Here is a 57,671-nt window from a genome sequence, read left to right as displayed (position 1 = left end):
TTGCTTTATTCTGCCAGCTCATTTTATTAGTGGGCATCGCGTTTTTAATTTGTAAAATACTTGCTTTGCCACCACTTTTAGCAGTCGGTTTAATGCTATTGGCTGCATCGCCTGGTGGTACGACAGCCAATTTATTCAGCTATTTATATAAAGGTGATATCGCACTCAATATTACTTTAACTGCAATCAACGCAATTGTCGCAGCGGTCTTTCTTCCCTTTATTGTGAACTTTTCAATTTTACATTTTATGAATGAAGGACAGCAAGTTGGTCTGCAATTTACCAAAGTTTTACAAGTTTTTTTGATTATTTTAGTGCCTGTATGCATCGGAATGATCATTCGTCATTATGCGCCGCATGTTGCTGAAAAACTGAATCGTCCTGTACGAATCTTTGCCGTGGTTTTTCTGCTGATTATCATTCTAGGCGCAATTATTAAAGAGCGTAGTAACTTGGTAGATTATTTGGGGCAGATTGGTTTAGCGACCGCCTTGTTCTGTGCCATTAGTTTAATGGTTGGATATTTCGTGCCACGAATGCTAGGCATTAGTTCATATCAAGCACGTGCATGTGCATTTGAGATCGGGATTCATAACAGTACCTTAGCCATGACAATTGCACTCACGATTATGGCAAGTACCACCATCGCGATGCCTGCCGCGGTATACTCCATTTTCATGTATATCTTCGCGACTATATTCGGCGTATTAATTAAGAAATTTGCTCCTCAAGATGCCGTAAAAACAGTCTAATCTCAAATTTTTTTTCAAAAAGGCGTATAGAGATGCTATACGCTTTTTTTATGCAAAATCAAATCACAATTGCGTTAACTGTGCTTTAAGTGTTGATCCAGACCATGCATTCGGCTCTGATTCTGCCTGTTTTACTAGCTCAATTAATTTTTGGTTAATTGGTGCTTTTAGATTCAATTGTCTAGCTAAATTAACAACCTCACCATTGATCCAATCGATTTCAGTTTTTCTTCCAGCCATTAAATCATCAGCCATGGAAGAACGTGCAAGTGGATCAATGGCGAGCATTTTCTTACTGATAATCTTAAATATAGGATTGGGGAGTTTTAAAATTTTAGGAATAAATTGTGCTGGAATTGGAGTCACTTTTGCTGGTTTGATTTTGGCTATTTTTAATAGATTTAATGTTTCTAATTGAGCAAGTGCCAAACACTGACGATATTCTCGAATAGATAATTCTTGTTTCAGTGGAAGTTGGGATAGCGCATTGATTGAATTATTTAAGTTCAATAATAATTTTGCCCATTGTACAGCTTGCATATCTTGTTCTAACTGAATTTCTAACTTTGCTTTTTGAAATGCAAGTACGAGTTCAGCTAATTGCTCATGGCTTTTTACATACAAAGCACCATCTGTTCCTTGGTGGAAACGACCATTCCCCAAAGCTGCGACATTAAAAGGTACCATACCTTCAAGAATAGTGTGATCTATTAAAATTCGTTTTAGAATTCCCACATTACTTAAGCCATTTTGAAAACTAATAATAATGGTCTTTTTCTTTAAAATATCTTTTAATTCAAGGGCTACTTGTTCAGTAGATGTTGATTTTACGCAAACAAAGACAATATCAGCATGAGCTACTACATTGGAATCAATGCTCATTTGTAATTGATTTACAGAAATAGTTTGCTTGAATCCTATGTAATCTGAAACAGTTAAACCATAGGTTTGAAGTTCTTGCTTAACTTTAGGACGAACAATAAAATCTATGTCATAGTCAGCAGCAACCAATCTACCACCAAGATAGCATCCAATACTGCCTGCACCATAAATACATATTTTCATTGATGATCCTTAAACATCTCATTTCCACTACTACTTTCTTAACATAATCAAAACTTAAAACATGTCAGCTAGCTTACAAATTTTAAATTTTGCTCAAGAAAAAGCCCAATATTGAATTGGGCTTTGAACTTATAAAATAGCTTATGCGTTAAGGCTTGGATCAGCTAATAAAGTTTCAGCAGCAAGTTTCCCCAAATTATTAGAGGCTAATGGACTATCACCCGTTAACAGTTTTCGATCTTGATGAACTTGCCCTGTTATTCCCTTATTTAGGATTTCTACACCAAGCTTTTCAAGATTTTCGCCGACGAGCCACGGCAATTTTCCTGGCATATATCCAATATCAATATTGGCACCTTTATCTAATGAATCTGGGAAAACACAGACTTGATAGCCTTTAAAAATATAATCATTTGGGCTTTCATCAACTGCGGCTGCTAATAAAGAAGCTGGACCATGACATAAAGTAATAACATATTTGTCATTATCCACTGCCCATTTTAATAAAGCCTTAACTTCTTTACTCTCAGGAATTTTAGCCAAAACCCCATGTCCACCAGGGATAAAAATACCTGCATAAGGTGAGGCCGCGCTTAAAGCTTGATCTAAAATATCTGCCAATTTTAGTGGTGATTTAAGTTGTTTTTCGTACTTGTGATAGGTATCCAAAACCACCTGCTCTTCTTTTGGCATCGCCCACATTTCAAGTTTAACTGGATTACCTGAAAGTGTTGCAACATCAAAGGCAAAACCAGCATTGTCCAAATGGAAAATTGGTAACAACATCTCTACTGGATGATTTCCTGTAGAAAAGAATTTCTCATTTTGCATCAGGATATAGCGTTCATCCGTTGCAATCATGAGGATCTTTTTATCGCCTTGATATGGATTTGGGTATGTAGTTCCATCATAGTCAGTTTTAGGAGCCGTATACTGACTTAGAGAATAAGGTGATGGAAAAAATGCGTTATCTTCGGCTAAATCTGGAGTTGGGTTACGATCATCTGTATTTGTTGTCATGTTCAAATTCCTCGTAGGATATGTTTGATTTACATATTGCTTTTCCAAGTGATCATTCTCAAGCTTGATGTATAAATAGGCATAGAATGAATACGATTAGGCAAAATTACGATTTAATTTCGAGTACTACTTTTCCAATATGTTCACTGCTTTCCAGACATTGGTGTGCTGCTGCAACCTCTTCAAAAGCAAAAGTCTTATAAATAATCGGTTTACATTGACCTGTTTCGATTAGTGGCCAAACAAACTGCTCCAATTCTTGAGTAATTTTTGCTTTTTCATCATTGGTTCGAGCACGCATCGTTGAGCCAGTCACCACAGCGCGTTTGAGCATGAGTTCTTGAATATCAAAACCATCGACTTTTCTACCTCCCATAAATCCGATAATTACCAGTCGCCCATCTCTTTTTAGCAATCTTAGATTTTGATTAAAGTAAGCAGCACCGATGATATCCAAGATCACATCAACACCTTGCTGATCTGTGCGTGATAAGATTTCTTGTTCAAAATCTTGCTTTTTATAATTAATAACCGTCGAAATTGAGCTTAATTTTTCTGCTTTTTCGTCGCTTCCCACTGTGGAAAAAGTCTGAATACCCATGGCATGACATAAACTCAACGCTGTAGAGCCAATTCCACTCGCTCCTCCGTGAATCAGAACAGTTTCGTTCTTTTTCAACTGTCCGATCTGAAATAGATTTGCCCATACTGTGAAATAAGTTTCTGGAATAGCTGCAGCTTCAATAAAGCTCAGATTTTTTGGAATTGATAAGGTTTGATTTGCTGGGACAGCACAATATTCTGCATATCCTCCGCCGTTGGTCAGCGCGCAGACCTTATCACCGACTTTAAATTTTTCTACTTTTGAACCGATTTGTGAAATGATGCCAGCAACTTCCAATCCTGGAATTTGCGTTACACCTTTCGGCATCGGATACAATCCTTGTCTTTGCAAAATATCAGGGCGATTGATACCTGTGGCATAGACTTCAATTAGTACTTGATCTTCTTTAATCTCAGGTTTCTTACCTTGTACAACTTTTAGAACTTCAGGACCGCCAGCTTGAGTAATTTCGATATATTTCATTTGTTCTCTACTATTTTGATTCATGATTTACTCATTCCTTATCTATATTTACTTCAGTTTGATTAGGAGAAAAACCGAACTGCTTTTTAAACTCTCGACTAAATTGAGATGAGCTTTGATAACCAACAGCATAAGCTGCTTGAGCAACGCTTTGGTTTTCGTTTTGCAACATTTGTTTTGCCTTGTGCAACCGCGTAACTTTGAGATACTGCAAAGGTGAATGTAATGTGACTTGTTTGAATGCTTTATGAAACGCAGAAATACTCATATTGGCTTGCTCAGCAAGCATTTCCACTGTTAATTTCTCTGTAAAATGATGTTGAATATATTCACAAATCTTATAAATTGGTCGTAAATTTCCTTGAACCACTAATCCTTTTAAAGCGTCTGCACCCGAATGTTGAATCACTCGATACATTAACTCTCGTTTAATTTGTTCACCTAAAATCAAGCTATCTTGTTCTGAACCTAAAGTTTTTAATAGTCGTATTAAAACATTCGAAATGGTTTGATCATATTGAATTACACTCATGCCCGTAGTGAGTGGTTTAAATTGCTCATTTTCAAAATATGTTTTTGCTAATAACTCATTTACCGTATCTGCCTCTAGTTTCATGCTGACTGCAATCATAGGCAATTCGGCACTGGCAACGGTATCACAATCAAATGGCATAGACACCGAAACGATTAAGCATTCGCCTTGCTGAAATGAATAGGTTTCAGTTCCGATATAACCACGTTTACTGCCTTGTAAAACAAAAACTAAGGTCGGTTCTTGCAATACGGCTAATGGTGGTGTGGTGTGATCTACACGCATCAAAGTGATGCCATTTATCGCCGTAGCAAAAAAGCCTTCTTTAGCAACGAGTTTTAGAAAAAGTGAAATAAGTATTTGATCATTCATCATGTGTCATCTGATGATTTGAAATATGATTTTATTATTAAATAGAAAACTCAGAAAAGATGTTAGTTTTATGCAGGATTAGGCATAGAAAATAGAGTTTTGTGAAGTTTATGTTTCACTTATCACGATATGACTAAATCATCCAAACTATTATCCATGACTCACTGAAATAATTATTTCTTATTATTGGAAAAGATTATTGAAAATAAGAATAGTAATGTTACAAATGCCCCTACACCTAAACTTACTAGAATAATTTCTAGGTTTATAATTTCCCTCAACAAGCCATGCGCTCCCCAAGGACCATCATCAAACCCTCTATTATCAGAACGACGCCCGACTAAAACAAGAATATAAAAAAACACACCTGAGATCAAAAAAATACTTACAGAAACCTTCCATAATTTAAATTTTGAAAGTAAAGCTATTAGAGCCATACCCACTATTGTAACAACAGATGCTATCAACGCATATTTCCAGTTATCCATGAAAATCCCAAAGGTTCCACCATAACTTCATTCTAATAAAACTGACTCGAATCCAACATCTGTAAAGTAATTTTTTTCACTTCATCACGACTTTGCATGATATGTGCTTCAATCGCTTGAATGGCTTCATCTACTTTACGATTAAAAATATAACCCAGTATTTTCTGATGCTCCTGATAAGTCGCTTCAACGCGATAATCTTTAGAGAAGTCTAAGCGACGGATAATACGGATTCGCTCACTCAAATCACGATGAATTCTCGCCATTTCATTATTCCCAGAGGCACGAACCAATGCGCAATGGAAATCTTCATCTTGTTGTGACAGTTGTTTAATGTCTTTTAGATATTGTTGTGGTTCAATCAACCATAAATCTTTTAAAACGGATAATTCAACCGAGTTTTGATGATCCATCTGACAAAGTTTACGAATCGAATCTTTTTCTAATACGATCCTCACATCATAAAGTTCTTCATAATAACGAAAATTGAGCGGTCGGATTTGCCAACCGCTACGAAAACTCACATCAACATAACCCTCTTGTTGCAAACGATATAGTGCTTGTCGGATTGGGGTGCGACTTACATCATAAGCTTTTGCAACTTCAGATTCAGTGAAACGTTCACCTGGCATCAGTTTGAAATCAAAGATATCGTTCTTGATGCGTTGGTAAACCAGCTCAGACAAATTGTCTGAGCTTTTTGTTGTTTTTATTTTGGTTTCTTTCATGCAACCTTGCCTTATTCCATATAAACCAGTGGTTCACCACTATGTACGGTTTGCCCTGCTCTACAAATAATAGCTTTTACAATGCCATCTTCTTCTGCATAAACAGGAAGTTCCATTTTCATTGCTTCAATAATAGCAACAGTTTCGCCTTTTTTAACCTCTTGACCATGTTCAACAAAAATTTTCCAGATATTACCTGTCATCGATGCATTTAATGATGCTAAATGACTGTAATCAGCATGGTTATTTTCTTGAACTTGTTCTTCAGGCAGAGCAGCAAACTCCTCTTTCCAGCGATCCACTTCGGTCGTGAATGCTTGTTGTTGCTTAGCTTTAAACTCGGCAATACTTTCAGCTTCATCATCTAAGAATTGTACATAATCCGCATAATCGAACTCTGTTTCTTCAATTTTGATCTGTGCATGACCATTTTCAAAGTCGGCACGCCATTCATTCAATTCCTCTTCTGTCACTTCAAAATATTTGATTTGATCAAAGAATTGTAAGAACCATTGCTTATCACCAAATTGTTTGTTTTTCTTAAACTTATTCCAAATTGGCAAAGTACGCCCAATCAATTGATAACCACCTGGTGAATCCATGCCGTAGATACACATGTACATACCACCAATCCCAACAGTTCCCTCTGCGGTAAAGGTACGAGCTGGATTATATTTAGAACTTAGTAAACGATGACGTGGGTCAATTGGGACGGCACAAGGTGCTGTTAAATACACATCACCTAAGCCAAGGATTAAATAGTTCGCATCAAAAATAATATCTTTGACTTCATTCCGATCTGCCAAACCATTAATACGTTGGATAAAATCAACGTTGTTTGGCAACCACGGTGCTTTAGAGCAAACACTTTCTTGATAGCGTTCAACTGCGCCTAAAGTCGCACTGTCTTCAAATGCCATCGGTAAATGTACGATTCGAGATGGGATTTTTAATTGGCTTAGATCACCCATTTCTTCTTCAAGTTGAAGTAATTGAGCAATCAATTGTGATTGTGGAATTACTAAGCCATCATATTTAATCTGTAGTGAACGAACACCCGGTGACAGCTCCAACACGCCTGCAATTTTTGCATCACGAATCATTTGAATCAGTTGATGCACACGTAACCGTAAAGCCAAATCTAGAACATTTTCGCCATACTCTAAGAGAATATAACTATCACCTGCTTGACGATACAATGTTTTTGGTGACAATTCAGTTGGTTCACGTTGTGCTAAAATCGTACTGACAACCTCTTGAACTGGCTCAATTGTTTCTACAACTTTGCTTGCTTCCGCAAAGTTTTGGATATTTTCAATTTGCTGACGTTCAAGTTCATTGGCTTGTTCAACACTAATAGGATAAAAGCGAATTTTATCATCGGCTTTGAGCTGTCCAACTTTCCAAAGTTCTGCTTTGGCAATCGTCACAGGACAAACGAAACCGCCTAAACTTGGACCATCTTTTGCCAAAATCACAGGGAAATCGCCTGTGAAGTTAATTGCACCGATCGCATATTCACAGTCATGTACATTGGATGGATGTAAACCTGCTTCACCACCATTTTCTCGTGCCCAGCTTGGCGTTGGTCCTGATAAACGCACACCTAAACGATTTGAGTTAAAGTGAACTGTCCACTCTGATGCAAAAAACTCTTCTACATATTCAGGTTTAAAGAAATCTGGTGCGCCATGTGGACCATATAACACCGCAATTTCCCATTCATTACTATATTCAGGAATCAATTCAGCCGACAATGCTTGAGGTTCGTCATGTGCAAGTGGCAATTCTGCATTAGCAAATGCTGGATCAACCATTTTAATCATGTCGCCGACACGTAAGGTACGACCTGCATGACCACCAAAATTACCAAGCGCAAAAGTAGAACGACTGCCTAAATAAACAGGAACATCCAAACCATTTCGTACCGCTAAATATGTTCGGCAACCTGATTCAACTTGACCGATTTTTAGAATTTGTCCTGCTTTAACTTCAACAGGTTTCCAAAAATCAATTTCCTGATCATCTAACAAAGCAGTACAGCTTGCGCCCGCCAAAGCAATAATCGTATCTGTATGAAACTTTAATGTTGGTCCGACTAAAGTAAACTCAAAACCTGCGGCTTTAGCATCATTCCCAACAATACGATTGGCAAGCTGAAATGCATAATCATCCATTGGACCCGATGGTGGTACACCAATATCCCAATAGCCTGTACGACCCGGATAATCTTGAATTGAACTCAACGTTCCTGCTTGAACTACTTCAATTACATTTGGCGTGTAATTGAAATCATCCAACATTCTTGTCCAAATTTGCATAGACTCAAAGCGCTGATCAGAAACAATGGCACGTGCGTAATCCAAGTTTGTACTAATGCCATTTAAGCGTGTTTCAGCCAATACATGCTTTAATTTTTCAATAGCACTAGCACGATCATCAGCATGTACAATAATCTTGGCAATCATCGGATCAAAGTATTGGGAAATCTCTGTGCCCGTTTTGACCCAAGTATCAACACGTGTTCCCTCTGGAAAAGTGACTTCAGTCAACACACCGGGACTTGGTTGGAAATTTTTCACAGGGTCTTCGGCATAAACACGAACCTCAATCGCTGCGCCTTTAGGCTGAATATTGTTGAGATATATCCAATCAAGTTCATCACCAGCAGCCACTTTGAGCATACATTCAATTAAGTCTAAGCCTGTAACCATCTCAGTGACTGGATGCTCAACCTGTAAGCGTGTATTCACTTCTAGAAAATAAAACTCATCTCGATTGGCATCGTAAATAAACTCCACTGTTCCTGCACTACGATAGTTAACGGATTTACCCAGTTCTACCGCTGCTTGATGTAGTTTTTTACGTGTCGCTTCAGGTAAATTTGCCGCTGGAGTTTCCTCTACCACTTTTTGGTTACGACGTTGCAAAGAACAATCACGCTCACCAAATGCAACAACTTGCCCTTTTCCATCACCAAAAATTTGTACTTCAACATGACGCGCTTTATCAATAAAACACTCAATAAATACGCCTGCATCCTTGAAGAACTGTTCGCCCAAACGTTTTACACTTTCATATGCATCGGTCAACGCTTGAGGCGTATCACAACGAGTCAAACCAATACCACCACCACCAGCGGTGCTTTTCAGCATAATTGGATAGCCAATACGATCTGCGGCAATCAGTGCCTCTTCTAAACTATCCAACAATCCTGTTCCAGGAGTCATCGGCACATTAGCATCAGCAGCCAATTCACGAGCACGATGTTTTAAACCAAATTCTAGAATTTGCTCTGCCGTTGGTCCCATGAAAGCAATATTATTTTCTTCGCAAGCACGAGCAAAATCGGCACTTTCAGAGAGAAAGCCATACCCTGGAAAGATTGCCTCAGCGCCAGTTTGTTTAGCTGCCTGAATCAATTTTTCGATACTCAAATAAGTATCGGCTGGTTTTAAACCATCTAATCCAATCGCAATATCAGCATCTTCAACATGTTGCGCATAACGATCACTATCCGAATACACAGCAACACTGGTTACACCTAATTTTTTAAGTGTCCGAATCGCTCGAACAGCAATTTCACCACGGTTTGCAATAAGTACAGTTTTAAACATGATGATTCCCCCCAATTAATTTGCTGTGTTTGCTGCTTGGCTGTTACGATGCTGGATATAGGCTCTCCATCCACCAAAATGACTAATATTCTCTGCATCATCTATGCCATAAGGCTCACAGATAAAACCTTTCACCCAGCGCCCATCTTCTAGTTCGACATTACCCATACCTAAAGGTGTCGGAATTTCAGCCACAAATTCACCAAATCGAGCAGTTGGGACATCCCAAAGTTCAACAATAATGCTTTGTCCATCTTGCTGACGTGCTAATCCCGGTTTTGGTGGAACAGTTCCGTTCAATGCATAAAGCGCATAATTTTGAGAGGTTTTTGTGGTTTCTATATGCACGGCATCGCGTGTGGTGAGCTGAAAATTCAGCGGCATACCTGTCAAATGAGCACCGACGACTGCAACGCGAATATGATGTTGCGAAATAGGTGTAGCAGAACTTAATGGCAGAGCTTTATCCAATGCCCCTAATTTCAGTGCAAGATAGTTTTGCCAAGCTTTACCAAAATGAACCAATGCCGCATCATGCCATGCTGGCGCAATTAGAGTGATTCCAAATGGTAAATGGTCAGCTCTAAACCCTGCTGGCAAAGCAAGCGCACTGAGATCGCCTAAATTGGTAAAATTGGTATATGTTCCCAAATGAGCGTTATATTCAATCGGATTTTGTTGAAGCTGCTCAATGGTATAAATTGTGGGTACGGTTGGAACAATTAAGGCATCAAAATCAGCCAATCTTTGTTGGATTTTACGAGCTAAATCTTGTTTTAAATATTCTGCATTGTAGGCATCTACCGCTGAATATTTTTCGCCGTTTTTAATAATTTCTAATACCGTTGGATCAAAGTCATCAGTATTGCTGTTGAGTAAATCTTCAACGGCTGCGGTACGTTCTGCCACCCATGAACCTTGATATAGTTGCGCTGCAAGTTGCTCAAAATCTGAAAAATCAATTTTAGTGATCTCAGCATTTAATGACTCAAGTAATTGGATTGTTTGCTGGAATACTTTTTCTGATTGCTCATCACCAAAGAAATTTAGCTTTTCTGGGATGGCAAATTTTAATTTGCTAGAGAAACGCGCTGGCACATTCTTTGGATGCTTACGTGAATAGCTGTCCAATGGATCATATGCTTCTAAAACATTTGCAACCAAGTCTGCGTCTACAACGGTTAAGGCAAATATCGAAATACAATCTAGACTTTTACATGCTGGCAATAACGCTCGATTTGAAAACCGCCCTTTGGTTGGTTTTAGCCCAACAATATTGTTAAAAGCTGCTGGTACACGCCCTGAACCTGCGGTGTCTGTACCTAAAGCAAATGGAACAAATCCACGAGCAACCACACTTGCTGAACCTGAACTTGAACCGCCACTGACATATTTAGAATTAAATGTATTTGCAACAGCACCATATGGAGAGCGCGTTCCCACTAAACCCGTTGCAAACTGATCAAGATTAGTTTTACCAACTACGATTGCACCTGCTTGCTTCAACAAACGCACTGTTTCAGCATCTTGTACTGCAATTGTATTTAATGCCTTACAAGCTGCGGTAGTTACAAACCCGGCAACATCAATATTATCTTTCACTGCAAACGGAACGCCGTAGAGTGGAAATTGTTTTGCTAAACTCTCAGCTTCTTTAGTTAATTCATTGAGAAATTGAATTTGCTGTTCAATCTGTTCTACCGTCGCAATTGAAATCCATGCATTGTCTTGAGGATCAATTGATGCAACTAAATCTTTTAAAGTATTAAGTTGGATCTCATTTTTCGAATAAGCTTTTTGCCACTCTGAAATTGTCCAACCTAAAGTTTTTATCTCATGCATTTTATGAATCCCATCTTGTATACAAGTTTGAATTTTAAAATGCAGAATCCATGCCAATTTATTTTAAACATATAAATCAGATGTTTATATTATTTTATAGATATACTATTTTTTCTAATTTTCATCTTGGTGCTTAAAAGGCTTTGTTTTAATGCAAATGCTCCATGATTTAGCAAATAGCATTTTTGTTTATCAAAAGTTGCTCAAATTCATATTTAATCAATTATTCTTATAATTTATTGTTTTATTTTTAGATAGTTGGATAACTCCTCAAACTCTGATGCTAAAGTTTGAGTAGCTTGCTGCTCCATTGCTCTATATTTTTTTAATACCACTTGCCCTAGTTCTGTCACTAATGCACCGCCACCATGCGTCCCACCGGTTTGCGTTTCAACAAGATGAGAATGAAAACACTGATTCATAGTATCTAAAAGTTGCCAAGCTCTACGATAACTCATATTCATAGATTTTGCGGCTTGAGAAATTGAGCCTGTACGTTGAATTGCTTCCAGTAATTCAGCTTTACCCGGACCAAAAGCAATTTTATCTTCGGCTAAGATTCGGACATGTAATTTTAAACGTAATTTTGACATCAACTTATACTCAAAGATTTGATGATGCGATACACATCATCAAATCCAAAAATTAGTCATTAAAAATGAATAACCGTACGAATTGATTTACCTTCATGCATTAAATCAAAAGCTTCGTTGATCTCTTCAAGTGGCATTGTATGCGTAACGAATGGTTTAAGTTGAATTTCGCCTTTCATCGCATCTTCAACCATTTTAGGTAATTGAGTACGCCCTTTAACCCCACCAAAAGCCGTGCCCATCCACTTACGACCTGTTACTAATTGGAATGGACGAGTCGAGATTTCCTGTCCCGCACCAGCCACACCAATAATGACGGATTGCCCCCAACCACGATGAGCACATTCTAATGCTGAGCGCATGACATTGGTATTTCCAATACATTCAAAAGAATGGTCTACACCCCAACCTGTCATTTCAACAATCACTTGTTGGATGGGTTGATCATAATCTTTAGGGTTTAAGAAATCAGTTGCACCAAACTGTTTTGCAAGTTCAAATTTATCTGGATTAGTATCGACTACAATAATACGTCCTGCTTTGGCTTGGCGTGCGCCTTGCACAACAGCTAGACCAATTCCACCTAAACCAAAGATAGCAACACTATCACCTTCTTGAACTTTAGCAGTATTGTGTACTGCTCCAATCCCTGTCGTCACACCACAACCAAGCAAACAGACTTGTTCATGATTTGCCTCAGGATTGATTTTTGCCAACGACACTTCTGCCACAACCGTATATTCACTGAAAGTTGAACATCCCATATAGTGATAAATCGGTTGACCATTATAAGAGAAACGTGTTGTTCCATCAGGCATCACACCTTTACCTTGGGTTGCACGAACGGCAACACAGAGATTGGTTTTACCTGATTTGCAGAATAAACATTCTTTACACTCTGCTGTGTATAGCGGGATGACGTGATCACCCACTGCAACACTCGTCACGCCTTCACCAACTTGAACGACTACACCCGCACCTTCATGACCTAATACCGCTGGAAAAACACCTTCAGGATCATCACCAGATAAGGTGAAAGCATCTGTATGACATACACCTGTATGGGTAATTTTGATAAGCACTTCACCTGCTTTTGGCGGTTCAACATCTAGCTCTACAATTTGTAATGGTTGACCAGCGGCAAAAGCAACAGCTGCACGTGATTTCATACCTTCATCCTTTATAAATCATGTAGTGTTTTATGTTTCTGTAACAGTTAACTGATTTTATGCTGATATTCAACATCATCAAGTAGATATAATGCTATCTTTACATAAGTAAGCAACATTTCACGATAAAAATGATAAAGAATTTGTACCACTTTAGAAGTATATCGCTTGTTACATTAGTTACTTTAAGTGGTTGTTCATTGCCACCCAATCAAAATCATGATCGGAGTATTTCTGTGCAAACTAAAACTAAGTGGATGAATGATCCTCAAGCCGATCTTAATATTGAAAAAGGATTAACTGCATTCTTAGCTTTAGATGATGCTTTTTTAAGTATAGCGTCACGCATTCACTTAATTCGAAATGCTAAGCATCAACTTGATTTGCAATATTATATTTGGAATGACGATGCAATTGGCAATCTGATGCTGCATGAGCTGTTAAAAGCAGCGGATCGTGGCGTAAAAATTCGTTTACTGATTGATGATCAAAATGGAGTAAAGCTAGACAAAACATTAAAAGCACTCGCTCAGCATCCAAATTTTGAAATTCGCATTTTTAATCCCTATAAATTTAGACACTTACGTTTTATTGATTATATCTTTAGATTAAAACAAATTAATCATCGTATGCATAATAAATTGACGATTGCAGATGCCTCTATTGCTGTAACTGGTGGTCGAAATATTAGTAGTGAATACTTTGAAGCAAGTGATCAATTTCAATTTAGCGATATGGACATTTTGTTCTATGGAAAAGCAGTAAATCGATCAGAACAAGTTTTTAATGAGTTTTGGAATAATCAACTTAGTTATTCTACTGAACAACTATTTGGTAATACAACGGCAACTCAATCACTTGAACACTTAAGAATAACCTATAAAAATTTAGATAAAATTAACACTCCTACGGAAGAAAAATTAGAAGAAGCACAAGATTATTTAAAATTGCGCCTACAAAATTATCCAGTCCAATGGGCTAAGGCATATTTTGTCGCAGACCATCCTGACAAAGCATTGGGACAAGCTAAAGGTCAACAACTTTTATTTTCCCAAGTGTCAAATATTATGGGAGAACCTAAACAACATATGGAATTAGTCTCAGCATATTTTGTACCTACAGAACTTGGCACTAAATATCTTAGCCAATTATCACAAGATGGAATCAAAGTACGAGTTTTGACAAATAGTTTAGTCGCAAATGATGTTGCAGTGGTTCATTCATTTTACAGCTTATATCGAAAACCGCTCTTAAAAAGTGGTATACAACTTTATGAATTTAAACCCAATATAGAACGAAAAAAACGAACATGGTATGAAGTTGCAACTGGTAGTGTTATTCCAGTCAAAGGTAAAAATCGCTCTAGCCTACACGCTAAATTTTTTGATGTGGATGGAAAAGTATTTATCGGCTCTTTTAATTTTGATCCACGTTCAGCTCATTTAAATACTGAAGTCGGTTTAGTGGTTGAATCAGATCATTTACAAGATCAAATTACAGCAATGCTTGATCAGCATTTACTACAAGTTGCTTATCAACTCAAACTTGACGAAAATGGAAACATTATCTGGTATGAACATCTGAAAAATGGTGATATCATTGAACATCATCATGATCCTGAAAGTACAAAATTCCAAAGATTCACCATGAATTTCGTATCTTATTTCCCAGTGGAATGGATGATGTAAATATCTATGAACATACTCTCATTGACTAAATTGACATACTAAATATAAGTAAAGACTATTCTTTTATAAATTTTATATGCTTAATTTATATTAATAAAAAATAATATGGACAATATAATGATTTTAGAAAAAGATTGGAAAAACATTCAACATGTATTTTCTTATGCACAAAAGTCGTCCTTACATGCATCTATTGCAACTGTAGATTCATTAGGTCAACCTACGATCACTCCCATTGGTACAATTTTTTTGAATGATGACCAAACAGCTTATTTCTTTGATACTTATACAGATAAGCTAAGTGAGAACCTTTTTCAAAATTCAAAAGCTTGCATTCAAGCCATTAATACCAACAAGTGGTTTTGGTTAAGCTCCTTCATTAAGGGGCGTTTTGATCAGTATTTTGGAGTTCGTCTATATGTAGAAATTGGCGATTTACGCCCTGCTACAAAACAAGAAAAGCTAGCCGTCGCTCATAGAACTAAACCTCTTCAATGGACAAAAGGTAGCCAGTTAATTTGGTCTGAATTTACTCAAGTAAGAAATGTTAAGATCAATACATTTAGATGGGTTAAATATCCGAAAATGATGGCACATTTAAATTAACTTTATTTTATTTCAAACAGACATAGCCCCTCAATTTCTAAAGGTATTTTGATCTCTTGAAATGATGCTTGTTCGAGTGCATCTATATGCTCTTGTTTATTCATATAAAGTTGATCATTTTGCATGGCGTTCGGTGCACATAAGTGATCACAAACTAAATAGGTCGCTTTCGGATTTAAAAGTGTTTTCACTATTTTATGGAAATTTTCAGCATGTCTTTTATGTCTGAGCTCATGAAGTGCTTGATGGATAATTATAAAATCATATTTTTGATTTAGAACATCTTGCCAATTAGATTGTTTAAAATCTCCAATAAAGTATTTTGCTCGTGATTGTTCAGAAACATCTAATTTTTCTTGGGCAAGTTGATGCATCGCTTCAGAAAAGTCAAAGGCAGTATATTCAATATAAGGCAATTGAGAGAGTAAATATTTAGCAAGAAAACCTGGACCTGAACCAAGTTCCAAGACATGACATTTATCAAGTTTACGCTGTGCAATCAGATTTGCGTAATAAGCAAAAAAATCTTTTCTCCACGGACGCTTAACATTCGCTGTTTCTTGCCATTCAAACGCATCAGCATAGTTTCTTAAGTCAATTGGACTTTCAACATCTTTCATTAATATTCCCTATACTTAACTAAACCAAGCCAATTTTTTCAAAAAATTGCTTATATACTTCAGCCTTCTTTTCTAAAGCGAGAGGATAAGCACGTGATGATGAAGGTAAGCGATACAAATTTAATTCTCGATCCATATAATTGACTTGTACCGATTGCCCGATCATCGGTTTAGTTACTTGTTCGGGAAAATGCTGCATCAGCGTATCTGTCGCTTTATCACCTGTTGTCATGATGGTATTGCACAATGGCATTTGCACAAGTAGTTTTGATAAATCTGTGGGCGTGACAATTTCTAAAAATTTATCTGAAGCATTACCTTGTAAGCGTTTTATTTGATAAGCAGTATCAAAAATTCCTACTCCTATTTGAATTAAAAACTCGCGTATTTGTTGTTCTTTAAAGTTTTTAGTAGGAAAATGTAAAAAATGATCTTTATCTTTAAAAAAAATTAGACCAAAGATTCGCCACATATCGTTTTGATAATTTGGGTAGTAGAAATCCATCTTCCATCTGTGTTGTGGTGGTGGAAAACTTCCTAACATCAGCAATTTAGCAGTCGCTGGTAAAAATGGTTGTAAAGGATGTGTTTCTATTTCTATATCAGTCATTTATATAAAAGCCGGGTTAAAATTTAGGACTACTAAATGTATAAAACAAATAGTATGGAAAATATTTTAGCACTACTACCCTTCTTATCTACGACTGCTTTAATTTCTTGAAAACATTTAAGTCATTTTCACGTAATTATTATAATATTTTTGCAGTAAAAAATTTCAAATTATAAATAAAAATTATTTAAATAAAAATTCTATCTTTTAAATTTCAAATAAGCATTAAATTTAATAATTATTTTTTTAAATTAAAAAGAATAAAAACTAAAGAAATAGATAAAAATGTTTCAAAAAATTTCAAAATTAATTTTATTAAAATACATTAAATTTTTATCATAAGTATCAATAACAAAACAATGATAAAAACTTTTTATTAATCATTTAGTAAAATATAAAAGCACTCATTGGCTCATATTAAGCTAATAATAGGTGAGTTGCTTCACAATATTGTACAGTTGTCTTTTTACCATTCGTCTTAAAAGTGTTGGTATTTTGATCGCTATTATTTACTTTTAATAATGCGAGATCATTGATGACTCGGCTAATGCAAAAGGAATTAAAAGTGAAAAATAAAATATTTATAAGGCAATTTATAGTTGCAATCTCAACAACTGGAATGTTTTGTTTATCTCATGCAGAAGACTTTAAGCGTTATTCTGTATCAGTGGGTTGGTTGCACATGACATCTTTGGGCAAGATGAAACCTTTCAATATTAATACATCAGTGAATGAAGGAACAAAATCAAAAGTAGGAATGATTTCAGGAGCTACTGTTGTCAATAATATTGATCAATCTCGAATCAATGACATGGACCCCAATTTAATTAGTTTATTAAATACCAAATCAAATCCAGACGATCCTAATAGCGATCGATACTTACTTGATGACCTTCTAGCATTAGGGGAAGACCCTGAAGCACCTGATGATTTTTTAGAACAAGCAACAGGTATTGCAGAAATTAATGGCCTTAGCTCGTGGGCTTCAAATGCTGGACTTGAAGTCGAAGACGTTGACACTGCTGGGTTGATGCTCACATATAATGTTAATGAAAATGTTTCACTGCAAATGATCGGAGGATTCCCACCTAAAGTTGATATTAAAGGAAAAGGTAAAATTTACGCTCCTTTTTCTGCTTCTTCAAAACCTTTAGGTGGTCTAGTTGGTGATTTGTATCTTAAAAATAATTTACTTATTACTGATCTAGATAATTACAACACTTCAGCCAGTGCAAGAGCTTGGACTCCAGGTTTCCAAGCACAATATTATTTCGGTAAGCCAGGAGTAAATAAGTTTAGACCGTTCTTAGGTGCTGGATTTATGTATGCATATTTTAGTGATATTAAAATTAATGCAGGAATTGAAAAAGACCTAATTGCTGCTGGTCATATGATTCAAAATATTTATGATGACAAAGCTGGTGCATCATTAGAAGGTAAAATATCAAGTGGTGATATGAAAGTAAAAGTTGATGCAAATGATGCTTTTGCACCTATGGTAACTGCTGGTTTCACGTATGACTTTAAGAAAAATTGGTTTGCTACAGCTTCATTATCTTATGCAAAACTTGATAATACTGCGACAATCACAGTAGTAAATCGAAATACCGGCGCTCAATTAATTAAAGCGCAAACCAAAATTGACATCGATCCACTCATTAGCTACGTAGGCGTTGGATATCGATTCTAATTTGACTAAAATTTAAGCCAATGTTGCTATCCAATACATTGGCTTATAATTTAAATATCTAATCCCATTCAAGCTGAAATTGAATATTTGTATTAGTAAAATTTGGATTTAAAAACACTCTATATCCTGCTGACTTTAATTCAGATACAACAATTTCTGCATCTTCACTACTGACTTCATGTTTAGAAAATTGCTGTAAAGCATCCCTATCGCCGTCATTTGCTCTTAATTTTATCGTACTAGATAATTTTGATAATATTTTATCTACCGATAATTTTTTAACATTCGCATTTGAAATTGCTGTAGCTTTATGTGCAGGTAGCAAAATTTCTTCGTTCAACTTTTCGGCCTTTCATATTTGGAAATGACCAAAATATAATAGGATCGTTTTCCACTTTTTCAAGCTTGAAATACAATAATAACGACATTATTTGACGCATAGATTTTTTAGAATAAATAAATTACGGACAATTAATGTTCAATTTATCGGTGTAATAATCCAAAGAAATTTTTAATTCTTTCATCAACTCATCTTTGTTAAAGCTTTCTGGCTGAAGTGTTAATAGAGCGGGCACATACTTAATTTCATAGGTTTTAGGATAGTCTTCACATAATACTTTAATTTGTTCTTCTCTAGTGCTAGTAGGATTATCAAGAATATCTAGATATCCTGATATTTTTTGATCTATTGATTCAAATTCTACTTTCGAATCAATTGCTTCATTTTTCTGTTCAGACTGCTTTTGACATCCAACTAAAATAATCATGAGCATGGTTGAAATTAAAATTTTAGCTTGCATAATTTCCCATTCAAATTAAAAATTACTTACAAAGGTTAGCTCTTATTGAGTGATCATGCACTCATACAAACGTGATTTTACTGGATCACAACAACTTAAATTGTGAATTATTTATATTTTCAAAGAAACAAGTGTAATTTCTTGTGAGAAACTATTCTTGTACATTTTCTTAAATTATAAATATTTTTTGATCATGATTTAAAAAAGTTAAACGGTAGCTTTAAGTAACGTACACCATTATCTTCTGGTTCAGGAAAGCGCCCTGCATCCATATTGATTTGTATCGATGGAAGAATCAATTTTGGCATCGATAAAGTGGCATCACGAGTTTGACGCATTTTCACAAAAGTTTGTCGATCTGTATCAGACTTCAAATGAATGTTGCTTTTTTTCTGAATCCCAATCGTAGTTTCAAAAAAATATTCATTCCTGCCTTCAGGCTTATAATCATGGCATAGAAAAACTTTTGTATCATCAGGTAGTTGATAAAGTTTCTGTACTGAATCAAAAAGTATGTCTGCACTTCCTTTAGGAAAATCACATCTCGCCGTACCATAATCTGGCATAAATAAAGTATCACCAATAAAAACTGCATTACCAATCACATAACTTAAACATGCTGGTGTATGCCCTGGTGTTGGAATATTGTATGCATCTAGATGACCAATTTTAAAATGCTCATCATCTTTAAAAAGATAATCAAAAGTTTGATGGGAATTAAACATTTTTACATCAAGATTATATATTGAGCTAAAAGTCTCTTGAACAACTCCAATCTTTTCACTCATCGCAATCTTGCCACCAAGATGCTCTTTAATATATTGAGATGCGGTCAAATGATCAGCATGGACATGTGTTTCTAGAATCCACTCAACATTCAGATGTTGCTCATTTATAAAGTCAATAATTTGATCTGCACTAAAAGTTGATGTGGTAGCCGATGCAGCGTCATAATCCAAAACACTGTCAATCACGGCACATACTTTAGTTTTTGGATCACTCACAACATAACTAAATGTATTTGTGTTTTCATCAAAAAATGCTTTGACTTGAGGATATTGCATCTCATCCCTCCTAGTTATCTTTCTGCCCAAATTCGATGAATAAAAATACCGAAGAACATTGCTCCGATAAAATACCATGCTTCTACATAACCTAAACCAATCAAGGTAATAGCTGGTGCTGGACACACACCAGCTATTCCCCATCCAATCCCAAATAAGATTGAACCGATTATTAATTTTTTATCAATCTGAGTACTGGTGGGTAGTGAGATCGCTTCACCAGACAGTGTTTTTGGATTTCGGATTGCTTTTTGAAATGGAATGATTGCAACAGCGATTGCGCCAATCATCACAAACATTAAGCTGATATCCCAATCACCAAATAGATCAAGAAACCCTAAGACTTTTTCAGGATTTGACATACCTGAAACCATTAAACCGAGCGCGAATAATCCACCAAATATAAATGCGAATAAATTTTTCATATCACAGCTCCTAATACGTGGCGAATAACAAATACAGTTACTATTCCTGCCAGCATAAATGTTACTGTTGCCACAATCGAACGCACAGATAGACGACTTATACCGCAAATCCCATGTCCACTCGTACAACCAGATCCTAAACGTGTACCAAACCCAACGAGTAAGCCCGCAATAATCAACCCTAGCGGAGACGATTTGATCACAATTTCAGGCTCTACAAATAACTGATAAATGAAAGGAATGATAAATAAGCCAGATAAGAACCAAAATGCAGGATTATTTAAAAGCAATTTCGGTTGCAAAACTTGTGCAAGTAATCCACTAATACCCGCAATACGACCATTTACATATAAGTAGCCAACGACTGAGATTCCAAGGATTGAACCACCGACTAAGGCTAAAATTATGCTAGACATACGCTATGCTCAAAACAATATATTTATTTATAATATATCATAAAATATAATAATTAAAGTATTCTACTTATCTTGATACAAACTACTCGAACTCTGAAAGAATTTTTTCTGCAAACCATAGTGGAAATTCAGTAACAGTTTGATTTAATTTCAGTGTTTCTGAATGTTCAATTTCAGCTAAAAATGCAGCTTTTTGCCCATCTGATGAATTATCAAATATAAATGCTCTATCGGTCACTTCAACAGCTTGCATTAATAACTTCATACTACGGTAATATCGATCTCGAATTTTTTGATGTGGTACAGCATGACCACCCATACTCACACGATAGTTTACTCTTGCAATATTTATATCTGGATCAACAGTAGAAACAAAGTATAAATATGTTTTGAATCCTTGAAATTGAGCTTCTCTTAAAAATTCGACTTTACTTATATGAGACATAACCGTCTCAAAAGTAAAGCTGACTTTTAGTCTAAGAAATTCTGAACGGATGAAATCAATAATTCTTGCAGCTAAATATGAGTCAATATCTAAATGTGAAAATCGGATTTGTTTTTCACTTATTTGTTCAGGTTCCTGACTCAGTAGAACTTGGCTTATTTGATTTATGTTTTTCTTTTTATTGTTTAAATATTCAAGTAACTTTATTGGATCAAGGTCAGTGTGATACGCGTCTAAATCCAAAACTTGTGTTTGAATTAAGGTTTTTTCTAACTCATCTGCATTTAAATATGCCCCAATATGTCGGGGCAAAAGGTAATCTTTTATAGTACTTTTACCAGAACCATTTGGTCCTGCAAACATACGAATACGAGGATGCCGCATTTACTATATAACGACCTGCTTTCTCTTACGTTTAAGTACTTTTTGATCAATAGTAATGCGAGTATAAGCCATAGAAATATCTTTGATCACATTGATTTTACCAGAAGGTAACTTCTCAATCAGTTGATGATCTTTCGTAAAAACAACAGCAGAAGATCCACTTGCTTGCTTAAAAGCATCACGAAATGCTTGAACAGCAAGATTTGGAAGATTATCTTCTTCTTGCATCGTCATTTGCATATGTGTAAAAGCTGTCATCTGAATCCTCCGCAAAATTGCGTTCTATACTCATACTAACATAACGAGAGATTTTGTCTAATTATAGAGCAATTGTTAACGAACTAAATCTTCAATGCCAATTAAATTAGGTAACTTATCAATAAGTTTGTTTAATTCAATATTTGCAGGAGAAATACAACCCGTATAGTGGCTTAAACGTGTAACTGTTCCATCAGTACCCTTCCACCAAAAATATGAACTTGGATGATCAGTTGCAGTCTCCGTACAACCTGTTGTTTTTACATTGGCCCCTGTTGATGGACGATAGGTTTCTAATTCTTTTTGAAGCTTCTTATATACAGACGGATCAACTTTAAGTTCTTGTGTTCCTATTACTTTTGTATACTGCTTACCATCAAACTGCACTTCACCAGCTGGCGTAATTTCTACAGAGTAAATCGGACATGCACCAAAACAAGGGCTTGTTGAATAGCGAATCGTTTCTTGTGCAAGATCTTGGCTTTTTTGAGGTGTTGATGCGCAACCAACTAAAGTAGAAGCAAAAAGACCAGCAAGTATTAATTTTTTCATTTGTTAATCCGTTGTAAAGTTCAGTTAATAAATTTATCAAATAGTGAAATTTTTGTCATTTATAATGGTGTTACAATCCTTTAAAAGATAAGTTTTACTTAGGCTATTTTGAAGAAATAAATAAAAATTCAAGTTGATTAATTATTGATTTGTGATTGGAGTATTAATTTTGCAAGCTCTAAATCATCTGCATAAGTTATTTTAATATTGTCAGAACGACCTTGAACCACGTGTACAGGCTCATTGATAAATTCCAAAGCACTCGCTTCATCAGTAATCGCGACTTCATTGAGAATTGAATATTCAATCGCATTTTTTAGAGTTTTCAATTTGGCAATTTGAGGTGTTTGAGCCTGCCATAAGCAATTTCGACTCACCGTTTTATTAATTTGATTTTCAGTTTCTACAAGTTTTAAAGTATCACGAACAGGAATCGCCAAAATAGAACTTTGATTTGATTCAATAGCGGATAATAATAATTTTTCCAAACACTTTGCTGTGACACAAGGTCTAGCAGCATCATGTACTAGCACCCAATCATCTTCATGAGCAATATTAGATAAATAAGTTAAAGCATTTAAAACAGAATTTACACGCTCTTCGCCCCCATGACAAAAATGTAATTTTTCAGGAGCAGTAAAAGAAAGCATCGGTGCAATTTCATCTTGTTCATTAATAGCAAGCACTAATCCCGCTAAATCCAAAGAGTTGAGCCGGCTCACTGTATGCTCTAATACTGTTTTATTTTGAATATATTGATATTGTTTTAGTTCAGTTTTAGAAAATCGACTACCAGAACCCGCTGCGGGAACTATTGCCCATATTTTAGTCTGGGTTTTCATTGGTAGCGGCATCTACTTTTTCATTCGGATTAATATAAATAGGCTTATAGTGAGTACTAATAGTACTCATTTGCACAAAAGTTTCATTAGGTTTTATTAAACCTAAATCCAAGCGTGCATGCTCTTCAATTGCTTCTGTTCCATTTTTCAAATCAAAAACTTCAGCTGCTAAAATACGATTACGCTCTTTTAGCTCCGTATTGATTTCGGACTGTTGCGTAATTTGTTGAGTTAGAGTTTGGTGAGCGAAATAACCACCCTCACCAAACCAAAATTGGTACTGTAAGCTTGTAACCAATATGATTACAAGCAACAGAATCAATTTACTCGAAGTAGATCGAAAAACTTCTAACATAATTCAAAAATTATTTTAAACCTTTGAATTCAGCTTTACCGCGGTAAGCTGCATGAGTCAACTCTTCAATACGAAGTAATTGGTTGTATTTTGCAACACGGTCAGAACGGCAAAGAGAACCAGTCTTAATTTGACCAGCTGCCGTACCTACTGCTAAATCAGCAATGGTTGAATCTTCTGTTTCACCAGAACGATGAGAAATTACAGTCGTATAACCATTTTCTTTAGCAAGATAAATTGCATCTAAAGTCTCAGTCAACGTACCAATTTGGTTGTACTTAATTAAAATCGAATTACCGACTTTCTCATTAATACCACGTTGTAAAATCTTAGGATTCGTTACGAATAAATCGTCACCTACCAATTGAATTTTATCACCAAGAATTGAAGTTAAATAGCTCCAACCATCCCAATCTGACTCATCTAAACCATCTTCAATTGAAATAATTGGATATTGGTTTACCAGACTCGCTAAATAGTCAGAGAATTGGTTGCTTGTGAATGCTTTATTGCCTTCACCAGCAAGAACATATTGACCATTTTTGTAGAATTCTGAAGATGCACAGTCAAGCGCTAACATAATGTCAGAACCCGCTTTGTAACCAGTTTGACCAATTGCTTCAAGAATAACCGTGATAGCTTCTTCATTTGAACGCAAGTTCGGTGCAAAACCACCTTCGTCACCTACAGCAGTGTTTAAACCTTTTTTGTTTAAAACTGATTTTAGAGAATGGAAGATTTCAGCACCTGCACGTAATGCTTCAGCAAATGAAGTAAAGCCTACAGGCTCAATCATAAACTCTTGAATATCTACATTATTATCTGCATGTGACCCACCATTGATGATGTTCATCATTGGTACAGGCATAGTCAAAATCGTTTGACCACGTAAATCAGCGATATATTGGAAAAGAGGAATTTTCTTTTCATCAGCCGCTGCGCGCGCAACAGCTAAAGAAACAGCTAAAGTTGCATTCGCACCTAGTTTCTCTTTGTTTTCAGTACCATCAAGCGCAATCATTGTATTATCAATGTCTTTTTGCTCAAAAACTGATTTACCCAACAAAGCATCACGAATCAATGTATTAACATTGTTCACTGCTGTACGAACACCTTTGCCTAAGAAACGTGATTTATCACCGTCACGTAGTTCTAAAGCTTCACGAGAACCAGTTGAAGCACCAGATGGTGCACATGCACGACCAACAACCCCAGATTCTAAAATTACGTCTGCTTCGATGGTTGGGTTACCACGAGAGTCCAAAATTTCACGTGCACGGATGTCAACGATTTGGCTCATGAACAATTCCTCTGTTTAATGAATAAAAAGATGTATTTTCATACATCAATGGGTATCTAACTTTTTGAATCCTTTAACTAAAGTATCCAATTCTTTTAATTGCGCCAAGAATGGCTCAAGCTGAGATAAACGCAAGGCACATGGTCCATCACATTTCGCCTTTTCAGGATCAGGATGTGCTTCCAAGAACAAGCCAGCTAAGCCTGTTGCCATACCTGCACGTGCTAAAGTAGTAATTTGAGCACGGCGACCACCTGCCGAATCAGCACGACCACCAGGCGTTTGTAATGCATGGGTTACATCAAAGAAGACAGGAACATTCATTTCTTTCATGATGTCAAAGCCAAGCATATCAACAACTAAGTTGTTATAACCAAATGCCGAGCCACGCTCACAAATAATAAGCTTGTCATTCCCAGCCTCTAAACACTTATGCAAAATATGACGCATTTCATGCGGTGCTAAGAACTGCGCTTTTTTAATATTGATAATGGCTTGCGTTTTAGCCATCGCCTCAACTAAATCTGTTTGACGACTTAAGAATGCTGGCAATTGGATAATATCTGCAACTTCAGCAACTGGAGCAGCTTGATAAGGCTCATGAACGTCAGTAATAATTGGGACATTAAAATGCTTTTTAATGTCAGCAAGCCATTCAATTCCCTTTTCTAGACCAGGACCACGAAAAGAGTTCAAACTTGAACGATTCGCTTTATCGAAGCTTGCTTTGAACACATAAGGAATGTCTAAACGCTTACAAATATCAACATAAGTTTCAGCGATTTCAAAAGCCAAGTCTTTCGACTCTAGTACATTCATTCCACCGAATAATACAAACGGCAAATGATTTGCCATTTGTATATCACCTAAAGTAATTATTTCTTGTGCTTTTAATTGCGACATTTAGACTTTCCCAATATATTCAAATTCACATTACTTACTTTTTTGATACTGCTTTTTCGCAGCATCGATAAAGCTAGCAAATAATGGATGCCCATCGCGTGGTGAACTTGTAAATTCCGGATGGAATTGTACAGCAATAAACCAAGGATGTTCAGGAATTTCTACAGTTTCCACTAAATGTTGTACTGATGAATAACCAGAAATTTTCATACCCGCCTGTTCAAGCGCTTGAATAAAACGATCATTCATTTCATAGCGATGGCGATGACGTTCAGTAATTTCAGCTTTGCCATAAACTTCGCGAGTTTTAGTGCCTTCTACAAGTTCAGATTTCTGTGCACCTAAACGCATTGTGCCACCCAAATCTGATTCAAGACTACGTTGCTGTAATTCACCACGCTCATCTAACCATTCCGTAATTAAACCAATTAACGGATATTTAGTTGAACGGTTAAATTCAGTTGAGCTTGCCTCAGGCATTTCAGCAACATGACGTGCATATTCAATCACAGCAAGTTGCATACCCAAACAAATGCCAAGGAATGGAATTTTGTTTTCACGTGCATATTGAATGGCTTTCATTTTGCCTTCAGTACCACGTTCACCAAAACCACCTGGAACTAGAATTGCATCAGCAGCATTTAAAATACTGATGTCTTGCTGTTCAAGGTCTTCTGCATTGACATAATCGATTTGTACTTTGACACGATTTTGAATACCAGCATGTAGAAGTGCTTCATTCACAGATTTATATGCATCTGGAAGCTCTACATATTTACCAACCATTGCAACACGAACCGTGTATTCAGGGTTCAATAATGCTTCTACCACATTATCCCAATCTTCAAGATTTGCTTCTGGAAGATCGTTGTAACCAAAACGTTCACAGATCAAATCATCAACATTTTGTTCGTAGAATGTACGTGGAATTTGATAAATAGTTTTTGCATCTTTACAGACGACAACTGCACGCGCTTCTACGTTTGTGAACAATGCAATTTTACGTTTAGTATCAACGTCAACATCATATTCAGTACGACAGATCAAAATATCTGGTTGAATACCAATTGAAAGAAGCTCTTTCACCGAATGCTGTGTAGGTTTGGTTTTGAGTTCAGCCGCAGATTTAATATATGGCAATAAGGTCAAATGCATAAGCATGGTACGCTTATGACCAAGCTCAACCATCAATTGACGAACAGATTCCATAAATGGAAGTGATTCAATATCACCCACTGTGCCGCCAATTTCTACAATCGCAACATCGTAACCTTCACCTGCGCGAAGTACACGTTCTTTAATATTATCTGTAATATGTGGAATAACTTGAACTGTACCACCTAAGTAGTCACCACGACGCTCTTTATTCAAAACGTCCTGATAGACACGACCGCTGGTAAAGTTATTCAACTTAGTCATTTTTGCACGACGTAAGAAACGTTCGTAATATCCCAAATCTAAGTCAGTTTCAGCACCATCCTCTGTGACGAAAACTTCACCGTGCTGAAATGGGCTCATGGTACCTGGATCGACATTAATGTATGGATCCATTTTTACCATAGTGACTTTCAAGCCACGAGCTTCCAAAAGTGCAGCAACAGAAGCAGCAGAAATACCTTTACCTAGTGATGAAACAACACCACCAGTGACAAAAATAAAATGGGTCATTGAGTTTCTCGTACAATCGAGCCGAAATCGGCCTACAATGTTGGGCAATTTTACTGTACTCTGCCCCTATAAAGCAAAGTCAAACCGCATCAATTCAAAGAACTATAAACAACTGGTTATTCTATCAGCATTTTCAATAAAAATTTATGGGGTTTGTGGATTTTTCATACATAAATTACTTTTGATTCACTCTAATAAATTGTAAGTCTCTAAAATCTTCCTCTGAAGCCCATTTTAGAGTTTTAAATCTGATTTCAATTTTGAAATATTTATAAAATATCAACAAACTCAAAAGGTCTGATTGATTTTTTCATCTAAATTTACTGTTATAATCACTATCGTCCTTAATTTATATGTTGTTTTAGCAATGGCGAATAAAAAACTTTTAATTTGTGCAGCACTCGCAGCAGGTCTTTTATTAACTGCTTGTGTGAAAAAAGAAGAGCCTAAAAACGAAGATCAGCAAAAACAGGAATCGAGCGAGACACAAACTGCTCAACAACCTGAACCTGAAAAAACTCAAGAGTTCGAATCTTTAGAAAGTGTAAATCAACCTGAAACGACTCCTCCTGTAATCGAAACAAGTCGTGAAGAAACAGCGAATACAACAACAGAGATTCGTAGAGAAACGCGCCCTGCTGAACAAACGTCTTCAAGCACTAACGTGGAATCAACCCCACCAGCTGAACCTAAAAAACCTGTTCAAACTGAACCAAAACCAGTTAAAGCTGAACAGCCAAAGTCTTCAACACAAGCACAAAGTGAAGATGATGCAGTTGCCGCTGCAATTGCTGCTGCGACACCGGCTTTAAATAATTAGACTTATATATATCTTAAAAAGCCATCAGTATCTTTAATAACTCATGGCTTTTTTATACTTTAGAATTTATGAATAATTTTTGAAAAAATCTGCCATGAGCCTTGATGCCCACGACTTAACATGGATACTTTCATAAAACCCGCAATGACTTCCCTTTTTGGTTGTAATTACCGCAATATTATCCATCTGCTGAATTACCGCTTTGTATGGCTCTAAATTTTTTATAGAACAAACTGGGTCATCTTCCGCATTCAGAACCATCAATGGAATTTTTATATTTTCCAATACGTAAATTGGATTAATCGCTTTACAATAACTTTGATAATCTTCAAACCCTGCCATTTTGAAATATTCTTTTTCAAAAGCTTCTAGGTTAGTTGTTGCCAATACTCGTTCGAGCGAACCAATCTGAGTCCACGTATTTTGATATGGATAAATAAAATACTTAAATAATTTTTTTGTCATCATTTTACTGTAAAAAGGATGTACATTTTTAAAACCAATTTCTGTGTTGTAACCTGGACACATTGCAAAAGCAGCTTTAAATGGTGTATCCATACCTTGCTCACCTAAATAGCGAACTAGCAATCCTGTTCCCGCAGATGAACCAACGGCATATAAATCAGAAGCAGCAAATAGACTTTGAATATATTCAAGTTGCTCTTTTAAGTCACTGGTTGAACCAAACAGTGATATACGTGGGATTGGCATCGGTAAACCCGCATGCCCTCGACGTAAACATAGGGCGATTCGCCAGCCTGTATATGCATGTAAATCTTTAACTAACTCACGCATACTTTCAGGAGTTCCTGTAATGGTATGCATAATTACGATCGTTGGAGTTTCTGGAGGAAGATCATAACCATACCAAGCAATTGCAGTTACGCCACCATCACGCATAGTTAATTGATCAATGCGATCATATTCTAGTTTGATTGTTTTCTTTCTAATGACATCAAAATACAAAAGATGCATATGCGTGTTGCTAAGCCATGGCGTTGGCCGATATTTTTGCTTTAATTGCGGTAGTTTATCCAAGACATGTTTAATTTTTCCCTTAGGGTCATAGTACATTTTAGGCTGTTCAGCGCCTAAAACGACATCGAATAACTCTAAGCCCAAAACTTTAAACTTATCTAATATAGATATTTTCATACCCAGCAACCACCTATGACGATGAGTTAAATGTTTGTCGTATCAATGTTGCAACCTGTTGTCCCCAAATAGCATAAATTTCTTTACTTGGATGAAAACCATCACTTGCCATAGGCAAATCCATTGCTTGAAAACTTTCGATATCATATTGAATGAATCTGAATTGACTTTGTGGGGCTAGCCATTTTTGCAATATTTGATTCATTTGCTCAGCATATTTCCCAAATAACCAAGCTAATGGATTAGGTAATGCTGGAAAATGCTGCATTGGGGGCACTCCAGAAACAATAATCAATTTTGGCTGAAATTGCTTTTGAATTTGAGTAAATAATTGTTTTTGTTGTTTTATCCAAGACTTTGCGCTAGTCAATTTGGTCACATCGTTCACACCAATAGAAGTTATAACGACATCGTAGTTTTTATGCTCTAATTGTTGTAGCGCTTGATAAACTAGTTTAGTCGTATCCCCTGTTTTAGCATGAAGTTTCCATTGCAAAGTATACTCATTTTTTAGTTGAGAAATAATTGCGCCAGATAATGCATCTTGTTGTGTCTCAACACCAACGCCTGCCGCTGCCGAATCTCCTAAAATAAGTAAAGAGAGTGGATCACCTTGTCCTGCAAGACCATCACGATCACCACTCGCCTCTAAAAGTCGTGGTGTGTTTTTACGAACTTTTACACCTTGTATAACAATTACAGGCAGTAATGCAAAAGTTGAAAGCTGTAACCACATACTTATTATCTCAATATTACTTAGGCTATTTACTCAGTTGAGTTTGGTTGATATTGAGCAAATCGCGCACCCATTTTTTCTGCTAAAGCAGCCAAACCACTCATTGGACGAATCATCACTTCAAAATCAATAATTTTTCCCTGCGCATTAAAACGAACCATATCAATCCCTTTAAGTGATTTTCCACTTACATTAGCAATGAATTCTAACACTACATTTTCACCATCTTCAGTGTAAAACTCACGGTGATAAGTAAAGTTTTCAAACACCTGTATCACATTCGTTAAAATGAAGAAAACCACATGTTTTCCCTCATAAGGCTTAAAAGCAACAGGTGAACGAAATACCACATCGTCAGCTAATAACTCATTTAAATTTGAAAGGTCACCTGTTTTGATCATCTGATGCCATTTTTCTAGCGCTTGCTTAGTTGTTTCGATTGTCATTGTAATTTCCTTATATTTTAGCTAATGAAGTTTGAGACATTCTCCTAACATAGAGAATGTCTCATCTTATACTTATAGAACTGCTGCTAACTCAGCACCTTGACGAATCGCACGTTTAGCGTCTAATTCACCAGCTTCCTTCGCACCACCGATCAAATGAACATTCTTACCATCTGCTTTGAGTTGATCGAACATAGCTGTATAAGATTCTTGACCAGCACAAATCACAACATTATCAACGTCTAAAACTGTTGTCTGACCATCTACAGTTATATGTAAACCTTGATCATCAACCTTGTCATAACTAGCACCAGCAATCATTTTCACATCGCGATGTTTTAAGCCTGTACGATGAATCCAACCTGTCGTTTTACCTAAACCGGCACCTACAGCAGCACTTTTTCGTTGTAATAAGTAAATTTCACGTTCAGATTTTTCAAGTTCAGGCTGCTTTAAACCGCCTACATGCGCATAACTTGTATCGATTCCCCATTCTGCATAGAACTTCTCAGGATTTAAGCTGCCACTTTCACCTTCATGGGTTAAATACTCTGCAGTATCAAAACCAATACCACCAGCACCAATAATTGCAACACGTTTACCTACTGGAACACGTTCTTTTAAAACTTGGATATAGCTCAATACTTTTGGATGATCAATACCTTCAAATTGTAACTGACGTGGTGTTACACCTGTGGCAACAACAATCTCATCATAATTCGCTTGGCTAAGCTCTTCATAAGTTGCAGTGTGATTGAGTACAAGCTCAATATTTGGTTGTAATTCAATTTGACGTTTGAAATAACGTAATGTTTCGTAGAATTCTTCTTTACCTGGAATGGTCTTGGCGATATTGAATTGACCACCAATTTGATTACTTGAATCAAATACTTTGACTTTATGACCACGACTCGCCGCATAAGTTGCAAAGCTTAAACCTGCTGGACCTGCACCAATCACTGCAATATTTTTTACAGCGTTTGTTTCTTTAAAAATAAGCTCAGTTTCATAACATGCACGTGGATTGACTAAGCAAGTTGCAATCTTCATCGAGAAAATATGATCTAAGCATGCTTGGTTACAACCAATACAAGTATTGATTTCATCACTACGACCTTCACTCGCTTTCAATACAAAATCTGCATCAGCCAACATTGGGCGAGCCATCGAAATCATATCTGCATGACCTGAAGCCAGTACATGTTCAGCCATTTCAGGTGTGTTGATACGGTTCGATGTGATTAACGGAATTGAAACTGAGCCTTTTAACTTTTCAGTTACCCATGTAAATGCAGCACGCGGTACTTTGGTTGCAATCGTTGGAATACGCGCTTCGTGCCAACCAATCCCTGTATTGATAATTGTTGCACCTGCTTTTTCAATTTCTTTAGCAAGTTGTACAACTTCTTCTAAACTTGAACCACCTTCGACTAAATCAAGCATCGATAAGCGATAAATAATAATAAAATTCTCGCCGACTAAATCTCGAGTACGCTTAACAATTTCAATTGGAAAACGGATACGATTTTCATAACTTCCGCCCCATTCGTCATCACGGTGATTGGTCCGTGCAGCAATAAACTCATTGATCAAGTAACCTTCTGAACCCATTATTTCAACACCATCATAGCCAGCATATTGCGCAAGCTTGGCGCAATTTGCAAAGTCATCAATCGTTTGTTGAACTTCTGCGGAACTTAATGCTTTAGGTTTGATTGGATTAATGGGCGCTTGAATTGCAGATGGTGCAACGTTATTTGCTTGATAAGAATAACGTCCTGTATGCAAAATTTGCATCGCAATTTTACCACCAGCTTCATGCACAGCTTGAGTTATGACTTTATGCTTTTCAGCTTCTTCGACTGTATCTAACTTTGTACCATGCGCGAATACAACACCATCATCATTTGGAGAAACACCACCAGTTACAATCAGTCCAACATCACCTTTAGCTCTTTCTGCGTAAAATGCTGCCATACGCTCATAACCCTGTGGTGCTTCTTCTAAACCAATATGCATAGACCCCATAAGCACACGGTTTTTTAAAGTCGTAAAACCTAAGTCAAGTGGCTTTAATAAATGTGGATAAGCTGACATGTTTTCTCCTTTGGCTAGCAATCTGCTTGCTAATGCAACTTGTTGCATAAACTTATAAACAAGATTTGATTTTTATGCAACATATTGCATAATTCTGATGAGTCATTTTTATAACGGATCATTATGTCACTCGCCCATGTTTTATTGACAAGCTTATTAGAAAAGCCAAGTACTGGCTTTGAATTGGCTCGTCGTTTTGATCGCTCTATGGGCTTCTTTTGGAATGCGACTCATCAACAAATCTATCGTGAACTCAATGGGATGCAAAAAAAAGGATGGATTTCAACGATAGAAGAACAGACAGCAAATAGTAGAAAGAAAACCTATCAAATTGAACAACTGGGAAGAATACAACTTGCTTCATGGATTGAACAACAAAGCGAACCTGCTCAACTTCGTGATGACTTAATGGTTCGATTAAGAGCTGAAGCTCAACTTGGTGGTAACAAAATATTACCTGAGTTAGAACGTCACTTAATTTTACACAAAGAAAAATTAAGCCTTTATCAAGCAATCCATGATAAAGACTTTAAAGACAATGAACCCACGAACCGTGTTTTGTTTATTCATAAAATGATTCTAGAACTCGGTATCATTAAAGAAAATGAATGGATAAAATGGCTGGAACAAATGATTCCTCAACTGAAGAAGTTTGAAGAAGCAAACAATATTGGAGAAAAATAATGCCTTTTTATAGCATGCCTGACCAAGAAAAATTATTTGTACGACGTGTCGGTGAAGGAGAACCTGTACTCGTATTATCTGGACTGGGTATGCAAAGTTGGCAATGGCTACCCTTCTTATTTGCTAATCGTAAACAATATGAATTTATCATTCCAGATTGGCGGGGTTTTGGTGGTTCCAAGAACTGTGCCATTCCTGATCTAGATGCCATTTCAAGTCATTGGAACGACATAGATTCTCTAATTCATCAGTTGAAATTGGATCAATTTATTCTTATGGGTTATTCCATGGGTGCAACCACAGCCATGCATGGCATGAAACATGGCAAATTAGCTGAAAAACTGAAAGCTTACTTACATATTGATCAAACGCCTAAAATTTCTGTAGATGACTCTTGGCAGTATGGTTTGTTTGGACAAAAGCAATCACGTTTTAAAAATTTACTTCTCGATATTCAAACCCTATTATTAGAAAATAAATTTGCGGCAAAACTCGAAGATTTACCAAATGATACCCGTTATAAACTTGTAAGTTTATGGAGCGATTTTATTGAGTTTCAAGGTAGTAATAATTTTAGTCCTAAAGTGGTTAGACTTGCATTAAATCGTCCTGTGCTACAAAAATATTTATTACCCATCCAACGTTTAGATTATTTGCTTTGGTATGTAGAAAATTATTTAAATCATGATGAAGATTATAGACAAGCGCTTAGTCAATTGAATTGCCCAACCACATTCTTTATTGGACGTGCATCAAGTCTTTATCCAGAAGCTGGACAAACGCTCGTTGCCCAAAGTCTATCGGATGCCAAAGCCGTTTATTTTGAACGTTCTGGTCATACGCCATTAATTACAGAACCAATGAAATTTAGCAAAGAAATAGGACGCTTTCTTGCGGAACAAACCACTCAAGCGGCCTAATCAATAATTGATAAACAAAAAAGCCAATCTAGATGATTGGCTTTTTATACGTTTTATAATCTCATTTGTTCAGCGGCATCTAACAAAACTTGAGCCGTTTTATCCCAACCTAAACAACCATCAGTCACTGATTGTCCATATGTCATATCACAAGAAATCTTTTGATTGCCATCAACTAAATGACTTTCAATCATCACACCACGGACTTTCGACTCAGTACGTTCTGCAATGATTTGCTTTAAAACATTCGGCTGTTGTAAAGGCTCTTTACCACTATTTCCATGACTACAATCAATCACCAATGCAGGTAAATGTTTATGTTTGAAATGCATTGCTTGAATAGAAGCCAAATCATAATTAGTGCCATGATTTGAACCACGTAAAATCAAATGTGGTAAAGGGTTACCTTCACTATGCAGAATCGCAGGTAAACCCTGTTGAGTCATCCCCAAGAATTGATGATCATGCAGTGCTGATTGAATCGCATCCAAAGCAATCTGAATTGAACCATCCGTTCCGTTTTTGAAACCAATGCTGTACGGCATATGACTAGAAATTTCACGATGAATTTGTGATTCACTGGTACGTGCACCAATTGCACCCCAAGCCAATAAATCATCAAAATAGCCTGTTGCCATCGGACTTAAAATTTCACTCGCAATTGGCAAACCTTTTTCGATAAGCTGCAAATAAAGTGCACGAGACTGTTCTAAACCAAGTTGTAAATCTGATGATCCATCTAAATTTGGATCATATAAAAAACCTTTCCAACCGACAGTGGTACGCGGTTTCTCAATATAGGCACGCATCACCAAGAATATTTGATCTTTTACTTGTTCTTGTAGTTGTTGTAAACGATCAGCATATTCGAGTACTGCAATAGGATCATGAATCGAGCAAGGACCTGTGATCACCATTAAGCGATGATCGTGCCCAGATAAAATATTCTGAATCGTTTGACGATGTTTGGAAATTTGCTGCACTAAATTTGCAGACAAGGGAAACTGTGCTTTGAGTTGTGATGGTAAGCTAAGCATTGATTCTTTTGTATGTGTTTGTGGTTGTGTCAAAGCAGTATTTAAAGCATTCATTTTTCAATTCCTTTGGACTGATCTTCTTCGCAGTCCTATCATTTATTTGAGCAAGTGTGATCTATGTGACGTTGATTTTTTTGCAAAGTAAAACCAAGAAATCTTGCTAAAATATGAATAATTGAATGTATGCATGGTATTTCTCCTAAAGTCATGATTATCAAAGCATAAAAAAACCTGATCGGTGTTGCCGATCAGGTATTAACTGGTTGGGCAACCTTTTTGCTGCCCGAAACGCATCAGGCAACTAAATATATTGCCAAAAATAAAAGTATGCGTTTGTGTTTACAGTATGCTTTAACATGTTTATTTCAAATATCTAAAAACTGTTCCTAACCCTTAAATTACGCACTATTTCATCATTTGACAAGCATTTTTTATCTTTTTTAATTAAAACTTCAAAATAGTAAAATTTGACCTTTATTGGATTCCCCCATAGAATAGTTGAAAAATAAACCAATTTGAGATCACGCCAATGAAGTAAGTCCTATTTCTATCATCAAATTTCCTTTTTCTTTTTGATGTGCAAAATAGACTTATCTATCGTTTAGCGATTTTTTATTTTTCAAAAATATCTATTTCACCTATTTTGCATATCCTGTTTATGAGGTTTCTTATGACTCAACAGGCATGTATAGTTTCAAACTTATCACTCGAACTTGCTCAGCAAAAACTGTTTGACCATCTTACTTTCCAGCTACCTTTGTATCAGTTTACAGGTCTGATCGGACGTAATGGTCAAGGCAAGTCATTACTCATGTCTATTTTACAAAAGCAAATGACAACAGAGCTGCCCTATTCAGGTCAAATCTTATGGCAAAATCCACATGAATATCTCGCTCAGATTGAACGTGTACAAACTTCTACAATTGCTCAGACCTTAGACATTGAAGATTTATATTTATGCTTCGAACGCATTCAGCAAGGTATCGCATCATTTGCAGATTACGATCAGGTTGAAAATCTCTGGCATTTACCAACAGAATGGCAGCAACTTTTAGAAAGTGCAAACCTACCTACAGCGCTGGATACCCCTACTCAAAATTTGAGTGAAGGTCAAAAAACTAAATTAGCATTGTGCCGCTTATTTTTACTCAAAGATCATTATCTATTACTAGATGAACCCAGTAATCACTTAGACACACTAGGACGTGAATGGTTAATTCAACAAATAGCTCAACACCCTACAGGCGGGTTAATAATCAGCCACGATCGGCAGCTACTGTCTCACGTACAAGGTATTTTCTTCTTAAATCAACTCGGACTACATTATTACGGTGGCAACTATGCGCTATATCAGCAGCAGCACCATTTAAAAGTTGAAGCATTATCACACGCAGTGCAACAAGAAAAGCGTGAGTTAAAACAACTGAAAGAACAGCAACATCAAAGCCTTATGAAAGCTCAGAAACGGCAAAAATCTGGTGAAAAGCTAAGGGCTTCTGGTTCACAAGCACCAATTTTATTGGATGCCAAGAAAGAACAATCCGAGCAATCGCTTTCTCATCTACGTAAACAACAAAGCAAGCAACTTGCAGATGTAAAAGATGAGTTGCAACAGAAGCAAACCGAGCTTGAACATTTCAAACCACAATCTTTCGAATTTACTCAAACTACTGGAAAATCAGGAGAAATCTTACGCTGTAATCAATTGCAACTGGTTTACACGAAGTCAAAACCAATAAGCGTTGCGATGAATGCAGGAGAAAAATTACATTTAAGTGGCGCAAATGGAACTGGAAAATCGACATTTCTTAAAACCATACAAAACTTAATTCACCCACTTGCAGGAGACATTTACTGCAAAGTAAGTTCTATTTATCTAGATCAAAATCTTTCATTACTTGATGAAAATATATCTGCCGTTGAATATTTATGTGGCATTAATTCAAATTTGACTGAGCAAAAAGCACGTACGCTCTTAGGAAATTTACAAATCCGTAGAGATAAGGCGCTTAGTCCTTTAACAAAATTGAGCGGTGGAGAACGCTTAAAAGTGGCATTACTCGCTTTAAAACAACAGACAGTCGATTTATTACTTTTGGATGAGCCAGAAAACCATCTCGATATCGAATCGCGAGAATTACTCGCACAAGCAATTCGCTCCTATAATGGTGCTGTGATATTGGTATCACATGATAAAAATTTTGTTCAAGAATGCGGAATCAATGAAAGCTATTTACTGAGTTAATCTTTAAATGACATAGATCATCATGGAAACAATGCGCACCATGCTGATCTAATTTTAACGAACTAAACCTTGTGGCTGTAAAATGATTAAACCTGCGCCACACAGCACTACAAGACCGCCTAGAATATCCCAACGGGTCAACATCACTTGATCAACATATCGCAGCCATAATAAGGCGGTAAAAATATAAATCCCGCCATAGGCTGCATAAATACGACCTGATGCTGCGGGATGCAAAGTCAGCAACCAAACAAACACGGCTAAACTTAAAGCCGTTGGAATCCACAACCAATATGATTTTCCTTGATTCAAAATCAAATATGGAAAATAACAACCTAGAATTTCAGCAATTGCTGTGACAAAAAACAACCCAAATACTTTAAGTATTTGGATTATCGAGAAAGAAAGTTCAAACATTAAGCAGGTTCAGCACTCGGGTTAATATGATCTTCAAAGACTTCCAATTTTAAACCAACGTCTTTGCCATTTTCTGTTTTCACAGAAACTGCAACATTACCACCATGCTCAGCAAGTTCACCGAATAAAATCATCTCAGCAAGCGGTTTTTTCAAATGTTCTTGAATCAAACGTTGCATTGGACGAGCACCCATGAGACGGTCGTAGCCATTAGTTGACAACCAATCACGCGCACTTTGATCAACATCAAGTACCACTTGTTTCTCATCGAGTTGCGCTTGTAATTCAGTTAAGAACTTGTCCACCACAGAATCAATGATTGTAGTTGGTAGTGCTTTAAATTGAATTACACCATCTAAACGGTTACGGAATTCAGGTGAGAACGCACGCTTCATTGCATCCTGATTGTCAGCACTATGATCTTGTTCGGTGAAACCAATACTTGCACGAACTATACTCTCTGCACCGATATTGGTGGTGAGCACAATAATCACATTTCTGAAATCAGATTTACGACCATTGTTATCCGTCAAAGCACCATGATCCATGACTTGTAATAACAAGTTAAATACATCTGGATGTGCCTTTTCAATCTCATCAAGCAAGAGCACACAATGTGGATTTTTATGAATCGCATCAGTCAGTAAACCACCTTGATCATAGCCAACATAACCTGGAGGCGCACCAATCAAACGAGAAACTGCATGGCGTTCCATATATTCAGACATATCAAATCGAACTAACTCTACACCGAGCAATTTTGCAAGTTGTTTCGTAACTTCAGTTTTACCTACACCTGTAGGGCCAGCAAAAACAAAGCTACCCACTGGTTTATCAGGTGCTTTCAAGCCTGCGCGAGATAATTTGATCGCTGATGCAAGTGCTGTAATCGCTTCATCCTGACCAAATACAACACGTTTAAGATCACGCTCTAAATTCTCAAGCACAGACTTATCATCTTTAGATACGGTCTTAGGTGGAATACGTGCAATCTTAGAAACAATATCTTCAATATTTTCAACTGAGATCGTTGTACCATCCACTTCAGCTTTCAATCGGCGTTGTGCACCTGCTTCATCAATTACATCGATTGCTTTATCAGGCAAAAAGCGATCATTAATAAATTTCGCTGACAACTCAACCGCAGCAACGAGTGCTTTGTCGTCATATTCAACATGATGGAAATCTTCAAACTTAGATTTCAGACCACGTAGAATCTCAATCGTTTCGCCAATACTTGGTTCATTGACATCAATTTTTTGGAATCGACGCGATAATGCATGATCTTTTTCAAACACTTGACGATATTCTTGGAACGTCGTTGAACCAATGCAACGTAAACTACCATTCGCCAAAGCAGGTTTAATCAAGTTCGATGCATCCATAGTGCTACCCATACTTGAGCCTGCACCAATGATCATATGAATTTCATCAATAAATAAAATCGCATTAGGATTCTTTTTCAAAGCATTTAATAGCTGTTTTAGACGCTTCTCAAAATCACCACGATATTTGGTTCCAGCAACAAGCGCACCAATATCTAGACTGTAAACTTCAGCATTCGCAAGTGGCTTAGGTGCTTTACCGTTTACAATTAACCAAGCTAAACCTTCTGCAATCGAGGTTTTACCTACACCGGGATCACCCACTAAAAGTGGATTGTTTTTACGGCGACGACATAAAATCTGAGCTGCTCGCTCAATTTCTTTTTCACGACCAATTAAAGGGTCTGTTTTACCCTTTTGCGCTTCAATATTTAAATTAAGTGTATATTGCTCAAGTGGCCCAGCATTTGCCGAAGCTGAATTCTCGCCTTCAATGTCTTCAACTTCTTCTTCAACTTGTATCTCGTCTTTGCGGGTACCATGAGATAAATATTGAGTCAGTGTCAAACGATTAATTTGATGACGTTTAAGTAGATAAACCGCAAAAGAATCTCGTTCGGAGTACATTGCAACTAATACATCTGCACCTTCAACGGTACGATCTCCACCACTCGATTGAACATGAAAAATTGCACGCTGCAAAATTCGATCAAAACTTTCAGTTGGATGAGGAGCCTGTTCGCTATTATCACCAAGTTTCGGGGTATGTTGCTCTACGTATTCCTCTAACTCTTTACGTAAAGTAACGATATCAGCTCCGCATGCTTTCAAAGCATTTACGGCTGAATCATTATCCAATAATGCAAGCAACAAATGTTCAACAGTCAGAAACTCATGTCTCTTTTGACGAGCCATGCTAACAGCCAAACGTAACGATACTTCTAATTGACGACTGAGCATGTAACCCCCTTATTATCTGATGCTTGATCAAAAAACATTTAATTTATGAAAAAGCTAATTATTGACTCATTCAGCAGAGGTCTTGTAAAAGTGATTTAATGCACATCTTCAAGAGTCTTCGCTTCATAGTCTAGTGTTAGCATTAGTTGAGTATCTTGGTCAAGATTCAAAACAAAGTATTGTTGTAAAAATTCAATTACAAAGAAATAATAAGAGCCTGAACGTTTAAAAATAAAGCAAGCTCATTATTTATAAAATAGATATTAAAAATTACGCTTTGGGCTCAATTTGACACAACAATGGATGCCCTTGAGAACGTGCATAATTATTTACTTGGTTGGCTTTTGTTTCCGCGATATCACGTGGATAAACACCTGCCGTTCCTTTACCTTCATAATGAACTGTCAGCATCACTTGACTTGCTTGGTCCAAGTTCATTGAAAAGTACTCTTGTAAAATTTCAATGACAAAATCCATCGGTGTGTAATCATCATTTAATAATACAACAGCATATAAAGGCGGTAGCTTCAATTCAGGTGGTGCTGTTTGTACAGCAACCTCACCCTCATGTCCCTCTTGCGAATCACTTAAACGTGGATTTAAGTGCCAATCAATATAACCAGATTGATGAAAACAATTTTTCACTTCACTTAAATTCATTTGACGTTTATATCTTCGCATATTCAATTCTTAATCTGTGAGTTTACTGAGCGTTTGCTTCGGCTTGAGGAATTTCAGACACAAAAGCTGAATTTAGATCTACAGGTGCACCACGCTGCCAACTAAATCGCTTAATCACTGGTGTACCTGCACCAGATAATCTAACTTCAATAAATTGAGGAACAAAGCCTTTAGGCATCGTCCAACGTCCAGTTAAACGCTCAAAATCATCAAAATTAAAGTTTTTGTCTTCTAATGGTATATCTAAAATTTCAGTACCTTTAATTAAACGCAATTCAACACTACCCACTGCTCTGCGTTTATTTGGGCTTACCTGAACTAGGTCAATTTGATATTCAAATGCATTTTCAGGTAAAGACTTAATCGCTAAGTTTTGAATTGTTAAACTCACACCACCACGCTGTCTAAGTGTTTCACGATAAATGGCATTCATATTTTCAAACTGTAGTTTGTCTGCATTTGCCTGATTAATGCCTTTAAATAGCTCATCTGCATTATCAACTGCCATATCTCGCTCTTGTACAGCGGCATTTAGGCTTTTACTTACAGAATCCAGAGCAGCTTTTTGCTTTTGGACCACATCGACAAGTTGTTCCGCATCTGCATCGTAACCAACAACAGTTAGACCTTGACGATGTCCAACAGTATATCCAATTAAAAAACTACTACCGATTAACAAAGCAGCAGCAATCAATAAAGGTAAATTCGTTTTTAGGAATTTATTTTTTTTAACGGAACTTTCTGGAGAAATAGTCGGTTCAGCGTTTTCCATCATCATCTCTATCGTTATGATCTACATCAAAGCACACATTTAAATCCAAATTTAAATGTGTGTGAAGTAAAAAAGCGTTTTTTATGGTAATAAACCAATTCCATTCAGACCAGCAGACTCATCAAAACCAAACATCAAGTTCATATTTTGAACAGCTTGCCCCGCGGCACCTTTAACTAAGTTATCTTGGGCAACCAAGACGATTAATTTATTTGGTTGCGGTTTATATAAAGCAATACGTAATTCATTTGCACCACGTACACTTCTAGTTTCTGGTGAACTGTTTGCTGGCATTACATCAACAAAACGTTCATTTTTATAAAACTCTTCATATAGTGCTTGTAAATCTACTTGTTGACCTGGTTCAGTCAAATCAACATAAATTGTACTTAACATACCGCGAATCATTGGTACTAAATGTGGAACAAAAATCAAATGATCAAATTGTCCTTTTTGTCCAGAAATATTCTCTAATGCTTCAATAATTTCAGGATGATGGCGATGTCCTGCAACACTATATGCTTTAAAGTTATCTGCATTCTCGCTATAAATCATGCCCAAACTTGCTTTACGACCTGCCCCTGATACTCCAGATTTCGCATCGACAATAATACTCTGCGGATTAATCAAACCGTTTTGACTTTTAAGTAATGGAGCCAAACCCAGTTGAACCGTTGTCGGATAACAACCTGGATTACCAATTACTTGAGCTTGCTTAATTTTTTCGCGGTTCAACTCAGTTAAACCATAAACTGAATCAATCAAGATATTTGGACAGTTATGTTGCATACCGTACCATTTCTCGAATTGAGACAGATTTTGTAATCGGAAATCAGCAGCAAGATCAATAACCTTAGTCCCAGCAGCAACCAACTCTTCTGCATGTTGCATTGCAACACCATGTGGCGTTGCAAAAAATACCACATCACACTGTTTAAGTTGATCCAGATCAAGATCAGAAAATTTAAGTTCAGTATGCCCACGTAAACTAGGGAACATATCTGCCACAGGTTTTCCTGCTTCAGTTCGAGATGTCAAAACACGTACTTGGACTTGTGGATGCTTCAATAAAAGACGCAACAATTCAACGCCTGTGTAACCCGTTCCACCAACAATTCCAATAGAAATCACGTGTTCTGCCTCTAACTTTATATCAGTTATATAGTATGGCAGTTTGATCAATTTTTCTCAATGCATAAGCCTATAAGTTATATGGTATTTTCAGCAGCAATAGTTTTTATTAATAATTCACAAATAAGTTTTCTTTAAGGATGAAAATGAATAATTAGTATCTAATTCTGTATAAAAAGATAGATATAAATATTCGCTATTCGACTAAAAACAGTGTAAAAGATGTTTAAAATGCAAACATTTTACCACTGGTCAAGAAACGCTATTGAATCACCTTAGTATTCGCATAGAATAAAAAGCGAGTGGTAATAATAAATTTCATGGATGTAAATTTTGGAGAGCTGGAATGCCTTCTTTGAGATCAAAACAAAGATTAAATCAATGTATCATTTTAGGTGTAAGCACCCTTTTCCTTAGCTCAGCTTTGATAGGATGTGGAAGTGGTGAAAGTGAAGCGAAAATTCAAACCACCCCACCGTCGCCTTCGGAACCTAAGCCAAAAAATTTCGAAATTAAAGTACCACTAGAAATGAGAGATGTGATCATCAGAATATTTGATAATTTTGATAACTCATTAATTTTAGAGCAACAAGTAACTACTACTGATAATTTAAGCTTAACATTACCAAAAGTTCTCAATCTAAATCATCTTTACAGAGTAGTAATTTCTAGTAAACCAAATTCAACTATATATGATTTTCAAAGTGGCCAATACAAAACTTTAAATTCAACTTTTCATAGTTTAGTAGAGGTAAATACGAGTAACCTCACGCAGAAAATTTTTATTAACCCAAGCTCCGAAGCTATTTTTGAAAGATCAATGATTCGAGCTGGTGGACTACCGCAAGACGTTCAAGACCCAAGCTTAATTAAAGTGTTACACTTAAGACTAGCAACAGAGGATGTAAACTATGCTCTTGTGGGCTCAATGAATAATGACATAAAAAATCTTTCACCATCAACATCAACAGAAGTATTTAAGCCTATTAACTTCAATAACCAAAGTACTTATGTGAATACTTATATAACATTTGGCTATGTTCAATTTTGGAGTGAAACCAATTCACAAGAACCCTATATTGAGTTCACAAAAAATTTAGCTATAGATCTAAGGGATGGATATCTAGATGGGAAAAAACTACGTGGCGACTCATCCCCTTTAATTTCTTTGATTAAAGAAAATGTTGATAACATAGATCCATCAAAAAACACGTTAATCAATATAAGTAATAATCAAAAAAATATTAGAGATTTATATGCATATGAGCTAAAAAATGCTGTCCTTAAACTTGCCCAACTTTATGAACAGCCAACTTTTAATCCATCTGGATATCAAAGTTTACTACAAAAGCAATATTCTGGGGCTACACCACAAACCGATTCTAAAGAAGTAGTACGCGTAGTTGGCGCTGGTGATTATAGGCGTGCTGTTGGATTTGTAGACACTACAGCAACTTGTAATGGTTCTATTTATCCTTGTAAACAAGGCTTGACTGGTATCAATATCATTAATCCAAATTTACCATCTATTGAATACTTAATCGGTCATTATCAAGATACAGTTAACAATTGCCAATTAAACATTCGTGCCAATGGAACACTTGAGTTAATTAAAGGTTCACAAATTTATCGTTCAGTTTTAGATGCGGATAGTACAGATAATTTATTACAGGTCGATAAAGCAAATAATCAGTATATTTTAAACAGTAGCTCTACTGAACCAAATAATCCAACCTTGCAATATACATTTGTTCAAGTTCAAATTAAGTCAAACCAAGTCATGAGTGCTAGTGCTGGGCTTGATAGTAGAAAAGCACCAGACCAACTACAAACCACGCAATTAGAATGTAGTTTTAGTTAATAGACCACCAAGCAGGCAATTGAGTACTTTTTAATTGCCTGCGATGCTCTAAATAATTTCTATCACGTTTCGCAACTTCCCCCCAAAAAGCAGCACTGTGATCAAAATGTTTAGTATGTACCAACTCATGGATACAAACAGATCGGACAATATTTTCTGGCATTAGTACTAAACCTGCATTTAGCATAATGTCATGTTTTGAGGTACAACTTCCCCACCTTGTTTTAGGTCTTCGAATATTACATTCTTGATATATTAATCCAACTTCTTGGCTGACACTTTTTAGATATTCTGGAAGAAATTGCTTTGCATAGCCATTAACAGCAGCTTGCACAGCTTTTTCCACTTCCTGATTTCGAATAAATAAAATGTGTTTCTCCCAATCAAATTTAAAAATATGACGTTGTTGCTGCTGCATTATTTGAAAAGCTTGGGAGTGGAAAAATAAATATAATTGTTCTGGAATCGTGATCGTTCCGCTAATTCTATTTTGTTGCTGCGACCAAGTCTTAATCAACCACTGTTCAGACTGATTCAGAAATTGCTGAATCTGTTTTTTACTGCACGATAAAGGCACTGTTAAACGAATACCAGTTGGCTCGACACGCAAGCGCAAATTTTTTGCCCTTGCGTGTCGAACGATTTTTATTTCAGGTAATTGCGTTTCCAATGAAACTGAATCCATTATTGTGCTGTTCGCTCTTCGATCCCATGATCAGTTGCAACGACTGCAATGGTTGCCGGGTTCAAGGCAAAGATTCCATTGGTCACAACACCAGGAATATTATTGAGTGTTCTTTCCAACTCAAGTGCATTTAAGATATTTAAATTAAATACATCCAAAATCACATTGCCATTATCCGTCACTACGCCTTCACGATAAACAGGATCACCACCTAAAGCGACGATTTTACGTGCAACTGCTGAACGCGCCATTGGAATAACTTCAACAGGAAGCGGAAAATCACGACCTAATTGCTCTACCCATTTTGAGTCATCAACAATACATATAAATTTCTTGGCAATTGAGGCAACAATTTTTTCACGCGTTAACGCTGCACCACCACCTTTGATCATATGCATATGACGATCAATTTCATCTGCACCATCAACATAGGCATCTAAACCACCAACTGAGTTCATATCGACCACTTCGATACCTAACTTTTTTAAACGTTCAGCAGTAGCCGTTGAACTTGCCACAGCCGCCTCTAATTGCAATTCAGGCAACAAATCAATTAAAAAATTAACGGTACTACCTGTTCCTACCCCCAAAATGCCGCCTTTAGGCAAATGTTTCAAAGCTGCTTTTGCCGCAGCTTGTTTCTTTTCATCTTGGGTTGCATATAGACTCATGACTTCACTCAACTATTTTGACATTTGCACTAAGAAAACAGCGCAAATGTACAGGGGTTTGCTACAATGATCGCCTATTTTAAACTGTTATAGGGAAGATGAACATGCTGTCTCGTGTGGTACGACAAATTTTACAAGCAACTGTTTATGATGTTGCGATTGAAACACCGCTTGAAGCAGCTCCCCGAATTAGTCAAAAAATTAATAATAACATTCGCTTTAAACGTGAAGATTTACAACCTGTATTTTCTTTTAAATTACGTGGTGCTTATAACCGTATTAGCCAGCTTCCAAAAGACCAACTTGAGCGTGGCGTTATTTGTGCTTCGGCAGGTAACCATGCACAAGGTGTTGCTTTATCAGGGAAAAAATTAGGTATTCATGCGATTATCGTGATGCCAAGCACAACACCTGACATTAAAGTTCAAGCGGTTAAAAATCTTGGTGGTCAGGTCGTTTTACACGGCGATAGCTTTGATGTTGCCAATAAGTATGCAAAACAACGTGCAGAAGATGAAGGTTTAGTCTTCATTCCTCCTTACGATGATGAACTCGTCATTGCTGGACAAGGCACGATTGCCAATGAAATATTGCGTCAATGGCGTGATGTTGAATATGTTTTTGTTGCTGTTGGTGGCGGCGGACTGATTGCAGGTGTCGCTGCCTATTTAGGTGAAGTTGCGCCACATGTCAAAGTGATTGGTGTCGAATACGAAGAGTCTGCGTGTTTAAAAGCTGCTCTTGAATCCAATGAGCGTGTGATTTTAACTCATGTTGGCTTGTTTGCTGATGGCACAGCGGTTGCTCAAATTGGTGAATTGCCTTTTGAAATGATCCGTTTATCTAAATCAGATAATTCAGGCCCAATTGTTGACCCAATAATTGTTACGGTAAATACAGATGAAATCTGTGCTGCAATCAAAGATACCTATGATGAAAACCGTAGTATTGTTGAACCTTCTGGTGCAATGGCTTTAGCTGGCATAAAGAAATACGTAACAGAGCACCAACTGACTGAAAAAAATATGGTGTCTATTGTTTGTGGTGCAAACATGAACTTTGACCGCTTACGTTATATTGCTGAACGTACCGAATTAGGTGAACGTAAAGAAGCAATTTATGCTGTGACCATTCCTGAACAAAAAGGTGCATTCCTTAATTTCTGCCGTTCATTACAGGGTCGCAATATTACCGAATTTAACTATCGCGCAAGTGACAGTAATATAGCGCAGGTTTTTGTGGGTATTAGTCTAAAAGGCGGTGAAACCGAGCGTCACGAAATTCATGAAATGTTAAAACAACAATATGAAGTTGATGACTTATCTGATGATGAGGTCGCAAAACTTCATATCCGTTATCTGATCGGTGGGCATGCAAATATCGAAAATGAACGTTTATTTCGCGTTGAATTTCCAGAACGTCCAGGTGCATTATTAATGTTCTTGGAGCGCCTAGGTCCTACCCATAACATCACTCTATTCCATTATCGAAATCATGGTGCAGCAGAAGGTCGTGTACTTGTAGGTTTACAGGCGACTGATGCAAAACAAAATCCAGATGGTTTGATCGAAACTTTAGAGAAAATCACATATCCGTATGCTGAAATAAGCAACAATATTGGATACAAGCGTTTCCTTAAATAATCCGCCAACAAAATAAAGCTGACATGATGTCAGCTTTATTTTTAAGTGAAATAATTCACATAGTGGTTTCAACACACAAAATCATTACAAACTAGAAAATTGATAACACTTAAAATAAATAAAAAGATATTTTTATCATTTAGTTAAGGATCACTATGGCACAATTCGCAGTCATTGGTTTAGGTAGTTTTGGTGCAACTGTCGCATTAGAGTTAACCAAACTTCATCATGATGTCATTGGGATCGACACCATTAAGAGAAATGTTGAAAATCTAGCCGATCAAATCACACATGCTGTTATAGCAGATGCAACAGATGAACATGTTTTAGAAGAACTTAATATTCAGAATTGTGATGCAGTTATTGTTGCTATTGGTGAAGATATTGAAGCGAGTATTCTTTGTGTACTTAATCTTAAAAATTTAGGTGTTGAAAAAATATTAGTCAAGGCTAAAACAAAAGCACATCATACAATTTTATCTCACCTAAATATCACCAAAATCATTCATCCCGAAGAGGATATGGGTGTACGCGTTGCTCAAGCACTGAATTATCCAATGGTCAGTCGTTACATGGCTTTGGATGATGATCACTATATAATTAAAGTCCCAATCAAAGAAAAATTACAAGGTGTGAACTTATTTGGATTGATGCAACTATCACCACAAGTTAAACTTTTATTAGTTAAAAGAAATAATCAAATTTTCTATGAAACTGATAGTAGTTTTACTTTAAATCAAGGTGATGTACTCATCCTCGAAGGTTTATTAAAAGATCTAAAAAAACTTTCTGAGTGCTTTCAATAAATGAAAACCAAAACACATCGTCAAAAGAAATTTAATCTAAGTCCACCTTCAATGCTTGCGGTTGGATTTTTAAGTTTTATTGTAATTGGAACACTTTTACTTAAACTTCCCTTCGCCAACAAAGGCAATCTGAGTTGGATGGATGCTTTATTTACAGCAACTTCAGCTGTAACGATTACAGGTTTATCTGTAGTGAATTTAAACGAATCCTTTAATCATTTCGGGCAATTCATTATCTTATTATTAATTCAGTCTGGCGGTTTAGGTTTTATGACCTTCGCAATTTTGGCAGCCTTAAGTTTGGCACCTAAGATTGGATTAAGACAACAAATGATGGCTCAAGATAGCTTAGGTCAAACCAGCCTATCCAAAGTTACTTTTGTAGCAAAAGGTGTTGTCATTTATACACTTTTTTTTGAGTTGATTGGTGTAGTTATTTTAAGCACTTCTTTTATTCCCATCTATGGTTTTGATCGAGGACTTTATTACTCAGTTTTTTACAGCATATCAGCATTTAACAATGCTGGTTTCTCACTTTTTGATAACAGTTTGATTAATTTTCAAAGTCATTATTTAATTTGCTTAACCATCAGTACACTTTACATTTTAGGTGGAATAGGTTTTCTCGTTCTGATTGATGTAAAACAAAATAAGAGATGGAGTAAACTGAGTCCCAACAGCAAACTCATATTAAGCACGATAGCTATTTTAAATTTGATTGCTTTCATTCTGATCTGGTTATTAGAATCAAATAATCCTCTGACATTAGGCTCAATGCCTGTAGGCGAACAGGCGATGAATGCTTGGTTTCAAGCAACTGTTCCCCGCTCTTCAGGCTTTAATACAATTGATACTGGTGCGATGGAGCATAGTACCGCTCTCTTAATGATGTTGCTCATGTTCATTGGTGGCGGCTCTCTTAGTACCGCAGGTGGAATTAAGGTGGGCACTTTTGTGGTTTTATTGCTGTGTGTACTTTCATTTTTACGTCGTAATGAAGAAATTCGTATCTTTAATCATTCAATTTCTCATGAAACGACTTACAAAGCCCTTGCTGTTAGTGCTATTACAGGAATGCTGGTATTTATAGGGTGCTTTATTATTTTCTTATTGGAGCCAAAATTAGATGTGATGGATTTGATGTTTGAAGTTGTCTCAGCAGCTTGTACAGTAGGTTTATCACGTGGCGTTACAAGTGAGTTGCATGATGGTAGTTTATTTATATTGAGTCTACTCATGTATACGGGAAGACTGGGTCCACTCACGCTTGCATATCTCATAGCCACTCCGAAAAAAAGCCGCTTGAAACATGCAAATGCTAATATTCAAATTGGATAATAATTTACCGGTTGCTCAATCACAATTGCTTGCTGGCAAATCCCTTCGGCTTGATGTTGTTGTTCAAATACGTATTTGGACATCACATCAAAATGATCACAAAAACTGATTTCGCTTTCATCCATTGAATAGACAAGGGATTGATTACCTACGCCTTGTAAAGTGTCATAAAACACGATCACAAATTTACCTTCTTCATACTCCTGTTGAAGCTGAGGATACGTTAAAGCAGCTTCAATAGGTATTTGGAGAAGCTGAGCATCGAGATAAATTTGCTTTTCATTTTGATCCATATCGGGATCAGGCGCAGTATAAAATGAGACGTTAAAGCCTAATTTTTTCAGTGCCACAGCCAAAGCGATTGTAAAAGTTCCCTCTTGATGATCATGTCGACATAATCGAATCAGATCAGCAATATCAATATTTGTTTGATATTGCTTTAAAATCAACCAAACGGCGAAAACTCCACAATTTGCTTCAAGCTGCAATAATGGTTCTGGAATATTTAAACTCATTTAATACCAATTCATTAATGAGACACCAAGCCCCGCGTAAGTCGCGCGATGGTTGTAATCAATCAAACTTTCACCATAACCATCAAATAACTGCAAATGTCCGCGCAATTTGCCTTTAATCGGGAAAGCCCAATCAAATTGAACAGCACCATGCGAACGATCACCACCTTTTAATGAATGACGCAGCATAAGAGAAAATTCATTCGCATTATGACGATAAAATGCGGTTAAATCACCACGTCCCATATAATCTTTAATATCAGGATTATTATCATCTTTTGCATCTTCTTCTACTCGATACCAAGGACGTAACATCAATGCAAAATTATCTTTTTCAAAGCCTAGATTGAAAATAACGCGATTCCAACTACGTGATAAAGGATCAGAACGACCATTAGATTGGTGATTTAAAGTTACACCAAGTAAACGTGCATTTAGACCGAGAATTTCATAGTTTGTTCTAAACATCAAACTTGCTTCAGGCTCATAATTCGTTTCTCGAAATGGGCGTGATTCTTCTGAGTTATATACTTGCCATCTAGAAGATTGTGTATATCCCAACCATAAATCACCATTGTTCCCGAAAATATTTTCCAACGCTTTAGTTTTCAGTGATAGTTGAAATTTAGCTTCACTTGATGTTAGCTCTTGTTTATCTGTTACCGTATTTTGAGAATTTGGACTACTTGGGAATTCGTTTTTATCACTCGTCCAAAATACAGGAAGTAAATAAACAGGTTGGTATCCTCGAATATTCCATACCCCTAATTTACTTTCTTCCGACAGTTCCCAACGTCGATCAAGTAATGAAACATTCGGATCAAACTTAGGCGCGGCACTGAACAAATGCAAATCACTCACCTTTTGAACAACTTTTTCTTTTAAGCTTTCAGGCTGTGATTGCTGATTTTCAATTTTAGCAACTGTTGGAGATGCTGCGATAACGGGTTCAGATACCTGAGGTTGAGCTTGAATAACCGTTGGGGCTTTAAACAGACTGTCATAACAAGCCAAACGATCAGCACTAGATGCTAATGCAACACAAGCTTCAGCAGTTGCAGGGCTTGCAGGTTCAGTAACTTGAGCACTTGCATATGAAGTAGTTAAAGAGCTAAGTATGGCAAGCACACTTAACTCCAAATGACTACGTTCAAAAGATTTGAACGCCATAAATTTCTCCGATGCTTTATTTTAATTCACTTGTTGAATTTTAAATCCAAGTTTTTGCAATTCATCTCGTTTTGCAAATGGTGCTACAACAGCTTTTACTGGTGTTTGCTCCAGTAAATATTGTTTTGCTACACGTTTTAAATCATCTAAATTTACATTTAATAATCTTTCACGCAAAGTTTTTCTGAACTTTGGTGTGCGCGCATGTAATAAAGCATAACAAGCCGTAATGGCTTCTCCAGCAGGCGAACCTGGTTTATCCATGCTTGCCACTAATCCTAAAATCGCTTCTTCAAGTTGATGTGCTTGTTGCTCTGTATTTAATAACCATTGAACACTCGCTTCAAAATCACTAAAAGTCTCTGCTAAACGTGGATCTCGATAACTATAGAAACGGAATGAACAAGCATTTCCATCATAACTTGCCCCACCACCATAAGCGCCGCCTTTTTCACGGATTGCACTATGCAAGAATCCATTACGCAAATAAGCAGCTAAGACCATAAGCGAAGCAGCATCAGGGTGAGCAACATCTACTGCTTGATATGCTGCACAGCAGAATTGAACATTTGCTTGAATCAACCAAGCTTCATCATGATTTGTATTGATTTGCTCTACTTGAGTTAAAGCAACCTCTGTTTTATCAACAGCTAATTTATCCCAAACATTCTGAACCTCTTCAACCAAACGATCAGATTGATGTTCTTCACAAACCAATAAGAATTGTTTAGGTGCCTGCATAAGTTTTCGATGAATCGATTGTAACTCAACAATCAGTGCGTCATAAGCTGCATCATCTTGATCGATCTTAGCCACCAGCTCACTTAACCAATTTAATGCACCTAAACCAGTATTATGATAATCACGGCGAGCTAATGCACTCATTTGACGAGAAGCAGCCTGCATAGCATAGCTATGACCGGAACCAGATAAACGCGAATGCCAACGTGTTTTTCGTTGCTGTAACAACTCAATAATTCGATCTTTTTCATCAAAACGAAGCTGTTCAAATGCAAGTTTTAACAACTGAATCGCATCAAGTTTTTGTGTAAGCGATTTTGTGGTCAAGGTTAACCAAGCGCTAATTCGATCTTTATCATCAACCTTACTACGTAAAGATGCTCCCATTCCCAAACCACCGCTAACAGCTGTTTGGATTTGCTGGAACTCCAAATAATCATACTCACCTGCACCAACCTCTCCCATTAAAATTGAGAGTAAATTGAAGTAAGGCGATTGTACGATCTCATCAGGAATTTGAATCAAGACTTGTTGATAATAAATTCCATTGGTACCTGCATGATATAGATTTAGAGGCGTGTCCAATCCATTACAGATAATCTCACGCAGTTGACCTTGTACAATTTGCAATTCAGCGGGTATATCATCTAAACCTACTTTAGGCAACAATTCTAGGTTGTCAGGTGTGTCTTGACGTTGTTTTAACGCCTCCGTCTTTTCTCTAATCTCAACTTTTTCAGCATCTGTTAGATTCGCAGTAATTTGAGCAAGTCGATCTTTTTCTTCTTGCTGCTCATTTATAGATTTCGTCGCGTCAGGTACAAGTGTCATTTGCACTCGATGAGGATTATCTAATAAATGAGTTTGAATTAAATTGGATAACCACATCGGGTCTTTTAATTCTTCTTTTACCTGCTCAATTGCACCATCAACATCCCAAACATGAATTGGGTCATTATGATGAATTGCACTGCCTAAACCATTTAAAATTAAGCTCAAACCATACGGTGTGCCATCACCATTAATTTCACGTTGATGTAATTCAATTTGATGAAGAATTGCTTCAACTAAATCAGTATCAATGGGTTTAGAAGCAACTTCATTTAAAATATTTAACACGCCATTTTTAAATGTTTCAGCATGTTCGGCATCTGAACCTTGTACACCACAATAGAAAGTCATTTCAAAGTTACTATCATCTACACCCATCAAAGGGCCAGTAGACTGCGCATAACCGCATGTTTCTAAATAATGACGTAATGGCGAAGCAGAATTTTCTAATAAAATTCCTTCAACTAAACGCATACCTAAGCGAAGTTTAATATCACTGGTTTCTGGCAATAACCATGACATAACATGATACGTTTTATCTTTTAAATCTTCGCTATCGACCGCATAACTTTCAGTCACTTCAATTGGTGCAGTTAGGCGTTGCTCTGGTTGAGAATATAATGTTGTCCCTTTTGAAAATTTGTGCAAAGCCAACTTTTCAAATTGCTCTTGCAACTCGTAAGCACTTTGATTACCAAAAGTCATAAATACCGCATTACTTGGATGGTAATGCGTTTTATAAAATTCAACCAACTGTTCGTAGCTTAAATCGGGAATGTCTTTAGGATCACCGCCGGAGTTGTAGTGATACGTTGTTTTAGGGAATAAATGATAAGCAAGCTGATGATAGAGTTGATCTGTAGGGGAACTCATTGCTCCTTTCATTTCATTAAAAACAACACCTTTATAAACGGCTTGATCATTTTCAAGCTCGATACGAATACCTTCTTGAGCAAAATCCAATGGATTTAAATTCGCAGCGAAAGCAGCATCTAAATATACAGACAATAAGTTTTGAAAATCTTTTTTATTTTGAGTTGCAAAAGGATAAGCTGTCCAATCTGCAGCAGTGAATGCGTTCATAAAAGTATTAAGCGAACGACGAATCATCAAAAAGAATGGATCTCGTACAGGAAATTTCTCAGAACCACATAAAGCAGTATGTTCTAAGATGTGCGCTGTACCTTTTGAATCCATAGGTTGCGTTCTAAATGCAACCAAAAATACATTTTCATCATTCGTAGTTGCCAAGTGGTAATGTGCCGCACCTGTCACTTTATGCTTATATTCTGAAACTTGAATATCCAGTGCTTCTACATGATGTTGACGTAATAGCTGAAACGCAGGGTGAATCGTTTGAGTTATGCTTTCAGAAACATCGACCGTCATGTGATCTCCAATTTATCTATCTAAGTAATTACAATTGATAATAAAGAGTCTACCTAAGAATAGATATCGATATCCATGTAAATTACTATGTTTTTGTAGAAAAAATCAGCGAGTGCGCTTAATCATATCAGTTGATGATTTTCCTAAAAGTTGTTTTATATAAGGCAACGTATTCATATCCATTCTTAAGATAAAACTGCGCTGCGTCACCTGTATCAGTATATAAGTGCAGCTCAAAAAAGTATTTTTGGGCAAAATTTTCGATTTCTTTTAATAAATGACTTCCAATTCCATATTTTCGAAAATTCGGATGAACATAAAAACGACGCAAACGACCGATCATAGTTGAATGATTGTATGGATCTTGATTTAACCCACCTACTGCGGCGAGTTCATTGTTCATATAAGCAAAAAATAATCCTTCACCCTGTTTATTAAAACAATTATCTTTGGAAATAAACTCTTGTTTTAATCTTTTGAGAAATCGAAACCCCTCTTGTTCAGAAAAATCAATAAGAATATCAATTTCTTTCAACAGATCTAAAACTCTATAGATAGTGACTCGATTCGACACTTCCAACTTTTTCTCCTTTTTATAAATAATCTCACCTGATTTTTCGCTACAAACTACAGTAAATCTGAGCATTAGTGTAAACTTTGGTTTTTGTTTTTACTGTGATGACAAACATGGCAACTGTTGATCTTTTTGCAATTGGAAATGCACTCATTGACCAAGAATTTAAAGTCTCTAATGAGTTTTTAACACAGCAAGCATTGCAAAAAGGCACAATGCAGTTAACCGATGGTGATACTCAAGCAACCTTATATCAACAATTACAACAAACCCAAGTCTACAAAGGACAAGCCAGTGGCGGTTCTGCTGCAAATACTACTGTGGCATTTAGTGCATTAGGCGGATCCGCTTTTTATGGTTGCCGAGTGGGTAATGATGAACTCGGATCGATTTACCTCAACGGATTAAATGAAGCAGGAATTAAGACTGCTCAACAATCTATTAGCGAGGGTGTTACAGGTACCTGTATGGTACTGATTAGCCCTGACTCAGAACGCACGATGCATACCTACCTTGGCATTACGGCAGAACTTAGTGATGAGCAAATTGATTTTGAACCACTTAAAACAGCTAAATGGCTCTATATTGAAGGATATTTATCGACCAGTGATACTGCACGCACCGCGGTAAAGCAAGCTCGTGAAATTGCAAAAGCAAATGGGGTTAAAATTGCTCTTTCATTATCAGATCCAGCGATGGTGCAATATGCTCGCCAAGGATTAGAAGAGTTAATGGATGATGGCGTTGATCTACTCTTCTGTAATGAACAAGAAGCTTTAATGTTTACCAATACTGAAAGTCTTACTGCTGCAATTGAAGCTTTAAAAATCAATAATCAACATATCGTGATTACTCAAGGTGCAAATGGAGCGACAATTGTTGATCCAACACAACAATTCCATGTTGCTGGTCGTGAAGTAAATGCTGTAGATGCCAATGGTGCTGGTGATGCATTTGCGGGTGCTTTTCTCTATGCAATTAATACAGGTTTAAACTTAGTTAATGCTGCACAGCTAGCTATACTTATTTCAAGTGAAGTTGTCGCTCAGTTCGGTCCGCGTTTAGAAGTAACGAACTATGCCAAACTTTTTGAACAATTTAAAAATGCTCAACAGGAATGTGCTTAAAATGGAAAAAATTTGCATGACTGAAGAAGTACCTGAGCGTGAGTCTCGTGCATACGACACCATGAAAGGTACAACAATTTTCATTACCCAAAAAGATGGCAGTTTTTATGCCTATCAGAATGTTTGTCCGCATTTACAAACAGAACTTGAGTATCTTGAGAATCAATTTTTAGACCAAGACCGTGAATATATTCAATGCTCTACGCATGGGGCTTTATTTTCTGTAGAAACAGGTGAATGTATATCTGGACCATGTCTCGGTGACTTCCTAGAAAAAGTTAAGTTGGAAGTTCATTCTGATGGTGGTATTTATATTGATTAATGTTCAGTAAATGAATTCTGCAATGACTGAGTTTTTTCTTAATTACTATCTAATGCCATTTCATATGAGCGTAGTAGCTTTGATTATGCTGAGCATTGCAGAAACCATTGGAATATTTATAGGCTTACGTCCGAGTCATCTTGTCAAAAGGCTGACTCCCGACTGGCTATTGAACTCTCCTTTGTTAGATGTAAAATTTTCTAAATACCTCATTTTTGTTTTTTTGCTGATTAATTTTAGCTTTGCAGGTTATTTTTTAGAATTATCATTTTTTGCTCTACAGCACTATTTCATTTCACCTTATTATCTTTTTATTCCTGCATTAATTATTGATATTTTCTTTACTGTATTTATGATCCACTGTTTAGATCAGGTCATAAAACCTAAAGTCACACATACTCATACCAATCTAGTGGGGCGATTAGCTACGATCTCTACAGGAAATGCTCGCCCTGGGTTTTCAGCACAAGCTAGAGTTAGGAATGAATTCGGACAATTGTATTATGTTCAAGTAGAACCCGAGTACGGAGAACTTGAACTCCAATCACAAGTACTTTTAATTAGTCAAAAGTCAAATTCACATTATTTGGCAAAAAAAATATCCACATCTAATAAATTATTTACTGCAGATTAAGTCATTTAGACAATACAAATAAGAAAAATTCCTATTCAAAAACACAA

The 57,671-nt window shown here is 36.6% G+C and carries 56 protein-coding genes and 1 pseudogene (1 of these 57 only partly in view); 15 read left to right on the top strand and 42 right to left on the bottom strand.

What is annotated here, in order from left to right; translation table 11 throughout:
- A protein-coding gene (locus tag NGC85_RS08090; protein WP_254805486.1) for a bile acid:sodium symporter family protein crosses the window boundary here: on the top strand, nt 1-752 show its 3' portion. It extends 124 nt beyond the left edge of the window; the window shows 752 of its 876 coding nt (coding positions 125-876); its start codon lies beyond the left edge, outside the window; its stop codon occupies nt 750-752.
- Nucleotides 753-815: 63 nt separating this feature from the next.
- On the opposite strand, the gene NGC85_RS08085 is transcribed toward NGC85_RS08090, so the two are convergent.
- From NGC85_RS08085 to NGC85_RS08040, 10 genes are all read right to left on the bottom strand, one after another.
- A complete protein-coding gene (locus NGC85_RS08085) occupies nt 816-1,817 on the bottom strand; it encodes a 2-dehydropantoate 2-reductase (protein WP_254805485.1) in 1,002 nt (333 codons plus the stop codon).
- Nucleotides 1,818-1,958: 141 nt separating this feature from the next.
- Nucleotides 1,959-2,843 carry a glyoxalase III HchA gene (gene hchA / locus NGC85_RS08080; RefSeq protein ID WP_254805484.1) on the bottom strand — a complete coding sequence of 295 codons (885 nt, stop codon included), beginning with the start codon at nt 2,841-2,843 and terminating at the stop codon, nt 1,959-1,961.
- A gap of 100 nt (nt 2,844-2,943) precedes the next feature.
- A complete protein-coding gene (locus tag NGC85_RS08075; RefSeq protein WP_254805483.1) occupies nt 2,944-3,948 on the bottom strand; it encodes an NAD(P)H-quinone oxidoreductase in 1,005 nt (334 codons plus the stop codon).
- Nucleotides 3,949-3,955: 7 nt separating this feature from the next.
- A complete protein-coding gene (locus tag NGC85_RS08070) occupies nt 3,956-4,831 on the bottom strand; it encodes an AraC family transcriptional regulator (protein WP_254805482.1) in 876 nt (291 codons plus the stop codon).
- Nucleotides 4,832-5,001: 170 nt separating this feature from the next.
- Nucleotides 5,002-5,316, bottom strand: coding sequence for a hypothetical protein (locus tag NGC85_RS08065; RefSeq protein ID WP_254805481.1), 315 nt, complete (start codon nt 5,314-5,316; stop codon nt 5,002-5,004).
- 32 nt (nt 5,317-5,348) lie between these two features.
- Nucleotides 5,349-6,044, bottom strand: a complete 696-nt coding sequence (locus NGC85_RS08060; RefSeq protein WP_046738140.1) for a GntR family transcriptional regulator — start codon at nt 6,042-6,044, stop codon at nt 5,349-5,351.
- 11 nt (nt 6,045-6,055) lie between these two features.
- On the bottom strand, nt 6,056-9,661 hold the full coding sequence (gene uca / locus NGC85_RS08055) for an urea carboxylase (RefSeq protein ID WP_254805480.1): 3,606 nt from the start codon (nt 9,659-9,661) through the stop codon (nt 6,056-6,058).
- A gap of 15 nt (nt 9,662-9,676) precedes the next feature.
- Entirely contained in the window at nt 9,677-11,503 is a 1,827-nt protein-coding gene (atzF, locus tag NGC85_RS08050; protein ID WP_254805479.1) for an allophanate hydrolase, read from the bottom strand.
- 236 nt (nt 11,504-11,739) lie between these two features.
- On the bottom strand, nt 11,740-12,096 hold the full coding sequence (locus tag NGC85_RS08045) for a winged helix-turn-helix domain-containing protein (protein ID WP_254805478.1): 357 nt from the start codon (nt 12,094-12,096) through the stop codon (nt 11,740-11,742).
- A 59-nt stretch (nt 12,097-12,155) separates the two neighbouring features.
- Nucleotides 12,156-13,265, bottom strand: a complete 1,110-nt coding sequence (locus tag NGC85_RS08040; protein WP_254805477.1) for an S-(hydroxymethyl)glutathione dehydrogenase/class III alcohol dehydrogenase — start codon at nt 13,263-13,265, stop codon at nt 12,156-12,158.
- A 131-nt stretch (nt 13,266-13,396) separates the two neighbouring features.
- On the opposite strand from NGC85_RS08040, the gene NGC85_RS08035 reads away from it, so the two are divergent.
- Both NGC85_RS08035 and NGC85_RS08030 read left to right on the top strand, forming a co-directional pair.
- Nucleotides 13,397-14,953 (top strand): phospholipase D family protein, encoded by a 1,557-nt coding sequence (locus tag NGC85_RS08035; RefSeq protein WP_254805476.1) that lies wholly within the window; start codon nt 13,397-13,399, stop codon nt 14,951-14,953.
- A gap of 117 nt (nt 14,954-15,070) precedes the next feature.
- On the top strand, nt 15,071-15,559 hold the full coding sequence (locus NGC85_RS08030) for a pyridoxamine 5'-phosphate oxidase family protein (RefSeq protein WP_254805475.1): 489 nt from the start codon (nt 15,071-15,073) through the stop codon (nt 15,557-15,559).
- A gap of 2 nt (nt 15,560-15,561) precedes the next feature.
- On the opposite strand, the gene NGC85_RS08025 is transcribed toward NGC85_RS08030, so the two are convergent.
- Nucleotides 15,562-16,179 carry a bifunctional 2-polyprenyl-6-hydroxyphenol methylase/3-demethylubiquinol 3-O-methyltransferase UbiG gene (locus NGC85_RS08025; RefSeq protein WP_254805474.1) on the bottom strand — a complete coding sequence of 206 codons (618 nt, stop codon included), beginning with the start codon at nt 16,177-16,179 and terminating at the stop codon, nt 15,562-15,564.
- Nucleotides 16,180-16,198: 19 nt separating this feature from the next.
- Complete coding sequence (locus NGC85_RS08020; protein ID WP_254805473.1) at nt 16,199-16,789, bottom strand: uracil-DNA glycosylase family protein; 591 nt, start codon at nt 16,787-16,789, stop codon at nt 16,199-16,201.
- A 619-nt stretch (nt 16,790-17,408) separates the two neighbouring features.
- Between NGC85_RS08020 and NGC85_RS08015 the strand changes: the two genes are divergently transcribed.
- Nucleotides 17,409-18,479, top strand: coding sequence for an OmpW family protein (locus NGC85_RS08015; RefSeq protein ID WP_254805568.1), 1,071 nt, complete (start codon nt 17,409-17,411; stop codon nt 18,477-18,479).
- Between the two features lie 58 nt (nt 18,480-18,537).
- Here NGC85_RS08015 and NGC85_RS08010 read toward each other — a convergent pair whose 3' ends face one another.
- From NGC85_RS08010 to NGC85_RS07950, 13 genes are all read right to left on the bottom strand, one after another.
- Nucleotides 18,538-18,819 carry a hypothetical protein gene (locus NGC85_RS08010; RefSeq protein WP_005054121.1) on the bottom strand — a complete coding sequence of 94 codons (282 nt, stop codon included), beginning with the start codon at nt 18,817-18,819 and terminating at the stop codon, nt 18,538-18,540.
- Between the two features lie 121 nt (nt 18,820-18,940).
- Complete coding sequence (locus NGC85_RS08005) at nt 18,941-19,279, bottom strand: hypothetical protein (protein WP_254805472.1); 339 nt, start codon at nt 19,277-19,279, stop codon at nt 18,941-18,943.
- A 191-nt stretch (nt 19,280-19,470) separates the two neighbouring features.
- Entirely contained in the window at nt 19,471-20,343 is an 873-nt protein-coding gene (locus tag NGC85_RS08000) for an MBL fold metallo-hydrolase (protein WP_254805471.1), read from the bottom strand.
- Between the two features lie 14 nt (nt 20,344-20,357).
- On the bottom strand, nt 20,358-20,768 hold the full coding sequence (locus NGC85_RS07995; RefSeq protein ID WP_254805470.1) for a DUF6691 family protein: 411 nt from the start codon (nt 20,766-20,768) through the stop codon (nt 20,358-20,360).
- The gene (locus tag NGC85_RS07990; RefSeq protein WP_254805469.1) at nt 20,765-21,184 is read right to left on the bottom strand and encodes a YeeE/YedE family protein; all 420 of its coding nucleotides are present in this window, start codon (nt 21,182-21,184) and stop codon (nt 20,765-20,767) included. The genes NGC85_RS07995 and NGC85_RS07990 overlap by 4 nt, the downstream gene beginning before the upstream one ends.
- A gap of 82 nt (nt 21,185-21,266) precedes the next feature.
- Nucleotides 21,267-22,013 carry a zeta toxin gene (locus NGC85_RS07985; protein WP_254805468.1) on the bottom strand — a complete coding sequence of 249 codons (747 nt, stop codon included), beginning with the start codon at nt 22,011-22,013 and terminating at the stop codon, nt 21,267-21,269.
- A gap of 3 nt (nt 22,014-22,016) precedes the next feature.
- A complete protein-coding gene (locus NGC85_RS07980) occupies nt 22,017-22,271 on the bottom strand; it encodes a hypothetical protein (protein WP_254805467.1) in 255 nt (84 codons plus the stop codon).
- A 75-nt stretch (nt 22,272-22,346) separates the two neighbouring features.
- Nucleotides 22,347-22,823, bottom strand: a complete 477-nt coding sequence (locus tag NGC85_RS07975; RefSeq protein ID WP_254805466.1) for a DUF6438 domain-containing protein — start codon at nt 22,821-22,823, stop codon at nt 22,347-22,349.
- Nucleotides 22,824-22,960: 137 nt separating this feature from the next.
- Complete coding sequence (gene ispD, locus NGC85_RS07970; protein ID WP_254805465.1) at nt 22,961-23,665, bottom strand: 2-C-methyl-D-erythritol 4-phosphate cytidylyltransferase; 705 nt, start codon at nt 23,663-23,665, stop codon at nt 22,961-22,963.
- A complete protein-coding gene (gene ftsB / locus NGC85_RS07965; RefSeq protein ID WP_254805464.1) occupies nt 23,649-24,020 on the bottom strand; it encodes a cell division protein FtsB in 372 nt (123 codons plus the stop codon). Before ftsB ends, ispD begins: the two co-directional genes overlap by 17 nt.
- 10 nt (nt 24,021-24,030) lie before the next feature.
- Nucleotides 24,031-25,320, bottom strand: a complete 1,290-nt coding sequence (eno, locus tag NGC85_RS07960; protein WP_254805463.1) for a phosphopyruvate hydratase — start codon at nt 25,318-25,320, stop codon at nt 24,031-24,033.
- 45 nt (nt 25,321-25,365) lie between these two features.
- Nucleotides 25,366-26,223, bottom strand: coding sequence for a 3-deoxy-8-phosphooctulonate synthase (kdsA, locus tag NGC85_RS07955; protein ID WP_169110459.1), 858 nt, complete (start codon nt 26,221-26,223; stop codon nt 25,366-25,368).
- A 30-nt stretch (nt 26,224-26,253) separates the two neighbouring features.
- Nucleotides 26,254-27,891, bottom strand: coding sequence for a CTP synthase (locus tag NGC85_RS07950; protein WP_254805462.1), 1,638 nt, complete (start codon nt 27,889-27,891; stop codon nt 26,254-26,256).
- Between the two features lie 367 nt (nt 27,892-28,258).
- Between NGC85_RS07950 and NGC85_RS07945 the strand changes: the two genes are divergently transcribed.
- Entirely contained in the window at nt 28,259-28,711 is a 453-nt protein-coding gene (locus NGC85_RS07945) for an internalin (RefSeq protein WP_254805461.1), read from the top strand.
- 66 nt (nt 28,712-28,777) lie between these two features.
- Here NGC85_RS07945 and NGC85_RS07940 read toward each other — a convergent pair whose 3' ends face one another.
- The 4 genes from NGC85_RS07940 to NGC85_RS07925 form a co-directional block, all read right to left on the bottom strand.
- Nucleotides 28,778-29,866: a YheT family hydrolase gene (locus tag NGC85_RS07940; RefSeq protein ID WP_254805460.1), complete on the bottom strand. Its 1,089-nt coding sequence runs from the start codon at nt 29,864-29,866 to the stop codon at nt 28,778-28,780.
- Between the two features lie 13 nt (nt 29,867-29,879).
- The gene (locus NGC85_RS07935) at nt 29,880-30,602 is read right to left on the bottom strand and encodes an SGNH/GDSL hydrolase family protein (protein ID WP_254805459.1); all 723 of its coding nucleotides are present in this window, start codon (nt 30,600-30,602) and stop codon (nt 29,880-29,882) included.
- A gap of 29 nt (nt 30,603-30,631) precedes the next feature.
- Entirely contained in the window at nt 30,632-31,048 is a 417-nt protein-coding gene (locus NGC85_RS07930) for a nuclear transport factor 2 family protein (protein WP_254805458.1), read from the bottom strand.
- Between the two features lie 72 nt (nt 31,049-31,120).
- Complete coding sequence (locus tag NGC85_RS07925) at nt 31,121-33,145, bottom strand: NADPH-dependent 2,4-dienoyl-CoA reductase (protein ID WP_254805457.1); 2,025 nt, start codon at nt 33,143-33,145, stop codon at nt 31,121-31,123.
- A 123-nt stretch (nt 33,146-33,268) separates the two neighbouring features.
- On the opposite strand from NGC85_RS07925, the gene NGC85_RS07920 reads away from it, so the two are divergent.
- The gene (locus tag NGC85_RS07920; protein WP_005059040.1) at nt 33,269-33,829 is read left to right on the top strand and encodes a PadR family transcriptional regulator; all 561 of its coding nucleotides are present in this window, start codon (nt 33,269-33,271) and stop codon (nt 33,827-33,829) included.
- A complete protein-coding gene (locus NGC85_RS07915; protein ID WP_254805456.1) occupies nt 33,829-34,749 on the top strand; it encodes an alpha/beta fold hydrolase in 921 nt (306 codons plus the stop codon). The genes NGC85_RS07920 and NGC85_RS07915 overlap by 1 nt, the downstream gene beginning before the upstream one ends.
- 53 nt (nt 34,750-34,802) lie before the next feature.
- Here NGC85_RS07915 and NGC85_RS07910 read toward each other — a convergent pair whose 3' ends face one another.
- On the bottom strand, nt 34,803-35,840 hold the full coding sequence (locus NGC85_RS07910) for a 3-deoxy-7-phosphoheptulonate synthase (protein WP_254805455.1): 1,038 nt from the start codon (nt 35,838-35,840) through the stop codon (nt 34,803-34,805).
- A 616-nt stretch (nt 35,841-36,456) separates the two neighbouring features.
- On the opposite strand from NGC85_RS07910, the gene NGC85_RS07905 reads away from it, so the two are divergent.
- Entirely contained in the window at nt 36,457-38,031 is a 1,575-nt protein-coding gene (locus NGC85_RS07905; RefSeq protein WP_254805454.1) for an ATP-binding cassette domain-containing protein, read from the top strand.
- A 54-nt stretch (nt 38,032-38,085) separates the two neighbouring features.
- On the opposite strand, the gene NGC85_RS07900 is transcribed toward NGC85_RS07905, so the two are convergent.
- The 6 genes and pseudogenes from NGC85_RS07900 to argC form a co-directional block, all read right to left on the bottom strand.
- On the bottom strand, nt 38,086-38,448 hold the full coding sequence (locus NGC85_RS07900) for a YnfA family protein (RefSeq protein ID WP_254805453.1): 363 nt from the start codon (nt 38,446-38,448) through the stop codon (nt 38,086-38,088).
- The gene (clpA, locus tag NGC85_RS07895) at nt 38,448-40,733 is read right to left on the bottom strand and encodes an ATP-dependent Clp protease ATP-binding subunit ClpA (RefSeq protein ID WP_254805452.1); all 2,286 of its coding nucleotides are present in this window, start codon (nt 40,731-40,733) and stop codon (nt 38,448-38,450) included. The genes NGC85_RS07900 and clpA overlap by 1 nt, the downstream gene beginning before the upstream one ends.
- A 98-nt stretch (nt 40,734-40,831) precedes the next feature.
- A pseudogene (locus tag NGC85_RS07890) lies at nt 40,832-40,936 on the bottom strand (ATP-dependent Clp protease adapter ClpS); the annotation flags it as partial.
- A 67-nt stretch (nt 40,937-41,003) separates the two neighbouring features.
- Nucleotides 41,004-41,414, bottom strand: a complete 411-nt coding sequence (clpS, locus tag NGC85_RS07885) for an ATP-dependent Clp protease adapter ClpS (RefSeq protein ID WP_254805451.1) — start codon at nt 41,412-41,414, stop codon at nt 41,004-41,006.
- A 22-nt stretch (nt 41,415-41,436) separates the two neighbouring features.
- On the bottom strand, nt 41,437-42,186 hold the full coding sequence (locus NGC85_RS07880) for a DUF6776 family protein (RefSeq protein WP_005054148.1): 750 nt from the start codon (nt 42,184-42,186) through the stop codon (nt 41,437-41,439).
- Between the two features lie 81 nt (nt 42,187-42,267).
- Nucleotides 42,268-43,317 (bottom strand): N-acetyl-gamma-glutamyl-phosphate reductase, encoded by a 1,050-nt coding sequence (gene argC / locus NGC85_RS07875; protein ID WP_254805450.1) that lies wholly within the window; start codon nt 43,315-43,317, stop codon nt 42,268-42,270.
- A gap of 346 nt (nt 43,318-43,663) precedes the next feature.
- Between argC and NGC85_RS07870 the strand changes: the two genes are divergently transcribed.
- Entirely contained in the window at nt 43,664-45,178 is a 1,515-nt protein-coding gene (locus NGC85_RS07870; RefSeq protein ID WP_254805449.1) for a hypothetical protein, read from the top strand.
- Here NGC85_RS07870 and NGC85_RS07865 read toward each other — a convergent pair.
- The gene (locus tag NGC85_RS07865; protein WP_254805448.1) at nt 45,171-45,863 is read right to left on the bottom strand and encodes a SprT family zinc-dependent metalloprotease; all 693 of its coding nucleotides are present in this window, start codon (nt 45,861-45,863) and stop codon (nt 45,171-45,173) included. The two genes, NGC85_RS07870 and NGC85_RS07865, sit on opposite strands and share 8 nt — an antisense overlap.
- Nucleotides 45,863-46,534, bottom strand: a complete 672-nt coding sequence (rpiA, locus tag NGC85_RS07860; protein WP_254805447.1) for a ribose-5-phosphate isomerase RpiA — start codon at nt 46,532-46,534, stop codon at nt 45,863-45,865. The genes NGC85_RS07865 and rpiA overlap by 1 nt, the downstream gene beginning before the upstream one ends.
- A gap of 98 nt (nt 46,535-46,632) precedes the next feature.
- Here rpiA and ilvA point away from each other — a divergent pair, with 98 nt between their 5' ends.
- The 3 genes from ilvA (at nt 46,633) to NGC85_RS07845 (ending at nt 50,321) form a co-directional block, all read left to right on the top strand.
- Nucleotides 46,633-48,177 (top strand): threonine ammonia-lyase, biosynthetic, encoded by a 1,545-nt coding sequence (ilvA, locus tag NGC85_RS07855; RefSeq protein ID WP_188003189.1) that lies wholly within the window; start codon nt 46,633-46,635, stop codon nt 48,175-48,177.
- A 155-nt stretch (nt 48,178-48,332) separates the two neighbouring features.
- Nucleotides 48,333-48,983 (top strand): TrkA family potassium uptake protein, encoded by a 651-nt coding sequence (locus NGC85_RS07850; protein ID WP_254805446.1) that lies wholly within the window; start codon nt 48,333-48,335, stop codon nt 48,981-48,983.
- Complete coding sequence (locus tag NGC85_RS07845; protein ID WP_254805445.1) at nt 48,984-50,321, top strand: TrkH family potassium uptake protein; 1,338 nt, start codon at nt 48,984-48,986, stop codon at nt 50,319-50,321.
- Here the strand turns inward: NGC85_RS07845 and NGC85_RS07840 are convergent.
- The 4 genes from NGC85_RS07840 to NGC85_RS07825 all read right to left on the bottom strand — a co-directional run bounded on the left by NGC85_RS07840 (nt 50,309) and on the right by NGC85_RS07825 (nt 55,613).
- Nucleotides 50,309-50,836, bottom strand: a complete 528-nt coding sequence (locus NGC85_RS07840; RefSeq protein ID WP_254805444.1) for a cysteine peptidase family C39 domain-containing protein — start codon at nt 50,834-50,836, stop codon at nt 50,309-50,311. The genes NGC85_RS07845 and NGC85_RS07840 overlap by 13 nt on opposite strands.
- A complete protein-coding gene (locus NGC85_RS07835; RefSeq protein WP_254805443.1) occupies nt 50,837-52,006 on the bottom strand; it encodes a phospholipase A in 1,170 nt (389 codons plus the stop codon). It abuts the gene before it with no gap.
- A gap of 21 nt (nt 52,007-52,027) precedes the next feature.
- Nucleotides 52,028-54,967, bottom strand: a complete 2,940-nt coding sequence (locus tag NGC85_RS07830) for an insulinase family protein (protein WP_254805442.1) — start codon at nt 54,965-54,967, stop codon at nt 52,028-52,030.
- A gap of 127 nt (nt 54,968-55,094) precedes the next feature.
- Nucleotides 55,095-55,613 carry a GNAT family N-acetyltransferase gene (locus NGC85_RS07825; protein WP_254805441.1) on the bottom strand — a complete coding sequence of 173 codons (519 nt, stop codon included), beginning with the start codon at nt 55,611-55,613 and terminating at the stop codon, nt 55,095-55,097.
- Nucleotides 55,614-55,654: 41 nt separating this feature from the next.
- On the opposite strand from NGC85_RS07825, the gene NGC85_RS07820 reads away from it, so the two are divergent.
- The 3 genes from NGC85_RS07820 to NGC85_RS07810 are packed head-to-tail and all read left to right on the top strand — an operon-like array spanning nt 55,655 to nt 57,624.
- The gene (locus NGC85_RS07820; protein ID WP_005054164.1) at nt 55,655-56,668 is read left to right on the top strand and encodes an adenosine kinase; all 1,014 of its coding nucleotides are present in this window, start codon (nt 55,655-55,657) and stop codon (nt 56,666-56,668) included.
- A gap of 16 nt (nt 56,669-56,684) precedes the next feature.
- The gene (locus NGC85_RS07815) at nt 56,685-56,990 is read left to right on the top strand and encodes a Rieske (2Fe-2S) protein (RefSeq protein WP_169110507.1); all 306 of its coding nucleotides are present in this window, start codon (nt 56,685-56,687) and stop codon (nt 56,988-56,990) included.
- 22 nt (nt 56,991-57,012) lie between these two features.
- Nucleotides 57,013-57,624, top strand: coding sequence for an OB-fold-containig protein (locus NGC85_RS07810; protein WP_167539072.1), 612 nt, complete (start codon nt 57,013-57,015; stop codon nt 57,622-57,624).
- The last annotated feature ends 47 nt before the right edge of the window (nt 57,625-57,671 follow it).

The sequence above is a fragment of the Acinetobacter sp. Z1 genome, from assembly GCF_024296945.1.
In the GTDB taxonomy this organism is placed as follows: Bacteria; Pseudomonadota; Gammaproteobacteria; order Pseudomonadales; family Moraxellaceae; genus Acinetobacter; species Acinetobacter beijerinckii.
Note: the sequence above shows the minus strand (reverse complement) of the source record. Positions and strands in the feature narration are given on the sequence as shown.

Bases quoted from the DNA above. Each gene is read 5' to 3' on its own strand.
- NGC85_RS08030 (WP_254805475.1), top strand. From the start codon at position 15,071: ATGATTTTAGAAAAAGATTGGAAAAACATTCAACATGTATTTTCTTAT.
- NGC85_RS07980 (WP_254805467.1), bottom strand. From the start codon at position 22,271: ATGACAGCTTTTACACATATGCAAATGACGATGCAAGAAGAAGATAAT.
- ispD (WP_254805465.1), bottom strand. From the start codon at position 23,665: ATGAAAACCCAGACTAAAATATGGGCAATAGTTCCCGCAGCGGGTTCT.
- kdsA (WP_169110459.1), bottom strand. From the start codon at position 26,223: ATGTCGCAATTAAAAGCACAAGAAATAATTACTTTAGGTGATATACAA.
- NGC85_RS08015 (WP_254805568.1), top strand. From the start codon at position 17,409: ATGTTTTGTTTATCTCATGCAGAAGACTTTAAGCGTTATTCTGTATCA.
- NGC85_RS08040 (WP_254805477.1), bottom strand. From the start codon at position 13,265: ATGAAATCACGTGCAGCTGTTGCTTTTGCCGCTGGTCAACCATTACAA.
- eno (WP_254805463.1), bottom strand. From the start codon at position 25,320: ATGAGCCAAATCGTTGACATCCGTGCACGTGAAATTTTGGACTCTCGT.
- NGC85_RS07820 (WP_005054164.1), top strand. From the start codon at position 55,655: ATGGCAACTGTTGATCTTTTTGCAATTGGAAATGCACTCATTGACCAA.
- NGC85_RS07845 (WP_254805445.1), top strand. From the start codon at position 48,984: ATGAAAACCAAAACACATCGTCAAAAGAAATTTAATCTAAGTCCACCT.
- NGC85_RS07940 (WP_254805460.1), bottom strand. From the start codon at position 29,866: ATGAAAATATCTATATTAGATAAGTTTAAAGTTTTGGGCTTAGAGTTA.
- NGC85_RS07815 (WP_169110507.1), top strand. From the start codon at position 56,685: ATGACTGAAGAAGTACCTGAGCGTGAGTCTCGTGCATACGACACCATG.
- NGC85_RS07975 (WP_254805466.1), bottom strand. From the start codon at position 22,823: ATGAAAAAATTAATACTTGCTGGTCTTTTTGCTTCTACTTTAGTTGGT.
- clpA (WP_254805452.1), bottom strand. From the start codon at position 40,733: ATGCTCAGTCGTCAATTAGAAGTATCGTTACGTTTGGCTGTTAGCATG.
- NGC85_RS07925 (WP_254805457.1), bottom strand. From the start codon at position 33,145: ATGTCAGCTTATCCACATTTATTAAAGCCACTTGACTTAGGTTTTACG.
- NGC85_RS07910 (WP_254805455.1), bottom strand. From the start codon at position 35,840: ATGAATGCTTTAAATACTGCTTTGACACAACCACAAACACATACAAAA.
- NGC85_RS07935 (WP_254805459.1), bottom strand. From the start codon at position 30,602: ATGTGGTTACAGCTTTCAACTTTTGCATTACTGCCTGTAATTGTTATA.
- ftsB (WP_254805464.1), bottom strand. From the start codon at position 24,020: ATGTTAGAAGTTTTTCGATCTACTTCGAGTAAATTGATTCTGTTGCTT.
- NGC85_RS08065 (WP_254805481.1), bottom strand. From the start codon at position 5,316: ATGGATAACTGGAAATATGCGTTGATAGCATCTGTTGTTACAATAGTG.
- NGC85_RS07850 (WP_254805446.1), top strand. From the start codon at position 48,333: ATGGCACAATTCGCAGTCATTGGTTTAGGTAGTTTTGGTGCAACTGTC.
- rpiA (WP_254805447.1), bottom strand. From the start codon at position 46,534: ATGAGTCTATATGCAACCCAAGATGAAAAGAAACAAGCTGCGGCAAAA.
- NGC85_RS08070 (WP_254805482.1), bottom strand. From the start codon at position 4,831: ATGATGAATGATCAAATACTTATTTCACTTTTTCTAAAACTCGTTGCT.
- NGC85_RS08085 (WP_254805485.1), bottom strand. From the start codon at position 1,817: ATGAAAATATGTATTTATGGTGCAGGCAGTATTGGATGCTATCTTGGT.
- NGC85_RS07950 (WP_254805462.1), bottom strand. From the start codon at position 27,891: ATGACCCATTTTATTTTTGTCACTGGTGGTGTTGTTTCATCACTAGGT.
- NGC85_RS08025 (WP_254805474.1), bottom strand. From the start codon at position 16,179: ATGAAAGATGTTGAAAGTCCAATTGACTTAAGAAACTATGCTGATGCG.
- NGC85_RS07840 (WP_254805444.1), bottom strand. From the start codon at position 50,836: ATGAGTTTAAATATTCCAGAACCATTATTGCAGCTTGAAGCAAATTGT.
- NGC85_RS08005 (WP_254805472.1), bottom strand. From the start codon at position 19,279: ATGCAAGCTAAAATTTTAATTTCAACCATGCTCATGATTATTTTAGTT.
- ilvA (WP_188003189.1), top strand. From the start codon at position 46,633: ATGAACATGCTGTCTCGTGTGGTACGACAAATTTTACAAGCAACTGTT.
- uca (WP_254805480.1), bottom strand. From the start codon at position 9,661: ATGTTTAAAACTGTACTTATTGCAAACCGTGGTGAAATTGCTGTTCGA.
- NGC85_RS08045 (WP_254805478.1), bottom strand. From the start codon at position 12,096: ATGTCAAAATTACGTTTAAAATTACATGTCCGAATCTTAGCCGAAGAT.
- NGC85_RS07990 (WP_254805469.1), bottom strand. From the start codon at position 21,184: ATGTCTAGCATAATTTTAGCCTTAGTCGGTGGTTCAATCCTTGGAATC.
- NGC85_RS07915 (WP_254805456.1), top strand. From the start codon at position 33,829: ATGCCTTTTTATAGCATGCCTGACCAAGAAAAATTATTTGTACGACGT.
- NGC85_RS07930 (WP_254805458.1), bottom strand. From the start codon at position 31,048: ATGACAATCGAAACAACTAAGCAAGCGCTAGAAAAATGGCATCAGATG.
- atzF (WP_254805479.1), bottom strand. From the start codon at position 11,503: ATGCATGAGATAAAAACTTTAGGTTGGACAATTTCAGAGTGGCAAAAA.
- NGC85_RS08000 (WP_254805471.1), bottom strand. From the start codon at position 20,343: ATGCAATATCCTCAAGTCAAAGCATTTTTTGATGAAAACACAAATACA.
- NGC85_RS07880 (WP_005054148.1), bottom strand. From the start codon at position 42,186: ATGGAAAACGCTGAACCGACTATTTCTCCAGAAAGTTCCGTTAAAAAA.
- NGC85_RS07835 (WP_254805443.1), bottom strand. From the start codon at position 52,006: ATGGCGTTCAAATCTTTTGAACGTAGTCATTTGGAGTTAAGTGTGCTT.
- clpS (WP_254805451.1), bottom strand. From the start codon at position 41,414: ATGCGAAGATATAAACGTCAAATGAATTTAAGTGAAGTGAAAAATTGT.
- NGC85_RS07905 (WP_254805454.1), top strand. From the start codon at position 36,457: ATGACTCAACAGGCATGTATAGTTTCAAACTTATCACTCGAACTTGCT.
- NGC85_RS08035 (WP_254805476.1), top strand. From the start codon at position 13,397: ATGATAAAGAATTTGTACCACTTTAGAAGTATATCGCTTGTTACATTA.
- NGC85_RS07920 (WP_005059040.1), top strand. From the start codon at position 33,269: ATGTCACTCGCCCATGTTTTATTGACAAGCTTATTAGAAAAGCCAAGT.
- NGC85_RS07985 (WP_254805468.1), bottom strand. From the start codon at position 22,013: ATGCGGCATCCTCGTATTCGTATGTTTGCAGGACCAAATGGTTCTGGT.
- NGC85_RS07810 (WP_167539072.1), top strand. From the start codon at position 57,013: ATGACTGAGTTTTTTCTTAATTACTATCTAATGCCATTTCATATGAGC.
- NGC85_RS07825 (WP_254805441.1), bottom strand. From the start codon at position 55,613: ATGCTCAGATTTACTGTAGTTTGTAGCGAAAAATCAGGTGAGATTATT.
- NGC85_RS07995 (WP_254805470.1), bottom strand. From the start codon at position 20,768: ATGAAAAATTTATTCGCATTTATATTTGGTGGATTATTCGCGCTCGGT.
- NGC85_RS07945 (WP_254805461.1), top strand. From the start codon at position 28,259: ATGGCGAATAAAAAACTTTTAATTTGTGCAGCACTCGCAGCAGGTCTT.
- NGC85_RS07870 (WP_254805449.1), top strand. From the start codon at position 43,664: ATGCCTTCTTTGAGATCAAAACAAAGATTAAATCAATGTATCATTTTA.
- NGC85_RS07900 (WP_254805453.1), bottom strand. From the start codon at position 38,448: ATGTTTGAACTTTCTTTCTCGATAATCCAAATACTTAAAGTATTTGGG.
- NGC85_RS08020 (WP_254805473.1), bottom strand. From the start codon at position 16,789: ATGACTGATATAGAAATAGAAACACATCCTTTACAACCATTTTTACCA.
- NGC85_RS08060 (WP_046738140.1), bottom strand. From the start codon at position 6,044: ATGAAAGAAACCAAAATAAAAACAACAAAAAGCTCAGACAATTTGTCT.
- NGC85_RS08075 (WP_254805483.1), bottom strand. From the start codon at position 3,948: ATGAATCAAAATAGTAGAGAACAAATGAAATATATCGAAATTACTCAA.
- NGC85_RS07830 (WP_254805442.1), bottom strand. From the start codon at position 54,967: ATGACGGTCGATGTTTCTGAAAGCATAACTCAAACGATTCACCCTGCG.
- NGC85_RS07865 (WP_254805448.1), bottom strand. From the start codon at position 45,863: ATGGATTCAGTTTCATTGGAAACGCAATTACCTGAAATAAAAATCGTT.